55 protein-coding genes and 1 riboswitch (2 of these 56 only partly in view) are annotated in these 57,128 nt (G+C 59.6%); of the genes, 21 read left to right on the plus strand and 34 right to left on the minus strand.

The genetic code is table 11. The annotated features are described in order from the left end of the window. The 3 genes in view from A6U86_RS16815 to A6U86_RS16825 are tightly spaced (at most 16 nt apart) and all read left to right on the plus strand, a layout consistent with a single transcriptional unit that may run on beyond the window. A protein-coding gene (locus A6U86_RS16815) for an SDR family NAD(P)-dependent oxidoreductase (RefSeq protein WP_068393371.1) crosses the window boundary here: on the plus strand, positions 1-57 show its 3' end. Its footprint begins 732 nt before the window's first position; 57 of the gene's 789 nt are visible here — the last part of the coding sequence; its start codon lies beyond the left edge, outside the window; it ends in the stop codon at positions 55-57. Between the two features lie 16 nt (positions 58-73). Further along, positions 74-853 (plus strand): MoaF C-terminal domain-containing protein, encoded by a 780-nt coding sequence (locus A6U86_RS16820; RefSeq protein WP_068393375.1) that lies wholly within the window; start codon positions 74-76, stop codon positions 851-853. Between the two features lie 7 nt (positions 854-860). Further along, a complete protein-coding gene (locus tag A6U86_RS16825; RefSeq protein ID WP_068393379.1) occupies positions 861-1,250 on the plus strand; it encodes a nuclear transport factor 2 family protein in 390 nt (129 codons plus the stop codon). Between the two features lie 41 nt (positions 1,251-1,291). On the opposite strand, the gene A6U86_RS16830 is transcribed toward A6U86_RS16825, so the two are convergent. From A6U86_RS16830 to A6U86_RS16895, 14 genes are all read right to left on the minus strand, one after another. Further along, on the minus strand, positions 1,292-2,236 hold the full coding sequence (locus tag A6U86_RS16830; RefSeq protein WP_068393381.1) for a helix-turn-helix domain-containing protein: 945 nt from the start codon (positions 2,234-2,236) through the stop codon (positions 1,292-1,294). A gap of 11 nt (positions 2,237-2,247) precedes the next feature. After that, positions 2,248-2,964 (minus strand): SDR family NAD(P)-dependent oxidoreductase, encoded by a 717-nt coding sequence (locus tag A6U86_RS16835; protein WP_068393383.1) that lies wholly within the window; start codon positions 2,962-2,964, stop codon positions 2,248-2,250. Positions 2,965-2,979: 15 nt separating this feature from the next. Beyond that, positions 2,980-3,696, minus strand: a complete 717-nt coding sequence (locus A6U86_RS16840; protein WP_068393386.1) for an ABC transporter ATP-binding protein — start codon at positions 3,694-3,696, stop codon at positions 2,980-2,982. Between the two features lies 1 nt (position 3,697). Beyond that, positions 3,698-4,402, minus strand: a complete 705-nt coding sequence (locus tag A6U86_RS16845) for an ABC transporter ATP-binding protein (protein WP_068393388.1) — start codon at positions 4,400-4,402, stop codon at positions 3,698-3,700. Next, positions 4,399-5,436, minus strand: coding sequence for a branched-chain amino acid ABC transporter permease (locus A6U86_RS16850; RefSeq protein WP_068393392.1), 1,038 nt, complete (start codon positions 5,434-5,436; stop codon positions 4,399-4,401). Before A6U86_RS16850 ends, A6U86_RS16845 begins: the two co-directional genes overlap by 4 nt. Next, the gene (locus A6U86_RS16855; RefSeq protein WP_068393395.1) at positions 5,433-6,299 is read right to left on the minus strand and encodes a branched-chain amino acid ABC transporter permease; all 867 of its coding nucleotides are present in this window, start codon (positions 6,297-6,299) and stop codon (positions 5,433-5,435) included. Before A6U86_RS16855 ends, A6U86_RS16850 begins: the two co-directional genes overlap by 4 nt. Positions 6,300-6,469: 170 nt before the next feature. Continuing rightward, entirely contained in the window at positions 6,470-7,723 is a 1,254-nt protein-coding gene (locus A6U86_RS16860) for an ABC transporter substrate-binding protein (RefSeq protein ID WP_068393398.1), read from the minus strand. A gap of 59 nt (positions 7,724-7,782) precedes the next feature. Then, positions 7,783-9,378: a GMC family oxidoreductase gene (locus A6U86_RS16865; protein WP_068393401.1), complete on the minus strand. Its 1,596-nt coding sequence runs from the start codon at positions 9,376-9,378 to the stop codon at positions 7,783-7,785. Between the two features lie 2 nt (positions 9,379-9,380). Next, complete coding sequence (locus A6U86_RS16870) at positions 9,381-10,787, minus strand: aldehyde dehydrogenase family protein (protein WP_068393404.1); 1,407 nt, start codon at positions 10,785-10,787, stop codon at positions 9,381-9,383. Positions 10,788-10,889: 102 nt separating this feature from the next. After that, positions 10,890-11,876: a helix-turn-helix domain-containing protein gene (locus tag A6U86_RS16875; RefSeq protein WP_068393407.1), complete on the minus strand. Its 987-nt coding sequence runs from the start codon at positions 11,874-11,876 to the stop codon at positions 10,890-10,892. 98 nt (positions 11,877-11,974) lie between these two features. Further along, positions 11,975-12,496, minus strand: coding sequence for a homoprotocatechuate degradation operon regulator HpaR (gene hpaR / locus A6U86_RS16880; RefSeq protein WP_068393411.1), 522 nt, complete (start codon positions 12,494-12,496; stop codon positions 11,975-11,977). Positions 12,497-12,628: 132 nt separating this feature from the next. Continuing rightward, complete coding sequence (locus A6U86_RS16885; RefSeq protein ID WP_068393414.1) at positions 12,629-13,336, minus strand: DUF2807 domain-containing protein; 708 nt, start codon at positions 13,334-13,336, stop codon at positions 12,629-12,631. 34 nt (positions 13,337-13,370) lie between these two features. After that, entirely contained in the window at positions 13,371-13,943 is a 573-nt protein-coding gene (locus A6U86_RS16890) for a DUF1700 domain-containing protein (protein WP_068393416.1), read from the minus strand. After that, positions 13,940-14,266, minus strand: a complete 327-nt coding sequence (locus A6U86_RS16895) for a PadR family transcriptional regulator (protein ID WP_068393419.1) — start codon at positions 14,264-14,266, stop codon at positions 13,940-13,942. The genes A6U86_RS16890 and A6U86_RS16895 overlap by 4 nt, the downstream gene beginning before the upstream one ends. A gap of 175 nt (positions 14,267-14,441) precedes the next feature. Here A6U86_RS16895 and A6U86_RS16900 point away from each other — a divergent pair, with 175 nt between their 5' ends. Beyond that, positions 14,442-15,413 carry a dienelactone hydrolase gene (locus A6U86_RS16900; protein WP_068393422.1) on the plus strand — a complete coding sequence of 324 codons (972 nt, stop codon included), beginning with the start codon at positions 14,442-14,444 and terminating at the stop codon, positions 15,411-15,413. A gap of 55 nt (positions 15,414-15,468) precedes the next feature. Continuing rightward, positions 15,469-15,867 carry an NUDIX domain-containing protein gene (locus tag A6U86_RS16905; protein WP_068393425.1) on the plus strand — a complete coding sequence of 133 codons (399 nt, stop codon included), beginning with the start codon at positions 15,469-15,471 and terminating at the stop codon, positions 15,865-15,867. Positions 15,868-15,897: 30 nt separating this feature from the next. Here A6U86_RS16905 and A6U86_RS16910 read toward each other — a convergent pair whose 3' ends face one another. Continuing rightward, entirely contained in the window at positions 15,898-16,293 is a 396-nt protein-coding gene (locus A6U86_RS16910) for a GtrA family protein (protein ID WP_068394049.1), read from the minus strand. 493 nt (positions 16,294-16,786) lie between these two features. Between A6U86_RS16910 and A6U86_RS16915 the strand changes: the two genes are divergently transcribed. Then, a complete protein-coding gene (locus A6U86_RS16915) occupies positions 16,787-17,248 on the plus strand; it encodes a MucR family transcriptional regulator (protein ID WP_068393428.1) in 462 nt (153 codons plus the stop codon). Positions 17,249-17,386: 138 nt separating this feature from the next. Here the strand turns inward: A6U86_RS16915 and A6U86_RS16920 are convergent, their stop codons facing one another. From A6U86_RS16920 to A6U86_RS16935, 4 genes are all read right to left on the minus strand, one after another. Next, positions 17,387-18,658: an MFS transporter gene (locus A6U86_RS16920; protein ID WP_068393431.1), complete on the minus strand. Its 1,272-nt coding sequence runs from the start codon at positions 18,656-18,658 to the stop codon at positions 17,387-17,389. Beyond that, positions 18,655-19,332, minus strand: coding sequence for a FadR/GntR family transcriptional regulator (locus A6U86_RS16925; RefSeq protein WP_068393433.1), 678 nt, complete (start codon positions 19,330-19,332; stop codon positions 18,655-18,657). Before A6U86_RS16925 ends, A6U86_RS16920 begins: the two co-directional genes overlap by 4 nt. A gap of 243 nt (positions 19,333-19,575) precedes the next feature. Continuing rightward, positions 19,576-20,799, minus strand: coding sequence for an MFS transporter (locus A6U86_RS16930; RefSeq protein WP_244509958.1), 1,224 nt, complete (start codon positions 20,797-20,799; stop codon positions 19,576-19,578). Positions 20,800-21,027: 228 nt separating this feature from the next. Then, positions 21,028-21,723, minus strand: coding sequence for a GntR family transcriptional regulator (locus A6U86_RS16935; protein WP_068393435.1), 696 nt, complete (start codon positions 21,721-21,723; stop codon positions 21,028-21,030). A 478-nt stretch (positions 21,724-22,201) separates the two neighbouring features. On the opposite strand from A6U86_RS16935, the gene A6U86_RS16940 reads away from it, so the two are divergent. The 5 genes from A6U86_RS16940 (at position 22,202) to A6U86_RS16960 (ending at position 29,186) form a co-directional block, all read left to right on the plus strand. Continuing rightward, entirely contained in the window at positions 22,202-24,028 is a 1,827-nt protein-coding gene (locus tag A6U86_RS16940) for an ABC transporter ATP-binding protein (RefSeq protein ID WP_068393438.1), read from the plus strand. A gap of 43 nt (positions 24,029-24,071) precedes the next feature. Then, positions 24,072-25,607, plus strand: a complete 1,536-nt coding sequence (locus A6U86_RS16945) for an ABC transporter substrate-binding protein (protein ID WP_068393441.1) — start codon at positions 24,072-24,074, stop codon at positions 25,605-25,607. Between the two features lie 64 nt (positions 25,608-25,671). Next, a complete protein-coding gene (locus A6U86_RS16950) occupies positions 25,672-26,595 on the plus strand; it encodes an ABC transporter permease (RefSeq protein WP_068393444.1) in 924 nt (307 codons plus the stop codon). A 5-nt stretch (positions 26,596-26,600) separates the two neighbouring features. Continuing rightward, positions 26,601-27,449, plus strand: a complete 849-nt coding sequence (locus A6U86_RS16955) for an ABC transporter permease (RefSeq protein ID WP_068393446.1) — start codon at positions 26,601-26,603, stop codon at positions 27,447-27,449. A 6-nt stretch (positions 27,450-27,455) separates the two neighbouring features. Beyond that, the gene (locus A6U86_RS16960; protein ID WP_068393449.1) at positions 27,456-29,186 is read left to right on the plus strand and encodes a M14 family zinc carboxypeptidase; all 1,731 of its coding nucleotides are present in this window, start codon (positions 27,456-27,458) and stop codon (positions 29,184-29,186) included. Here the strand turns inward: A6U86_RS16960 and A6U86_RS16965 are convergent. Next, positions 29,170-30,063, minus strand: coding sequence for a LysR family transcriptional regulator (locus tag A6U86_RS16965; protein WP_068393452.1), 894 nt, complete (start codon positions 30,061-30,063; stop codon positions 29,170-29,172). The genes A6U86_RS16960 and A6U86_RS16965 overlap by 17 nt on opposite strands. A gap of 104 nt (positions 30,064-30,167) precedes the next feature. Between A6U86_RS16965 and A6U86_RS16970 the strand changes: the two genes are divergently transcribed. Next, positions 30,168-31,430 (plus strand): YbfB/YjiJ family MFS transporter, encoded by a 1,263-nt coding sequence (locus tag A6U86_RS16970; RefSeq protein WP_068393455.1) that lies wholly within the window; start codon positions 30,168-30,170, stop codon positions 31,428-31,430. A 102-nt stretch (positions 31,431-31,532) separates the two neighbouring features. Beyond that, a complete protein-coding gene (locus tag A6U86_RS16975) occupies positions 31,533-32,798 on the plus strand; it encodes a glycoside hydrolase family 5 protein (protein ID WP_068393457.1) in 1,266 nt (421 codons plus the stop codon). A 27-nt stretch (positions 32,799-32,825) separates the two neighbouring features. On the opposite strand, the gene A6U86_RS16980 is transcribed toward A6U86_RS16975, so the two are convergent. Both A6U86_RS16980 and A6U86_RS16985 read right to left on the minus strand, forming a co-directional pair. Next, the gene (locus A6U86_RS16980) at positions 32,826-33,890 is read right to left on the minus strand and encodes a glycosyltransferase (protein WP_068393460.1); all 1,065 of its coding nucleotides are present in this window, start codon (positions 33,888-33,890) and stop codon (positions 32,826-32,828) included. Between the two features lie 301 nt (positions 33,891-34,191). Next, the gene (locus A6U86_RS16985; RefSeq protein WP_068393462.1) at positions 34,192-34,989 is read right to left on the minus strand and encodes an SDR family oxidoreductase; all 798 of its coding nucleotides are present in this window, start codon (positions 34,987-34,989) and stop codon (positions 34,192-34,194) included. A gap of 204 nt (positions 34,990-35,193) precedes the next feature. Here A6U86_RS16985 and A6U86_RS16990 point away from each other — a divergent pair, with 204 nt between their 5' ends. Further along, positions 35,194-36,132, plus strand: a complete 939-nt coding sequence (locus A6U86_RS16990; RefSeq protein WP_068393464.1) for a GlxA family transcriptional regulator — start codon at positions 35,194-35,196, stop codon at positions 36,130-36,132. 118 nt (positions 36,133-36,250) lie between these two features. Next, positions 36,251-36,853 carry an inorganic diphosphatase gene (locus A6U86_RS16995; RefSeq protein ID WP_068393467.1) on the plus strand — a complete coding sequence of 201 codons (603 nt, stop codon included), beginning with the start codon at positions 36,251-36,253 and terminating at the stop codon, positions 36,851-36,853. Positions 36,854-37,532: 679 nt separating this feature from the next. Here the strand turns inward: A6U86_RS16995 and A6U86_RS17000 are convergent. From A6U86_RS17000 to A6U86_RS17025, 6 genes are all read right to left on the minus strand, one after another. Beyond that, positions 37,533-38,186 (minus strand): hypothetical protein, encoded by a 654-nt coding sequence (locus A6U86_RS17000; RefSeq protein WP_068393470.1) that lies wholly within the window; start codon positions 38,184-38,186, stop codon positions 37,533-37,535. Positions 38,187-38,701: 515 nt separating this feature from the next. Further along, complete coding sequence (gene fdhA / locus A6U86_RS17005) at positions 38,702-39,892, minus strand: formaldehyde dehydrogenase, glutathione-independent (RefSeq protein WP_068393476.1); 1,191 nt, start codon at positions 39,890-39,892, stop codon at positions 38,702-38,704. 224 nt (positions 39,893-40,116) lie between these two features. Beyond that, a riboswitch (cobalamin riboswitch) is annotated at positions 40,117-40,319 on the minus strand. Between the two features lie 115 nt (positions 40,320-40,434). Beyond that, a complete protein-coding gene (locus A6U86_RS17010) occupies positions 40,435-41,439 on the minus strand; it encodes an ABC transporter ATP-binding protein (RefSeq protein ID WP_068393479.1) in 1,005 nt (334 codons plus the stop codon). 45 nt (positions 41,440-41,484) lie between these two features. Next, on the minus strand, positions 41,485-42,369 hold the full coding sequence (locus A6U86_RS17015; protein WP_068393482.1) for a carbohydrate ABC transporter permease: 885 nt from the start codon (positions 42,367-42,369) through the stop codon (positions 41,485-41,487). 12 nt (positions 42,370-42,381) lie between these two features. Beyond that, a complete protein-coding gene (locus A6U86_RS17020) occupies positions 42,382-43,269 on the minus strand; it encodes a carbohydrate ABC transporter permease (RefSeq protein WP_141683720.1) in 888 nt (295 codons plus the stop codon). A gap of 91 nt (positions 43,270-43,360) precedes the next feature. Then, positions 43,361-44,626: an ABC transporter substrate-binding protein gene (locus tag A6U86_RS17025; RefSeq protein ID WP_068393484.1), complete on the minus strand. Its 1,266-nt coding sequence runs from the start codon at positions 44,624-44,626 to the stop codon at positions 43,361-43,363. A gap of 187 nt (positions 44,627-44,813) precedes the next feature. Between A6U86_RS17025 and A6U86_RS17030 the strand changes: the two genes are divergently transcribed. The 5 genes from A6U86_RS17030 (at position 44,814) to A6U86_RS17050 (ending at position 49,884) form a co-directional block, all read left to right on the plus strand. Then, positions 44,814-45,851, plus strand: a complete 1,038-nt coding sequence (locus A6U86_RS17030; RefSeq protein ID WP_068393488.1) for a Gfo/Idh/MocA family protein — start codon at positions 44,814-44,816, stop codon at positions 45,849-45,851. Then, complete coding sequence (locus tag A6U86_RS17035; RefSeq protein ID WP_068393489.1) at positions 45,851-46,615, plus strand: GntR family transcriptional regulator; 765 nt, start codon at positions 45,851-45,853, stop codon at positions 46,613-46,615. The genes A6U86_RS17030 and A6U86_RS17035 overlap by 1 nt, the downstream gene beginning before the upstream one ends. Positions 46,616-46,743: 128 nt before the next feature. Next, positions 46,744-47,748, plus strand: coding sequence for an SIS domain-containing protein (locus A6U86_RS17040; protein WP_068393490.1), 1,005 nt, complete (start codon positions 46,744-46,746; stop codon positions 47,746-47,748). A gap of 12 nt (positions 47,749-47,760) precedes the next feature. Beyond that, positions 47,761-48,660, plus strand: coding sequence for an N-acetylglucosamine kinase (locus tag A6U86_RS17045; RefSeq protein WP_068393492.1), 900 nt, complete (start codon positions 47,761-47,763; stop codon positions 48,658-48,660). Between the two features lie 141 nt (positions 48,661-48,801). Continuing rightward, on the plus strand, positions 48,802-49,884 hold the full coding sequence (locus tag A6U86_RS17050; RefSeq protein ID WP_068393495.1) for a MerR family transcriptional regulator: 1,083 nt from the start codon (positions 48,802-48,804) through the stop codon (positions 49,882-49,884). A gap of 71 nt (positions 49,885-49,955) precedes the next feature. Here A6U86_RS17050 and A6U86_RS17055 read toward each other — a convergent pair whose 3' ends face one another. Then, positions 49,956-51,290, minus strand: coding sequence for an aspartate aminotransferase family protein (locus tag A6U86_RS17055; RefSeq protein WP_068394055.1), 1,335 nt, complete (start codon positions 51,288-51,290; stop codon positions 49,956-49,958). 143 nt (positions 51,291-51,433) lie between these two features. Here A6U86_RS17055 and A6U86_RS17060 point away from each other — a divergent pair, with 143 nt between their 5' ends. Beyond that, entirely contained in the window at positions 51,434-51,982 is a 549-nt protein-coding gene (locus A6U86_RS17060) for a cupin domain-containing protein (RefSeq protein WP_068394056.1), read from the plus strand. Positions 51,983-52,013: 31 nt separating this feature from the next. Here A6U86_RS17060 and A6U86_RS17065 read toward each other — a convergent pair whose 3' ends face one another. The 5 genes from A6U86_RS17065 to A6U86_RS17085 all read right to left on the minus strand — a co-directional run. Next, entirely contained in the window at positions 52,014-53,870 is a 1,857-nt protein-coding gene (locus A6U86_RS17065; RefSeq protein WP_068393496.1) for a cytochrome c biogenesis protein DipZ, read from the minus strand. A 17-nt stretch (positions 53,871-53,887) separates the two neighbouring features. After that, a complete protein-coding gene (gene msrB, locus A6U86_RS17070) occupies positions 53,888-54,376 on the minus strand; it encodes a peptide-methionine (R)-S-oxide reductase MsrB (RefSeq protein ID WP_068394058.1) in 489 nt (162 codons plus the stop codon). Positions 54,377-54,529: 153 nt separating this feature from the next. After that, positions 54,530-55,768, minus strand: coding sequence for a DUF2325 domain-containing protein (locus tag A6U86_RS17075; protein ID WP_068393497.1), 1,239 nt, complete (start codon positions 55,766-55,768; stop codon positions 54,530-54,532). Between the two features lie 70 nt (positions 55,769-55,838). Further along, positions 55,839-56,483 (minus strand): pyridoxal 5'-phosphate synthase, encoded by a 645-nt coding sequence (locus tag A6U86_RS17080; protein WP_068393498.1) that lies wholly within the window; start codon positions 56,481-56,483, stop codon positions 55,839-55,841. Positions 56,484-56,491: 8 nt separating this feature from the next. After that, on the minus strand, positions 56,492-57,128 hold the 3' portion of the coding sequence (locus A6U86_RS17085) for a class I SAM-dependent methyltransferase (RefSeq protein ID WP_068393499.1). 140 nt of this gene lie beyond the right edge of the window; 637 of the gene's 777 nt are visible here — the last part of the coding sequence; its start codon lies beyond the right edge, outside the window; it ends in the stop codon at positions 56,492-56,494.

A 57,128-nucleotide genomic window follows, 5' to 3' on the forward strand; every position in this document is an offset into this window, starting at 1 on the left:
ACCGTCGACGGCGGTGCCGGCACCGTCGATCTGCCGACTCTGGCTTTTGTAGAATAAGGGAGAGGAAATACCGATGAACCAGAATCCCAAGGACTGGAAAACCTACGACGAATTCGCCTATGGCATCGACACCAACCGTCTGCCCGCCACTGAAGCCCTGACCGGCTCGTCGCACAAGATCGCCTTCGACGACGGTCGCACGCTGGAGCTTGCCTTTACCAAGGGCGAGGCCAAATGGTCCGACGGCAAGGACAGCGGCACCGACTTGTCCGAGGTGATCGAAGTCGCGCCGAAGACCTATTTCGTCGAGATCATCTTTGCCGGCCGCCCCAAGGAAGCGGAGACGCTGATCCTCAACACCGAAACGCGCCGGGTGCTTTCCATCTACTCGGTCGTTCGCGAGGTCAAGGATTCCGTCGGCGAGCCGCAGGTCACGCAGATCTTCCGGCCGGGCGTCATCGAAGGTGGCGCCGCGAGCGGACCGGTGCCGCATGAAAGCCGCGATCTGATCGGACTTCGGGCACACTTCACCTACAGCCCCAACCACGTCTACGAGCACACCTATCTCTCGTCGCAGCGCTATGCCTGGCAATGCCTTGTCGGCGTGCAGCGCGGCCATGGCGATGTCGATCTGACCACGACCTACAAGTTCGACGACAATCTCTACATCTTCACTTTCCGCGAGTTCAAGATCGCGGTCGCATCGACCTTCTTCTACAATTTCAACGACATGCGTTCGACAGGCAAATTCCTAGGCATCACAGGTGACGGGCGCATCCAGAACAGTCCGGCCGGCGCCTTCATCCGCAAAGCTTCGATGACCTATTACCTGCCCGGCCAGGAACCAGTGTGAGGACGCCATGCGCACAGCATTCGATATCGTAAAGGCGCATTACGACGCCAACGACCGCCGCGACATGGACGGCATGCTCGCCGACATCGCTCCCGATTGCCGCTGGACCGAGATGGATGGCTTTCCCTGCGCCGGCACCTATGTCGGCCCGCAGGAAATCGTCAAGAACGTCTTCCAGGCGCTTGGACAGGCCTTCGACGGATACACCTTCAAGCTCGAACGCCTGCTCGACGCCGGCGACGAGGTTGTTGGCGTCGGCGACTACAGCGGCACCAACAAGCAAACCGGCAAAGCGTTCAAGGCTCGCGTCGTTCACGTCTGGGGCGTGGCGGGAGACAAGATCCGGTGTTTCGAGCAGTTCACGGACACGCTGAGAGTGGCTGAATCCATGAAATAAGAAACGGGGCGGCTCGGCTCCGGCAGGGCCGCCTTGTACCACTAGGACATATTCGCTTTGCGCCATTGCGACGGTGAAACGCCATAACGATGGCGGAAGGCGCGGGAAAAATGCGCGCTGGAGGAAAAACCGAGCGCAAAGGCGATCTCGGATATTTCTCCGGCGTAGCCGCCGGCATCCCGCAACCGTGTCGCGGCTTTCTGCACACGCAGATCCCAGATGTAATCGGAAGGCGTCAGGCACTCGGCTTCGAATGCGCGATAGACGTAACGCACCGAGCAGCCCATGCGCCGCGCGATCATGGTAACAGTCAGATCCGGCCGTTCGAGATTGATATCGATGAAATCCGTGATCCGCTGCAGCAGAGTGTAAAGCGGGTTTGCGACCGGTATTGCCTGCTGCAGGTCTGCGCCAATCATGGTGCGCACGAGCTCGATCATGGTCTGGCCAACACTTGCGCGCCTGGCCTCGTCAAGATGATCGATCTCATGAATGGTCGAATCCATCAGCGACAGAAGGATCCGGCACATGCCATCCTTATCGGCATGTGCCGTGAAGGGTTGCGACAATCGCTCCACAGCCGTCGCGGGCAGGCTATGGCGCGGCAATTGCAGCAGCAACTGGCGAACCGGCGTGCTGTTCGTCAGCATGTAGGGACGGCTGGGATCGTAGATGACAAGCGCATTTCGCGAGACGGGCGCATGCAATCCGCCCTGCATGAGCGAAGCACTGCCTTCCGTCTGCACGATCAGTTTGATCGCGTCCGGATCATCCGGTGCTGCCATGACATGATCGCCGAAGACGACGTGTCGGTCCGCCTCCAGTCGCGTCAGCCGGCAAGCGCCCAGCATGGCGGATGTCATGCGGCTCTTTTGTTCGTCCGCAGCGCCGAAATCGAGCCGGACATTACCGAAAAGATTGCGCGCCAACCCCGCGAACTCCCGGCCGCTGGCGCTTTCGACATGCCGATGAAGTGCTACAGCCACGATCGATACCCTCAAGAGGTGAGATAACCGCCATCGACCGGCAGGCAGGCGCCGGTGATATAGCGCGCCGCGTCGGACGACAGGAAGACGATCGCATCGGCGACTTCTTCGGAAGCACCCCAGCGGCCAGCCGGGATGCGTCGGAGGATCGGCGTCGAGGCCCCTTCGTCGGCAAACAGTGCGCGGCTCAAGGGCGTGACGATCCAGCCGGGCGCCACCGCATTCACGCGGATATCGGCTTGTGCATATTCCTGGGCGAGCGATTTTGTGAGCTGCACGATCGCGCCCTTGCTTGCGGCATAGGCCGGACGATCGGCGGCGCCGAAGGTCGAATACATCGAAGCTATGTTGACGATCGCCGATCCCGTCCGCATGTGCGGACGGGCCAGCCGGCAGCAATCCATCACCGATGTCAGATTGATCGCCATCACCTCATCAAATACGCCCTTCTCCCACTCGCCCCGATCGCGGCTAACGCCGGTGCAATTGACGAGAATGTCGACCGCATCGACCGAAGAGAAGAAGGCTTCCAGCGCACCGGGCTTCAACACATCGATCTCGTGATGTTCGATCCGGCTGCTTGCCGGCGCCTTTGAAGCACCGAGCCCGAAACTCAGCACACGGGCGCCGAGATCGGCAAAGCGCTGCGCGGTCGCCGCGCCTATGCCCGATGTACCACCGGCTATGACGATCGTTCGCCCGGCAAAAAGATCAACAAAAAATGTCATGAAGGCTCCCTCGATTCAGCTTGCCAGATAGGCGACGTGAAGAATGTCCGGCTGGGCTTTGAGCGTGGCGGCCGTGCCTGAAAAGACGAGGCGCCCACGCTCCAGAACAAGAGCCTGGTCGGCGAGATCGAGCGCGAGATTGGCGAACTGCTCGATCAGCAAGACACCGATGCCACGGGTGGCCGCAATCTTCAGGGCTTCCGCCAGACGCTTGACGACGGCAGGGGCGAGGCCAAGCGACAGCTCATCGACGATCATGAAATGAGGCTTGGCGACGAAGGCCTGCGCCATCGCCACCATCTGCTTCTGACCGCCGGAAAGATTCGATGCCGATTGGCGTCTTCGTTCGGCGAGTTCTGGAAAGATCTCATAGGCATGTGCGAGACCTTGCCGCCGCACGGCCGCCGATCCCTCGAGAGCCGCAACGAGAATATTATCCTCGACGGAAAGCTGCCCGAGCACGCGATGCCCTTCCGGCACCAGCGCAAGACCGGCCCGGCGGATGCGATCAGGCGGGAACCCTTCGAGCATCGTATCCCCCAGGCGCACCGAGCCGCCACGGGGCAAAACGCCCGCCATCGCCATGACCGTGCTCGACTTGCCGGCGCCGTTGGCACCAAGCAACGTCGTGATCTTGCCGGCCGCTACTGTGAAGGAGATATCATGGATGACGCGCTTGCCGCCGCGCTCGACGGTGAGGCCTTCGACACGGATTTCCGATGTCTCGCTCATGTCAAAACTCCCCCAGATAGGCGCGCCGCACATTGGGATCGGCAAGCACCGAATGCGTCGGGCCGAGCGCCAGCAGCTTGCCGTAATCGAGCACCATGGTTTCGCTGCACATGGAGCGGATCAGATCGACATCATGGTCGATGACCAGAACCTGTGCGCGGAATTCCGCCGGGATACGCAGCACCAGCTCGCGAAATGCCTTGCCTTCTTCTTCCGTGAGGCCCGCTGCCGGTTCATCGAGCAGAATGAGCTTCGGCTCTCCCACGACGCATTTTGCCAGCTCGACAAGACGGCGCTGAAATAGATTGAGGGATTGGCCGAGCCGATCAGCGACATCAGTCAGGCCAACGAAGGCGAGAGCCAGTTCGACGGCTACGGCACGGTGTCCGGCTACGACGACATGGTCCGCGATTGCTGTGATGTTGCCGGCAACCGTCAAGTCTTCGACGACCTGCTCAGTCTGGAATGAACGGCGCAAGCCCGCACGCACGCGCTGCAGCGGCGACATAGAAAGCAACGCTTGCTCACCAAGCGAGACCGTCCCCTGCACCGGCTTGACGAAGCCGGAGAGCACGTTGAGCAGCGTTGTCTTGCCCGCGCCATTCGGGCCGATAAGGCCGGCGACCGGGGCTTTCAGCACGGCGCTGAGCTCATTGATCGGCCTAATACCACCGAACTGCACGACGAGATTGTCGATCTTGATCATCGCCCCTTTCCTCCGGAAAACCTGTTGCCCAGCCAGGCGATGAGAGCCGATATCTGACCGGAAATACCAGTCGGGGCCGTTGCTAGGGCATGGAACAGCGCCATGCCGAAAATGCCGATGGTGACATAGCCGTCGATGCCGAGATCGGTGAGCAGCGCCGGCACGGCGCGTAGCAAAAGGCCGGCGATCAATGCGCCATACCAGTTGAAAACGCCACCGACGATGGCAAGCGCAAAGAGATTGAGGCTGTCGAAGGCACCGAAGGCGCGGCCGTCAAGCTGGCCGACATTGCCGGCCAGCAGCCCCCCGGCAAGACCGGCGAGAAAACCGCTCAGCGCGAAGGCCCAGGCCTTGTACATCAGGACGTTGACGCCGCTTGCGATCGCAACGGTCTCGCCCTTGCGGATCAGCGCCCAGGCCCGGCCGGGACGCGCAAGCTTGTGCCACTGCGCGATCAGCAGACCGATCGCCGCCGCTGCGCAGACATAGAGGAAATAGGCCACTTCGCTATCGGCTATGACAGGCCTTGCCAGCATCTCGCGACCGACACCATCGGCTCGCCCGAGGAAACCCGGGCCGCCATCGGGAAAGCCCCAAGCGCTGATGATGATCTGGAAGGCGCCTGCGAGCATCAACGTCACGAGCGCCAGATAGAGGCCGCGCAGACGCAGTGCGGGTAAGCCGAATGCCAATCCCACGACCGAAGCGACGATACCGCCGGCGAGCAGGCTGACTTCGAAGGGTGGATGAAAGGCATGGCCGACCCGAAGGGTTACCCAGCCGCCGACACCGACGAGCGCAAATTGGCAAAGCGACACCAGACCCAGCTGACCGTAGAGAATGGCAAGCCCGGCGATCGAGAGCGACAGAGCGACGGCTGACGTTGCGGCCGAGAGCCAGAAGGAATTGGCAAGCAAGGCGACGATGATCGAGAAGATCGCCATCGTCACCGGAACATGCAGAAGCTGCTTGGGCAGACGCACCATCGAGAGGCCTTCGGCGTTGGAGGCGATTGTTTGATCCTGAACGGTCATCGGTCTTTCAACGCGGCTCTCGCCGTGCCTCCGAGGATGGTGACGGCAACAAGCGCGATGACGAAAGGTGCGGCGGCGCGATAGGGCGATATCCAGGCAATCGGCGTCAGCACGGCTTCGGCGATACCGATCAATATGCCGGCCACAGCCGTCTCCCAAAGCGAGCGCAACTGGCCAAGGATCGCCGCGGCAATCGCAGGGATGACCAAGAGCGTCAGAAATGTTCCCTGCAGACGCACGAGATCGGCGAGCAGCAGGCCGGCAAGCCCCGAAAAAATACCTGTCATGATCCAGGCGGCGGTTTCCGTGTAGAGGATGCGCACGCCGAGGACTGCGCTGAGATCGCGATCATTGGCAAGCGCCCGCATATCGAGCCCAAGCCGTGTGCGGTTCAGCAGCAGCGTGATGACGACGACCATGAGAATGGCCAGGATAATGGCGATGATGCGCGTGAAGGTGAGGCGCACCGCAAAGATGGAGACGAACATCTGGTCGGTCGGGAACTGCAGCCGGCGCGGCAGCTCGCCCCATATGACACCCATGATCGCGATCAGGATCAGCGCAGGTGCAAGAGTACCGACGGCACGCACGACGACATCACGATGCGACAGCATGGGTGCGAAGACCCGGCCATAGAGAAAGCTGATCGCCGTCGAGACCGCGACGGCTGCAAGGATGGCAACGGCGAGCGGCATCTTCCACTCAAGCAATTGCCAGGCGCAATGTGCACCGATTGCGCCGAAAGCACCGAAGGCGAAATTGAGAACGCCGGTCGCTCGAAACAGAACGACGAGACCGACGCCGGACAGCGCGTAGACTGCGCCGATCCCGAGTCCGGAAATGACGAAGGGTAGAAGGTTCATGGATCGATCCTCTACGGCGCAGCGCGTCCTTCAGACGCGCAAGGGACGCCGTAATATTTTAGATCAACGCATCGAGCCTTCCGAAAATCGATCCCGATTTTCGGGCCGATGCGTGTGGTCGTTCGGTTCCGCGGCCTCTAAGCCGCGAAACCGATGGCAAACGTCTGGGCTCAGTTGATGCCCGCCGATTTTTCGAAGGCGCGGATATCCTTCAGTTCCGGATCCGGCGACGGTGCGCAGTCGGAGACGACCTTCCACTTTCCACCCTCGCTGACGGCCATGCGCGTCGTCGAGTTGGCGTTGTGACGCGTCTGACCATCGCCGAAGTACCAGGGCGTGCAGAAGATATCGCTCTTGAAGTCCTTGATCCCACGCACGGCAGCGGAAGCCGTCTCGCGGTTGATCTTGGCCGGATCGAGCGTCATCAGCGCTTTTTCGGCAATGCGCGCAGCCAGATAGCCGGCCTGGGCGAAGGTGTCGCGCGGGTCGGACTTCTGGCCGTACTGATCCATCACCGCGAGCCAGTTCTGATTGTCCGGGGTCTGCGCATTTAGGTCGTTGAATTCCATGTTGACATAGAATTTGTCATCCCAGCCCGAGCCGATGGTCGAGGGAACCGAGAGATCATAGGCCGAGGCAGCACTCAGGAAGGTGATCGACTGGTTGAGCCCCTGTTCTTCGGCGGCCGTCAGCAGCGGCACGGCGACACCCTTGGACAGACCGAGGACGATGACGTCGGGCTTGCTCGCCGCCGCCTGCAGGATGATGGACGTGGCATCGGCAGAGCCGGGGTCCATCAGGATCGTCTGCGCGGCAAAGCCCTTTTCCTTGGCAAGCAACATCACACCGTCGCAGGACCATGTGCCGACATTCGGAATATTCGGGCTGATGCAGACGACCGACTTGGCGTTGAGCTTGTCGAGCGCATAGCCCATCGCACCCAGCATGGAGACGCGTGGCCCAGCATTCGTCGGGGCGATATTGTCGGCGAAGAAGCATTCGCGCGGCACGCCGACACCGGCCAGCACCAGGATGCCTGTCTTCTTGTAGAGCTCGGCATTGGCGCCGCATTCGACATAGCTGGAATTGCCGACCATCAGCACGGCTTTCTCGTCATTGACGAGCTTGGCGGCCAGCTGCGCGGCGATTTCCGGGTTCCACTGGTCGTCCTCGACCAGATATTTGACTGGCCGACCCTTGATGCCGCCATTGGCATTGAGGCAATCGAAATAGGCCTTTGCCGCCTTGGTCGAATTCGAGAAGTCGTCAGGACCGGTCTTGCCGGTGATGGCGCCGATGATGATCGGCTCGCCGGTTGCCGGCTTGCCGCTATTGTCGCCGCAGGATGCGGCCGCGTTTGCGCTGAACGCCGAAACGAGCGTCAGGAAAAGGCCGATTGCCAGCCCTCTGAGATTGATAGGCATAGTCTCCTCCAGTTTGTTGTCCCGCTCCCCACGGGATCTTTGCTTCGATGATCTCCGGCTCAGCCGGAAATCGCCTTTCCAGTCATGAAGGCAGCGGCTTTTGCCGCAATCATCATCGTTGGCGCGTTGGTATTGCCGGATACCAGCGTCGGCATGACGGAGGCGTCGCAGATGCGCAGCCCCTCGATCCCCCGCACTTTCAAATCCGGTCCGACGACCGCCATGCGATCGTCAGCGCGACCCATGCGGGCCGTTCCTGCCGGATGGAACACGGTCTTGCAGGATTGGCGGATGTAATCGCGCAAAGCTTCGGGATCTTTCTCAACACCCGGCTTCGGCAGCACCCGGCGCTTGACCAGCTTGGCAAGCGCCGGCGCATCGAGAATACGGATCGCCGTCTCGACGCCGCGCACCAAGGTCTCGATATCGGCCGGATCGGACAACAGGTTGGCGTTGAAATCCGTCTGCTCTGCCGGATTGGCGCTCTTGAGCCGTATCCAGCCGCGCGACCTCGGCCGCAGATAGCATGGGCCGATGCTGAGCCCATGGCCAGGTTCCGGTTCGCGATCGACGAAGCCGATCAGGCACGGCAGGACGTGGAACTGTACATCGGGTTGCCCCGTGCCCGAGGTGTCGACAAAGCCGCCGCACTCGACGACGTTGGACGTTAGCAGGCCGCGATGCGAGGTCAGATAGCGCAGCATATGGCCGGCCGCCCGCAGCCCCTTGTCATGTCCGAGGATCGAGATCGGCTCGCGCGTCTCGCCCTGCACCGGCACTTCCAGATGGTCCTGATAATTGCTGCCGACCCCCGGCAGGTCGGCGACGACCTTGATGCCGAGCGAGGCGAGATGCTCGCCATCGCCAATACCGGAAAGCTGCAGGATCTTCGGCGTGGCGATGGCACCGGCGGTCAGCGCAATCTCGCGGGATGCCTTGAATATCGTGCCGTCGAGCAGCTCGACACCAACGGCTTTCTGTCCCTCGAACAGGATACGTGCGACCTTGCGCTCCGTCAGCACGGTCAGGTTCGGCCGCTTCTCCGCCTCGCGCAGGAAGGCCTGCGCCGAACTCCAGCGACGGCCGCCATAGGTCGTGCTCTGATAGAAGCCGACCCCTGCCTGATTCTCGCCGTTGAAATCGTCATTATGGGGAATGCCGATTTCAGTCGCCGCCTTGATGAAGGCCTCGCTCAATGGATGGCGGTGACGAGGGTCGGAGACGCGCAGCCCGCCCTTTTTGCCGTGGAAATGGCCGTTCAGCCGCTCGTTATTCTCAAGCGAGCGGAAGGCCGGCAGCACGTCATCATAGGACCAGCCCTGGCAGCCCATTTGCGACCAGGTGTCGTAATCGTTGCGATGGCCGCGAACGTAGATCATCGCATTGACCGAGCTGCCGCCGCCCAAAACATTGCCCTGCGGCACGATGCTCGGCCGCCCGTTCAAGCCCTTGTCAGGGTTCGAGGCATAGGGATGGATGTCGATCCCCTTGCCCAGCACCTTGAAAAAGGTCGCGGGGATATGAATCCAGGGATCGGCATCCCGGCGACCGGACTCGATCAGCAAGACCTTATGCGCCGGGTTTTCGGAAAGCCGGTTCGCCAACACGCAACCCGAGGAGCCGCCACCGACGATGATATAGTCGTAACTCGTCATGGTCAGCTCAACACCGTCTGGATCGTCGTGAATTCCTTCAGTCCTTCGGCGCCGAACTCGACGCCGATACCGGACTGCTTCACCCCACCGAAAGGCGCATTAGGTTGGATAGTGCCGTGCTTGTTGATCCAGACGGAACCGCATTCGAGCTGCATCGCATAATGCTTGGCCTTCTCGACATCGGCGGACCAGACCGAGCCGCCAAGACCTGCCGGGTTCTGATTGGCGCGCGCAATCACCTCATCGATATCGCTGTAGCGGATGATCGGCAGGGCGGGACCGAACTGTTCCTCATCGACCAGACGCACGCCATGGTCGACATCGGCAACAAGCGTAATCGGGTAGAAATAACCAGGCCGATCCATCGGTGCTCCGCCGGTCAGGATACGGCCGCCATGGGCGCGCGCATCGTCGACAAGTTCCTGCACCTTGTTGAACTGCATCTCGTTCTGCACCGGGCCAAGGATGCTTGCGTCATCCAAACCATCGCCGACGACGATCTTGGCGGCGTAGTCGGCAAGGCCCTGGCAAACCTCTTCATAAATGCTGTCGTGCACATAGAGACGTTTCAGCGCCGCGCAGGTCTGGCCGTTGTTGATGAAGGCACCCCAGAACAGGCCTTCGACGATCGCCTTCGGATCGACATCGGGCAGAACGATGCCCGCATCGTTGCCGCCAAGTTCCAGTGTCAAGCGCTTCAAGGTCGCGACTGCGGAGGCCATGACCTTCTTGCCGGTTTCCGTCGAACCGGTGAAGGTCATCTTGGCGATGCCCGGATGGGCCGACAGGGCAGCGCCGATGCTGTTTTCGCCAGTGATAACGTTGACGACGCCCGCTGGCAGAACCTCGTTCATGATCTCGACAAGGCGGATGGTCGAAAGCGGCGTCAAAGGAGATGGCTTGATGACGACGGTGTTTCCGGCGCGCACTGCTGGTACGATATGCCAGCAGGCGATCATGACAGGCCAATTCCACGGCGTGATCGAGCCGACGACGCCGACAGGCTTGCGGTGCAACTCGACCCGGCCTTCACTATCGTCCTGCAGGATTTCGACGGGCAGATCGAGTTCGGCGGTATGGCGCGTCCAGGCGAGCGCGGCGCCGATCTCGAAACGGGAGCCAAGGCCGTTGAGCGGCTTGCCCTGCTCCCGCGTCAGAATCTGGGCTAGTTCCTCGGCATATTCATTGATCTTTTCGGCCATGGCACGGCAAGCGCTGGCGCGCTCCTCGTTCGAAACCTGCGACCAGGTCTTGAAGGCCTTGGCGGCAGCGGCGACCGCTTGATCGAGGTCTGCTTCCGAGCCGAGCGGCATATAGCCGACAGTGTCACCATTCGACGGATTTGCAACCGGTGCATGATGGGACGTGGCGACAGGCTCGCCGCCGATAAGCAGGGTATACTGCTTCACGATATTCTCCTCCCGTGACTTATGGGAGGACTATGACTTTTGCCGGAAGACCCGTCTTGGGGAGAAACGCGCCTCGTCTTGGACTGGAGCGCAGACTGCGCGTCAGCCTGCTTTATGTGCCGGCTCGGTGGGGCGAAGCAGCTCGCTCGGTGCGCAATCGAACAGCTCCTTGAAGCTGCGATTGAAATAGGAGATGTCGTTGAAACCGGCCGAATAGGCGACTTCGGCGATGGTCGTCGGATTGCGTTGCTCTTTAAGCTGCTCGATCTTCTCGCGTGCCAAGCGCAGGCGCTTGTCGCGAATGACGGTCGTGCAGGTCATGCCCATGCCCTGAAAATCCTGCTGCAGAGTGCGGATCGACACACCCAGCCGCGTCGCCAGCCACTTGGCATTGAGATCGGTATCCGTCAGATGCCTGTCGATCAGGATATCGACCATCTGCATGCGCTTGCTCGCGCTGTCGTGCAGTGAATTCAGACTTGCCGTCTGCATGCCGGTCGACAGAAACGCCTGGCGCGTCGTATCGAACATCAGCTGACGAAGGAATGGCGAGGCCGCTTCGCTGTCCGGCGTCGTCATCATCTTGGCGATCAGCGCCCGCAGCATCATCGCCATCGGATCGCTGGCGACAAGCTTGCGCGCCACATCGAAATCCATCCTGCTATCGGAATACATCAGCTGACGCGGCAGATGCAGCGACAGATGGTTGGAGAAGTGGCCCCGGAAATAGAAGGTGGTCGGGCGCGTGGAGTCCACGAGAATGCATTCGCCGACATCAAGAATGTTCTGCTGGCCGGAATGTTCGACCCCGCAGACGCCCTCGAGCTGAAGGATCAGGAACAGGTGCTCATTGGCATCGCGGCGGATGTCGTCCCAATCGCGGTGAACATAATCGAGATCGTTGGAGACATGGGCAAACTCCATGCCACACACGTCGATGCGACTGGCGGTCCCGATCACGCTATCGCCGCGTTTCACCGTATGAGGATTGAAATTTCCGCAAATACCTTGGAGATCGTCCACCCATTGATCATAGGGTGTCGGCGACCAGGTTCGATCCACGAGGCTGCGGTTCTGCAATAGATCCAACTCTGCCTCCCAACAGTGTCAGCACTGCCGAAGACTGCTACAGATCCCCTCGTCCGTCAATTAAATATTTAACACATTAATTAAATTGAAATGCGACCTTACTCATCACCGACCGAGCCGTTATCCAGCTTCAGCGCCGCCAATTCCTCCAGCATGTCGAGAAGCTGGTCCACGCGTTCCGCACCAAAGCGAACACCGATGTCGGCATAGACCTTCAGGCTCTCCGGCATGACGTCTTCGACGATCGCCTCTCCCGCCGGCGTGATCTGCAAAAGCACCCTTCTGCCATCCGCCTCATCCTTGTGCTTGGTGATGAAGCCGCGCTCCTCAAGCGACCGGATCATCCGCGTCAGGCTTGGAGCCAGAATGGATGCCTTGTCGGCCAGTTCCGTTGCATCGAGCTGACCGGCCTCGGAGAGCACACGAATGACCCGCCATTGCTGTTCGGTGACATCATGCGCGACCAGGATCGGCCGGAAATGGCTCATAACCGCCTCGCGGGCACGCAAGAGCCCTATTGCCAGGGAACGGCGGCGATCGCGCAGCGGCCGTTTGGACTTTGTCTTATCGGCATCGAATCCCGATGGCTGCCTGGCGTCGCTATCTATTTTATCTGGCATGTTTCGCATGTTCGCTGAGATCACTCTTCTCATTGATTAACATGAGAATCATACAGTGCAAGACGATCACAAAATCTCAAACAAGCGCCCACAGCAAAGGCATGGCCCTGTGCCCACTTTCCAGTCATAGTTTTATGGTGTTTGCACGATGCGACCGCTGCCCCGGATCTGCGAACGACGCAGCACCGGATGCCCGAACAACTCGACATTGCCGCTCCCGGAAATCGACACGTCAGCATCCGCCTGCGCGGTCATCTGTGCGTCGCCGCTGCCGCGAATATCGATCTGCACGGACTTGGCTGTGAGTTCCTGGAGACGCGCCGCGCCCGAACCTGAGATGTCGAGGCCGACAGTATCGGCAGCTCCGCTCGCAGCCACACTGCCGCTACCCTTGATGCTCACCCGCAACTGCGGCTGATTGATCTGCGACAGAGTAAGGTCACCACTGCCGAGCAGTTTCCAATTCGATATTACCGGTCCCGAGAGGCTGACATCGACCCGGGCTTCACCCCAGCCCGGATCGCAGTCCAGGCTTAGTCTGCCACCTGCGATCCGCACGTGATCGAGAAGGGCCGGATCGCCGGTCACCACGGCTTCTGCCTTGTCTCCCGGCTGATATCGAACGGAGGCCGGCAGATCGACCACCATAGTGTCGGTCGCGGTAAATGGCAGCGTCACCTGCTCGCGTGTTGGTGCCGTGGGTTCGCAGGAGGATCGCATTGTGCCCCACAAATGCATGGCGTCGACCCGATCGCGCCCGGAAAGCCCGATACCCAGCGATAGGAGAACAACTGCGCCGATCGTTCCGGCTATTGCGACGAGTGCTAACCTTCCAATCATTGTCCTGCTCCTTCAACGCAGCGTGACGAAAGCTTCAAGCCCGCTCATGTTCGGGTTGAGCCAAGCGGAAATGCAGGCGGGCGTAGTGGCCGAGCATGCGGGTGCCCGCGCCCAGAGCCATGAGCAGCAAGGCGCCGCCGCCGATGAGGCAGCTTACGAGCCCGGCGCCGATGAGCAGGCGCGCCAATATCCCGATGATAGGTCCGCCGATGTGAAACAGCAGGGTTGTCAGGATGATCTTCAAACCGACCACACCGATCACGACAAGCCCGATCGCAACGCCTAAGGTGACAAACATCGTGACGATCAGCAGCGGCAGCAAAAAGAGAATGTCGACGATGGCAAGGCCCCCCAGTGCCATCATGGCGGCTAGGAGGTTCGACACGCTCCAATGCGCCTCGAAGCGACGCAGCCCGGCATCGGCGCGCAACTCCCTGGCAATTCTGGCCGGATCGCCCAATGCCGCCGCAACATCGGCTTCGCTGCGTCCCGAAGCCTCGGATTCCGCAAAATGGCCGGCATAGTCGGCGACGATATCCTCGATCTCCTGAGGCGGCAGGCCGGCAAGCCCCAGTCTCAGCGTGCGCAAGAAGGCGTCCCTGGTCATGGCAAATCCTCAAGAAGTTTATCGACAGCGTCAGCAAAGGAACGCCAGTCACGGCGATGAGCTTCAAAAACCGTCTGGCCGAGCGGCGTGAGCCGGTAATATTTACGCGGCGGTCCGTTGGCAGACTCGACGATGCGCGTTGCCACCAGACCGTCATTCTGCATCCGCCGCATCAGCGGGTATATCGTACCTTCCCCCATGCCGACTGCCGCGACCAGGGTGCTGGCGATCTCATAACCATAGCTTTCGCCCCGCGACAGCACGGCCAGGACGCACAGATCGAGGGCGCCTTTACGCAGTTGAACTTGGATCGAGTCGGTCATGAAAGCCTCGGGTTTACAAAATACATATAACAAGCTATCTGTTTATGCAAGGTACTGGCTATTCAGGGGCGGAGCCACATCATCCAGTCGGGACAATGATGGCTCAAGGCTTCCTCGTGATGCATGCGCACCGCCCGCTTTCGGGCCCCCACCTCTCAATAAAGGAGCTGTTGCAATGACCCGCCTTGGCTTCATTCTTGCCGCTTCCCTGTCCCTCGCGACCTCGATGGCACATGCCGCCGGCTTCCAACTGATCGAGGTGGCGGGCGAAGGCTCCCTTCCGGCGATCAAGGGAGGTGTCTGGTATCCGTGCGCCCGGCCGGTCGGCGACATCAAGGTCGGCCCCTTCACCATGGCCGCGACAAAGGATTGCCCGGTCAAAGGAGAGAAGCTGCCGCTTGTCATCATCTCGCATGGCAGAGGCGGCACGTTCATCGGTCACCATGACACGGCGGAGACACCGGCGAATGCAGGCTTTGTCGTCGTCGCCATCAGTCACCCCGGTGACAACGCCCTGGACAAGAGCCGCATCGACTATCCCTCGGTCTTCGTCGAGCGGCCAGCCGACATCAAGCGGACACTCGACTTCATGCTCGGCTCATGGCCGGATGCGGCCAAGATCGATGCCGCGCACGTTGGATTTTTCGGCTTTTCGCGTGGCGGATATACCGGCCTCGTCGCCATCGGTGCCAACCCGCATTTCGGCAAGCGCCTGAGAGCGTGCGAGGGTAACGACAGTGCACTTTGCGATCAGATCCACAAAGGCACGCTTCCGGAACTGACCCATGATCCACGCATCAAGGCCGCTGTGATTGCCGACCCACTCAGTGTCTTTTTCACGCCGGATAGCTTCAACGCGGTGAAGGTGCCCGTGCAGCTCTGGGGGTCGGAACGCGGCGGCGATGGCGTGACGCCGGAAAGTGTCGTGGCGATAGCCAGTCAGCTACCGGAAAAGCCCGAATTTCACGCCGTGCCCAACTCGCAGCATTTCGACTTCCTGCCTCCCTGCCCTGACGAACTGGCAAAGACCGCATCGGTCATCTGCGCAGACCCACCGAATTTCGACCGGGTAGCATTTCATCGGGAATTGAATGCCGCGACACTTGCCTTCTTCCGCAAACATCTGGTGGATGAAAAACAGCCCTGACGGAGAAGGCAGCCACACAGTTGAAACCCCGCCGCGAATCCGATCAGATTGACGCATGGCGAAAACGATACGGATAGCCGCGGCGCTGCTATTGCGCCCCGACGGAGATACGCTGCTTGTGCGCAAGCGCGGCACCACGGCCTTCATGCAGCCGGGTGGCAAGATCGAGCCGCAGGAAGCACTCGAACAGGCTCTCGCCAGAGAGCTTTTCGAGGAGTTGGGGCTCGCCGTGGAAACGGAAGCTCTGACATTCCTCGGCAAGTTCCAGGCACCAGCAGCCAATGAGCCTGACCATATCGTCGTTGCGGATGTCTTCCGGCTTGAGGTCGGCGATATCGAGATCAGGGCGACGGCGGAGATCGAGGAAATCCGCTGGGTCTCTCCCCTCCGTCCCGGCAATTTGCCAATGGCGCCGCTGACCGAGCACCATATCCTGCCGTTCCATCGGCAATGAGGCAACCCGCATCGGAACAGGCTGTGTCGGCTAACGCCGCCGGAAGACGATGAGGGAATTCATCGAAAAATTGGCGATGAAGGCAATTCCGATCCCGATGATTTTTGCAAGGACCGGCCAGAGTCCATAGGCGGAGAGATAAAACGTGATCGACACGTTGATCGACAGGCCGATAAGGGCCGCGGCCAGGAAGGACAGAGCGCGTGTCGCCGAGCGCCAGTTCGCCGCGAAGACGAAGATCGATGACGCGATGTAATTGAAGAGGCAGGCAACGACAAAGCCTATTGTCGCGGCCGCGAGCACTCCGAACTGGAGGCTGTTGAAGTAGGAAAACACCGACACGTCGATTATGGCGGCAAACCCGCCGGTTATGAGATAGCGCGCAAAGGTCGACCGGATTTCAGCCGAAAACAGGGATTGCTTCATCAGGCGGGAAATCATCGGCGGGCCTAGAACTCGATATTTGCGATGCAGACTGTCCTTCGAAATTATGCACGCCACTTGTGCAAGAAATCTTTAAGCGCACTCACAGCGATGCGCTGCAAGCGACGTGTCGATCCTGGAATGGCGGAGATATGCCCCTATCGGGCCTCGCAGACAGTCCGCCAGCCACGGGACAGCTTGCGGCTGGTCCTCCACTACCACTTGGCCAATGGTGAAAGCACCGAAATTCGTCCCGGCAAAACTATTCGCTATCTTTTCCACACCGGAAAGCCGCGTACTGCTTGCATGGTCCACAATACAAAAATTTGAGCCTAATATATTCCATCGTAATATAAATAATTCCGTATTATCGATGCTGCGCATTTATTGAGGAATCGATTTCGCCATCATAAAAACATTTTGTGTACTAAGTTTTTTATTTTATCGCGAGCAGCATTAGTTATAATGACGCGCAGATAGTATAGGGCGTTGGAAAATGGAAAAAGAGCATACCGCAGACAATAAAATCTTTGTTGAACTCACCAGCATGATTGTTTCTGCATATATTGCACACAATGTGACTGCGCCGGAAGATTTGCCCAGGCTCATTCTCGAGACTCACGCGGCATTAACAGGATCGTTTACCCCCGCCATGTCGGAATCGGAAAAGACCCTGAAGCCAGCCGTCCCGATCAAGAAATCCATCACCGAAGAATATCTGATCTGTTTGGAAGATGGCGGGAAATTCAAGTCGCTGAAACGGCATCTGAACACGAAATACGGGCTTTCGCCTGACGAATATCGGAAGAAATGGGGATTGCCTGCGGATTATCCGATGGTTGCGGCATCCTATGCCGCCACAAGGTCGACGCTGGCCAAGAAGGCCTTGCTGGGCCACTCGAAACCTGCCCAGAGCCCGGACGAGGCTCCGGCGCGGCGGCGGCGAAAAGCCGGCTGAAATTCGGCCGGCTTTATCTCAGCAACTCCCGACGCTGGGACCAGTGCCATTAACACCGATTGAGCGGCGCCTTGCCGGCGTCGCTCCGCCTCCCGGCGGCGCGTCTGGGGCAGTTCCTTCGATGATGGCCGACCGAAACTATGGCGTTTCGACCGTCTTGGCATTGACCGAAATCGCGCGCCCGGCAAACCAGCCGCTAATGGCGGCACCCAGGCCGAGCAGGACGAACAGAACCGAGCTCCAGGCAAAGCTGCCCGTCCAGCCATGGATCATCCCGACGACGAGCGGGCCGATTGCGGCCAGCAGATAACCGACAAACTGCGCCATACCGGAAAGATGCGCGGCAACATGCGCGTCAGGCGAGCGTAGCACGATGACTGTTAGCGCTACCGCGATCAATCCTCCCTGTCCTATGCCTTGCAGCACGGCCCAGAACCACACGGTCCAAAGCGGCGCGAAGAGAAGGCCCAGCAAGGCCACGACGGCAATCACGCAAAGACTGACATTGATGGCGCGCTGATCCCGACCCTTGACGGCTATATGAGGTGCCACCAGGCAGGAAGCTGCCTGCACCATGACCGAGACCGATACGATCGCACCCGCCGTCACGCCGTCGAGCCCGCGCTCGCGCAGAATCGGAACGAGCCAGCCGAAGATGCAGTAGGCGAGCGCCGATTGCAGCCCCATGAACAGCGTCACCTGCCAGGCGATCGGATCGGTCCAGAGCCCGGTGACGCGAAAACCGCTGCGGCGGGTCTGGCTGCGCGTCCCGATGACCTGCGGCAGCCATAAAAGCCCGACCACCAGGGCCGGCAGCGCCCAGGCAGCGAGCGCGCCGCCAAGCGATCCACCAAGGGCATGCTCGATCGGCAAGGTCAGTCCGGCCGCACTCGCCGCGCCGGCACATAGCGCCATCGTATAGCAACCCGTCATCAGCGCCGCCTTGTCCGGGAAATCGCGCTTGACGACCCCAGGCAGGAGCACATTGCCAACGGCGATGCAGGCGCCGGCTATCGCGGTTCCCAGGAACAGCATGGAAATCGAGGAAAAGCCGCGCAGCGCCGTTCCGAGCGCAAGCAGAAGGATCAGGCCCAGCAAGACGCGCTCGGTTCCCACACGCTGTGCAAGCCTCGGTGCGAACGGCGAAAACAATCCCATGCAGACAACGGGCAGCGTCGTCAGGATGCTGGCGCCGAAGGAGGACAGATCGAGCCCGGTTCTGATCTCAGGCAAAAGCGCCGACGCGCTCGAAAAGACCGGCCTGAGATTGAAAGCGATCAGCACCAGGCTTGCGCCTAGAACAAACCGGCCAATGGGCGATTTGCCCCTGTGCGGCTGTGGCGGGGGCAGCTCATCGGCTTCGGCATCGATCAAATCGAGCGAGGAGGCATTCTGCGAAGGCATGGTCATGACATCAGCAACCGATCAAGAGCAGCGATAACGGGAGCCATGAAGCGGCGCACGGCAAAACCGGTCGCTTCCTGATCACCGGATTCAATGGCATCGACGATCGCGACATGCGCCTGCATATCCGGCTCCGGAATATCCGCGCCAAGCGTCGCCTCGATGGTGTCGGCAATCGATAGAGAGAAGAACTCGTAGATCTCCACCATCGCTCTGTTCTGCGAAGCGGCGATGACAGCCTTGTGGAAGGCAAGGTCGCGTTCGATGAAGGCGGCCTTGCCTCCCCCCTCGTAATTTCCGCGCGCAACGAGCAACGCTCGTAACTGGGATATCACCTCTGGCGTACGACGCAGTGCGGCGAGCCGTGCCGCCTCGATCTCAAGGGCCAGCCGGGTTTCGAACTGATCTCTCAAGCCGGCGCGGCGGGCCATGTCGAGGGGACGCCCGAAATCCGCTGTCGAGCGCACATAGGTGCCAGACCCCTGGCGTGTCTCCAGATAGCCTTGCGAGGCCAGGACCCGTACGGCTTCGCGGATCGTGCCGCGACTGACCGACAGCATCGAGGAGAGTGAGGCTTCATTGGGGAGCTTCTCACCAACAAGCCAGCGTCGAGCGAGGATTTCGCTGCGAATGGCCTCCACGGCAGTATCCGCAAGGGTGGTTTTGGTCAGGGCGCGCATGGCTCAACCTTGTCAAGTCATCAGATGACTTTATGATTAGTTGAAAGGTGCGCCTCCGTCAACACGTGTTCGCGCCCATGCCGGATCGCCGGACGAGGATCGTATTTCTCTACCTGTGCCGTCTGACGCCAGCGCAGTAGAGCAGAATGGCAAGGCCCGGTGGTCGGACGAAGGGCCTTTAACAGGTTTGGGATGATCCGAAAGCCGCCCAATGCGAAATATTAAACTACCGGCCGGCGGCGCTTATCGGATGACGCCGCGCCTCGCCATGACGGCCAGACCGATAACCGCCACCAGTGAGAACGCCGCGGGAATGTAGAAGACATTGGGAAGGCCGAGATAGGCAACACCGACGCCTCCGATCCCGCCGCCAAGCGCACTCGCCAGCGCCGACGAGCTCATGAAAATTGCCGAAGCGGTTGCCACGGCATTCGGAAGAAGTCGTTGGGCAACGATCAGGCCGAGAACCATGTACAAGCCCCAGACACCGCCCATCAGAACCTGTCCGGCAAACATGCCGATGGCGCTTGGCCACATGGCAAAACACAAATTGGCGACGACGCCGAATGCTGCCGCGATGCACATGAGCCAGAGCGTTCCGATCCGTCGCGCGAGCATGACGCTGAAGGGCATCAGAAGCAGTTCGATCAAGGGCTGCGTTCCGATGACGGCACCCCGGACGCCCGGGTCGATCCCGAGGTGCTCCTCCATGTAAAGCAGAAGGAAGCCATACTTGATCGGCTCACCGGCATAGACGAGAACGTAAAGGCCGGTAAACGCCAACAGAGGCAGCATCTCGGACCAGCGCGTCGAGCTACCCATGCCAGTTGCTTGGCTTGCTCGCGGCCTGGGATTGGCCGAGACGCGCAAGGTTCCGAGCGGGATGATCTGCGCCAGAAAACAGATCGACGTTGCCCAGAACATGGCACGCAGGCTCGTTTCCGCGGCAACCCAGGTGCCGAGAAACGGGCCGACCACCCAGCCTGCCGTCAATGCTATCCGAACGATCGCCACCACGCTCTCGTTTGCTCCCGACGTGTTTCTGCTCAGATCGTCATGGATGGCGGTAAAGAGCTGAGATGTGGCCGACCCGGAAAAGCCGAGCACGACGGCACCGATGACGAAGGGTATCCAGGGCGCGTTGGAAACCGCAAATCCGGCCCACCCAAGAGCCCCGGCCATAGCACACAGCCGGAAGAGACCGAGGCGATGACCGGTCCTGTCGGAGTAATTGCCGACCAGATAACCGGCGACCGGTGCTGCAAGGCCCGTGAGATAGTAGAGCCCCGCAACCGGCAGGGATGTTCCGAGTTCCTTTACGAGGAACACGACGATTTGCGGCAATGAAGCCGAGACCCCCACCCCCGAAAGAAACAGAGCAAGCGTCGCGCCGCGATATAGCGGCGAGGCCCATACCTGTTGAAGCGCCGTGGCCTTGCTGGAGGCCGCCAGGAATTGTGTGTCCATAAGCTCATCGCCCGTCATAATCGGTTGCCGAAATGTCAGCTCCGGCTAAACGCCACACGATTATCCCGATCGATTGCAGCCAAACCGCTGTTTGCTGCCGATGGAAATCACGCCTTCATCCGGGGTGCCGCATACCCTTCCGCCAAAGCAGATCGGGACGCAAACGGTTGCATCGCGCTTTGCCCCATCCAGCACGGATTGTCCACATCATTCATCACACCAATGGCATCAACCGGGCATGGCCCGTGAATAAGCGGCCAGGATGAAGCGCTCCGCCTGATACAAATACTTCTCCAGCGCCTCGGCCGCCGTCGACGTCGCACCCTCCTCGAGATGAGCGAGGATGGTGGCGTTTTGCCCTACATAGGGAGCATGCAGATATTCCGGATCTCGTATCAAGCCGAAGACAAGACGCAGTTCCAGCGATATCTGCGCATAGAATGCGGAGAGCCGGGGGCTATCAGCAAGCTCGACAATGGCAGCATGAAAGGCAATATCCGCGCTGCCGACGCTGAGCCATTCGCCCGCATCACGATGCCGGATCGCGGCATCGATGGCCGCCCGCATCTTGCCGACGCTCGGATGGCGATGATGCGCGCCGGCAAGTGCGGAGCACTCGATCAGCCGGCGAATATGGAAGATGTCTATGATCGTCGATATGCTCGGCGTGGTGACGAAAACGCCGCGATTGGCCTCGTGGCGCAGCACACCCTCCGTCGTCAGCAGCCGAAAGACCTCCCGCAGCGTATTGCGCGAAATCTGCAATTCCTCACACAGAGCCGCCTCGGAGAGATGGCTGCCCGGCGACAGGGTTCCGCTGATCACGCGCTCCCTAATCCGCGCCGCCGTCAGTTCCGTTACCGTCTGACCCGTTTCCGCAGCAGCCGCAGTCGGCTCGATACTCGCAAGATTTGTCTGCTTCATTTGCTCCCCTGGCGCTTGCGATAAATCGGACTGCGGGTACCTGCTCAACATCTCTATCCTCCGCCAAGCTACGCATCGCCACAAAGGCTCACAAGCAATCGGATTTCTGATCACAGATATTGGATTGGCTCCTCAACGGCGCCGGTCCGTTGGACGATTTCTCGCAAGTTCCTCCCATTATTTGACACGCACCGCTAAAATTGTTCAACAATGTAGACCAGATTGTTGTTTGATGCTATCTCGTGTTTCAAGAAATATAATGGGAACGCGGATACAGATGACCATCAGCCGTCTGATTTGGAGGAGAATATCGCTTGATTTTCCAGGATCGAATGATTGCAGGCATCAACGCACTAGTATCCAATCCTAGCGGTGATCTCGGCGAGGCAACAGCGAAAATGCAAACACAGGTCACGCGCATCGATCCGCAGAACTCCGGAAGCTCCAGGGCCTGCATTCCCAATACCGAGGTGAGCGCATGACGATGGCGACGGACGCAAGCCGGCAGCTTTTGTCGGTCAAGGACTTGACGGTCCGGTTCGGCGAAAACCGCGTGGTGGAAGGCCTTTCGCTTTCCGTGGCACCCGGTCGGACGCTCGCAGTCGTCGGCGAATCCGGCTCCGGCAAATCGGTGACATCGCTTTCGATCATGCGGCTTGCCGATATGATGGGCGCACGCTTCGAGAGCGGCAGTATCTCCTTCAACGGCAAGGATCTGCTCAAGCTCTCGCAGAAGGAAGTCCGCTCCATTCGCGGCAAGGAGATCGCCATGATCTTCCAGGAGCCGATGACCTCGCTGAACCCTGTCTTCACCATCGGCGATCAGATCTGCGAAGTCCTTCTGCTGCACGAAAATGTCAGCAAATCCGCTGCCATGGCCGAAGCGCAGCGCCTTCTCGAAATGGTGCGCCTGCCGGATGCCGAAGCGCTGTTGAAGCGTTATCCGCATCAGCTTTCCGGCGGCATGCGCCAGCGCGTGATGATTGCCATGGCGCTCGCCTGCCGCCCCAAGCTTTTAATCGCCGATGAGCCGACAACGGCGCTCGACGTCACCATCCAGGCGCAGATCCTCAATATCATGCGGGACCTGCAGAAAGATCTCGGCATGGGCATGATTTTCATCACCCATGACATGGGCGTCGTCGCCGAAATGGCCGACGACGTGGTGGTCATGTGGAAAGGCAAGAAGGTCGAGGAAGGCCCGGTTCGCGAGATATTCGCCAATCCGCAGCATCCCTACACCCGCACATTGCTTGCAGCCGTGCCAAAGCTCGGCAGCATGACAGGAGAGGACTTTCCCAAGCGCCTGCCGCTGACTGTCCTTGAGGATGGCGAACCGAAAATCGTCGGCGAGGAACGGGTTCAAAACACCGCCCGCTATGATCAACCGCCGCTTCTGTCCGTGCGCGATCTCTTCGTGCGCTTCGATATAAGAAAAAATATCCTTGGTCAGGTTACGCATCGCTGCAGTGCCGTCCAGAAGGTCGGTTTCGACATTCATCCGGGCGAAACTCTCGCCCTGGTCGGCGAGTCCGGCTCCGGCAAATCGACCATCGGCCGCACGATCCAGCAATTACAGAAGGCTCGCTCCGGCGAAATCTCCTTCAACGGCAAAAGCTTCGCCGCGATGTCGGCGCTGGAACGTTTCCGCTTGCGCAGGGACGTGCAATATATTTTCCAGGATCCCTTTGCCTCGCTCGACCCGCGCAAGACCGTCGGCTTCTCGATCGCGGAACCGATCAACACGCATGGCATCATCTCCGGATCGAAAGAGATACGCCGCCGGGTGGACGAGTTGCTGGAGCGTGTCGGCCTCTCCTCCGCCTATGCGGATCGCTATCCGCACGAATTCTCCGGTGGCCAGCGCCAGCGCGTCTGCATCGCTCGCGCGCTCGCCTCCGACCCCAAGCTCATCATCGCCGACGAGGCGCTTTCGGCGCTGGACGTCTCGATCCAGGCGCAGATCATCAATCTGTTCATGGATTTGCAGGCCGAGCGCGGCCTCGCCTACCTGTTCATCAGCCATGACATGGCTGTGGTGGAAAAGATCAGCCACCGCGTCGCCGTGCTCTATCTCGGGCAAATCATGGAAATGGGCAGCCGCAGGCAGGTCTTCGAAACGCCGATGCATGATTACACCCGCCGCCTGCTATCCGCCGTGCCGGTCGCCGATCCGACGGTCGAGCGCAAGACCGCGCTGATCGAGGGGGAGATTCCAAATCCCGTGCGTCGCGTCGGCGACGAGCCGCCAATCCTCGCGCGCGAGGAAATCAATTCGGGCCACTTTATCGCAAGAAGCGCCTGAACAGTTTGAGCCACAGCAACGATCTGAAGAGGAAACAGATTCAATGAAAAAAATGAAATGGGGACTGAAAGCCGCCCTGACGGCGCTTGCCTTGTCGAGCGTTGCCATCAACGCCGCGCCGGCACTCGCAGCCGGCAAACTGACGGTTTCGTCATCGCAAGATCCCGGCAGCTGGGACCCGATTGACACGTTTCTTGTCGCATGGGCTGCCGTATCGACCAATATCTTCGACGGCCTGACCTATCGCGGTCCCGACCTCAAGCTGGTGCCGGGCCTTGCCGAATCCTGGGAAGAGCTGGATCAGGGCAAGCGCATCCGCTTCAAGCTGCGCCACAATGTCAAATTCCATGACGGCGAGCCTTTCAATGCCGACGCGGTGAAATTCACCTTCGATCGCCTGCTCGGCGAGCAGGGCGCCAAGGGGCCACAGCGCTCCAACTACACCGCGATCGACAGCGTCGAGGTCATCGACGATTACACGGTCGACATGAAGCTGAAGACGCCTGATCCGGTGCTGCTGACCAAGCTTGCCGGCTATGGCGCCATGATCGTTCCGCCGAAATACATCAAGGAAAAGGGCGAGGACTTTTTCAATCTCAACCCGGTCGGCACCGGCGCCTTTAAGTTCGTCTCCTATTCGCCGAAGGTGAACATCAAACTCGAAGCCAATCCTGATTACTGGGGCGGCGCGCCGAAGATTTCCGAGCTCGAATATCGCTTCATCAGCGAGCCGGCGACAGCTGTTGCCGAGCTTCAGGCCGGCCGCGTCGATCTCGTCATCCCGCCGACCATTCCGATCGGCATGCTTCCAGTCATCCAGGGCGACTCCAAGCTGGAAATTGCCAGCGTTCCCGGCCCAACCGTGGACTCGCTGCGCTTCAACACCCGCGATGGCATAACGGCCGATCCGCGTGTGCGCAAAGCCATCATCATGGCCGTCGATCGCGACACAATCGTCAAATCGATCCTCGCAGGCCAGGGAACCGAGATCGTCAGCTTCCAGAACTCCCTGTCCTTCGGCTACGACCCGGACTTGAAGCCAATCCCCTTTGATCCCGCAGGTGCCAAGAAGCTGCTGACCGAGGCAGGCGTTAAGCCTGGCGCCCCCATCCAGATCGACATTCGCGGCAATGACGCGACCATGAACGAAGTGGCGCAGGTCGTAGCAAGCTATCTGCAGATGGTCGGCCTCACCGCTACCATCAAGCCCTATGAGACCAATGTTTTGCTCAACGACATCATCCCGCAGGGCAAGACCGGCGCGATGTTCCAGCAGAAATGGGGTGGCTGGACCTTCGATTACGACAACACGGCCTATTCGATGTACCACTCCGGCGAAAAGTGGAATCCTTATGAAAAGGACACGACGCTGGACAAACTGCTGGAATCCCAGCGTCCGCTCACCGATCGCGCCGCGCGCGAAAAGATCCTCAAGGACATCGGCAAGTATGTCGCCGACAAGGCGCTCGAACTGCCGCTCTACAACTCCAATGCGATCTACGGCGTCAGCAAGCGGGTGAAGGGCTTCGTGCCTGCACCGGATACCCGCATCAAGCTGAACGAAGTCACCGTCGAGTAGTCGTCAAACGTGACGCCGCCGGCAGAACCGGCGGCGTCCCTCCAGAAACTTTCGGGAAAAGAACGTGGCCGGTTTTCTCATCAAGCGATTGCTGCAGGCGATTTTCGTCGTGATCGTCATCACACTGCTCGTCTCCTTCGCCATCCGCCTCACCGGCGATCCCGCCGTGACGATGTTTCAGGGCGGTGGCAGCATGACGGAAGACGATCTGGCACGCATCCGCACGGCGCTCGGTACCGACCGGCCGTTCATCGTGCAATATCTGACCTTCATGAAGGGGCTGCTGACGCTGGACCTTGGCCGCAGCTTCACTGGCGGAACGCCGGTTTCGCGGCTTATCGCCGATGCCCTGCCCGCCACCTTGTTGCTTGCCTTCATCTCGATGGTCGTCTCGATCGCGGTATCCATTCCGCTTGGCATCAAAGCCGCGACCGCACGCGGCAAGACCGCAGACCAGATCATCCGCATTCTCTCCCTGCTCGGTCTATCGTTTCCGAACTTCTGGCTGGCGCTGATGATGGTGCTGCTGTTTTCCATCACGCTTGGCTGGCTGCCGCCGAGCGGCATGGTCGGCATTTCGAGCTATGTCATGCCGGCTTTGACGATGGGGGTGATCCTGACGGCCACCAACGTCCGGCTGGTGCGCACGGCCATGCTGGAGACGCTGCAATCGCAATACATCATGGTCGCGCGTGCCAAGGGCCTGAGCGAGACCAAGGTGCTCTACAAGCATGCGCTGCGCAATTGCGCTATTCCGCTGATCACCTATTTCGGCATCCAGTTCGGTGGGCTGCTCGGCGGCATCGTCGTCATCGAGCGCGTCTTCAATTGGCCCGGCCTCGGAACCCTGGCGTTCGACGCCGTCGGCGCGCGCGACTATCCAGTATTGCAGGGTGTCATCACCGTGCTCGCTCTCTTCATCATCGGCGTCAATCTGCTGGTCGACATCGCCTACGGGCTCGTCGATCCCCGTATCCGCACGGAGTAACCGCCATGGCCACCAGCACCTCCAGCCGTTCGCGCCTCTCCAGCTTCGAATTCCTGTTCGGCGCAACGCTTACCATCGTCATATGCCTTGCCGCGGTTTTCTCGGATATGCTCTTTCCGGGCGGCGCGGAGAAGATCGATCTGATGGCCCGTCTGGCAAGACCCTTTGCCAGCCTTGCCCATCCCTTCGGCACCGATCCGCTCGGGCGCGACGTGCTTGCTCGCGTCGTGGCCGGCGGCCGGATATCGCTGCTGGTCGGTTTCACCTCGGTGATCGGCGGTGTCGTTCTTGGCGTGCTGGTTGGCCTTGCAGCCGGCTATTATCGCGGCATCTGGGATATGATCCTCATGCGCTTTGCCGATATTCAGCTCGCCATGCCTTTCATCCTGCTGGCGATCACCTTCATCGCCATCGTCGGAGGCAGCCTTACCAACACCATCATCCTGCTGATCGTGTCGCAATGGGTGCAATATGCCCGCCTCGTGCGCGGCTCGGTGCTGAGCCTGCGGGAGCGCGAATTCATCCTGTCGGCGCGGGCCATCGGCGTGAAAGACTGGCGCATCATCTTCCAGCATCTGCTACCGAACCTCATTGGCCCGGTGATCGTGCTGATGACGCTGAACATCGCCACCAACATCCTGCTGGAAAGCAGCCTGACATTCCTCGGGCTCGGCGTCGATCCGACCATCCCGAGCTGGGGCGGCATGCTGGCGGACGGGCGCACCTATCTGCAGACGGCATGGTGGGTCAGCCTTTTCCCGGGCCTTGCCATCCTGCTCACCGTGCTTGGCCTCAATCTACTTGGCGACTGGCTGCGCGACAGCCTCGACCCGACAGGCAGAACCACAAGGTAAGATATCATGACGCTGATTTTCGAAAAAGGCTTTGAGCGCACACTCTTGCAGCTCGTCGGGCAAGCAAAACCGGGTCAGAATATCGAGGCATGGACCTTCGACGACCGCCAGAGCCGTCGTGAGGCGGAACTCAAGCTTGGCGAGAAGGGCATACGAGCGCGCATCCGCAGCGCTTACAAGCCGCTGGTCAATGCCTTCCTCGAAGAGATCGACCTTGAGGGCGTGGAAGCGATCGAGATCCGCTATCCCGTACACCCGAATGCACCGGATAATCGCTTCCGGCTGGAGGCCTATCCTCTTGCTGCGATGGTCGGCGATCGCAAGATCGATTTTTTCGCCCGCCGCGACAGCGAATTTCACTATGATGTCTTGCTGAAATCCGCCGCAGCAGGCGAGCGCCTTGTGAAGGTTTTAGCACCAAACCGCATCCACATCGATGCGGCAGGTGAGACGAGCGTCTCCCCGACCGGCTGTCTGGTTACCGAGAGTGGCACGGCCGGCATACGCCTCCCCTCGGATTACGAAACGCTGTTCGAAGATGCCATTGCTGCGGTGACCGGCCACGACTGGGGCACCACCGAACCCTATTTCGGTGAACTCAACATCCGCGTCACCCTACCGGCGGCCGATGAAGCCCTGCCCGTCGGCGACGAGGTCATGAGCCTCAGGGAAGCGCTGCATGAGGATTTCTATTTTTCGCTGCTCGAATTCTTCCAGAAGAAATCCGGGCGACCGCTCGGCGATCGCGGATTGAAGCCCGGCCAGATCGTTCCGGAAATCGTTCAATCCGAGGGGGACATCTCGGTACGGATCGAAACCAGACCCCTTTCAACCGGTTTCTCCGATGGCCCACAGCAACAGATTGACGTTGCCGAAGAGCCTTTGGCCGCAGAACAGATCGAAGCCGAACTCGATGCCATCGGCGGCGTGCCGTTTGAGGCCACCACGCGCTCCGGCCGTACGGTGAGAGCACGTTATATCAAGGGCAGAGACGCAGCCGTCATGATCAGCGGCGGCCAGCATGCCAATGAGACGACCGGCGGAGCCGGCGCATTGCGCGCGGCGCGGCGGCTGGCTGCGCTCGACGGCGCCCATTTCACCATCTCGCCACTCGAAAACCCCGATGGTTACGCCCTTCACCAGCGCCTGCGCAAAGGCAGCCCGCGCCACATGTATCATGCCGCCCGCTATACGGCGTTGGGCGATGATCTCGAATACCGCACCGAGGAAAACTCCGGTGCCTATCTCTGCGAAAAGAAGATCCGCATTCAGGCGGAGACGCTGAGCGGCGCGCAACTGCACGTCAACCTGCATGGTTATCCCGCCCATGAATGGACGCGTCCTCTCTCCGGCTATGTCCCGCGCAATTTCGCCATGTGGACGCTGCCGAAGGGCTTTTTCCTGATTGCCCGCTATCATTCCGGTTGGGCAACCCAAGCCGAGCAACTGCTGGACAAGGTGACCAGGCATCTTGGCGCCATTCCCGGGCTGCTGGACTATAACAACAGGCAGATCGCACTCTACGAAACACATGCCGGTGAAACGGGTTTCCGCATCATCAACGGCTTCCCCTGCCTTGCCGACATTGACGATCGTCACAGCGTGCCGATGACACTGATCACCGAATATCCGGACGAGACCATTTACGGCCCAGAATTTGTCGCCGGCCACACCGCGCAGATGGAAACCGTACTCTCCGCGTATGCCGCCTGGCAAAAGATCATGGCTTTGAGCTAAGCGATCCTGTCACAGATTTTGGTCGCACCATGTCGAGAAGTGCGGTCATGGCGCTTGATGTGTAGGCATCCGAGCGGCGCACGAACAGCGTGTCCACCAGCGATCGCTCCGGCGGGAGTTCGTGGACCGCAACCCGGCCGTCCTGCCAGGCTGCGGCAACAACGCCTTTCGGAAGAAGGGCGATACCGACGCCTGCCGAGACGCAGCTGATGATGGCATCGAGCGAGCCGAACTCCAGCGGTTTTGCAGTGACGATGCCCATTTCGGCCAGAAGGGTTTCCAGCCGCTGGCGATAGGAGCATCCGATCTGGAAAACGATGGTCCTGAGGTCGTTGATTTTTGCGAGCTCATCCATCGAATGGATCGAGCGGGAGGTGATCAGAACGAGCTCCTCCTGGAATACCACCTCCTGATCAAGATCGGGATGGCTGACCGGCCCGGCGACGAAGGCCCCTTCGAGCCGGCATTCGATCACCTCGTCAAGAAGCTTGCGCGTCGTTCCGGTGGTGACGACGAGGCGGACATCCGGATAGGCCTTGGCAAAATCGCTGAGCAGCGGAGACAGTCTCAATGCCGTTGTTGTCTCCAGGCTGCCGAGAAGAAGCGCGCCGCTCGGTGAACCATCGTCCTGCGCGGCTGCGCGCGCATCGGCCAGAAGTTTGGTGATGCGCCCAACGAACGGCAGGATGCGCTTTCCGGCCGGCGTGGTCGAAACGCCGCGAGCGTGTCGTTGAAAGAGGCTGACACCCAATTCCTCTTCGAGCACCCGGATGCGCGCCGTCACATTCGACTGCACCGTATGCAGCTCCTGCGCAGCGCGGTTCATGCTGCCGTGCCGGGAAACCGCTTCGAAGAATCTGAGATCGGATATATTCATGCCTCACCTATCTCCAATAGAGATAACTATTCTCATAATAAATCAATTTTAATGATATAGCGAGCGGCCTACTATCTCAAGCACTGATAGCTGAGAGAGTTCCTATGACGGGCACCGCCATACATGAAGCCGAGAGAAGCCATTCCAACGCAAGACTTGCCCGGCGCGCCGTTCTATCGGCGTTCTGCGCCAGCTTGATCGGCATCGGGCTGGCGCGTTTCGCCTATACGCCGCTTCTGCCGGCCATCGTCGACGCACATTGGTTCGAAGCATCGGCCGCAGCCTATCTCGGAGCCGCAAACCTCACGGGCTATCTGGCCGGCGCACTGCTCGGACGTCCCGTCGCGGCGCGCATCTCCATTGTCCCTACGCTCCGGATCATGATGCTCGCAGCCACCGCAGCTTTCTTTGCCTGCGCCTTCCCCATCGGCTTTGCCTGGTTCTTTATCTGGCGCTTCGCAGCCGGCTTTGCTGGCGGGGCTTTGATGGTATTGGCGGCGACGACCGTCTTGCCGCTGGTTGCGCCTTCCCGCCGCGGTCTTGCGGGCGGCGTGATCTTCATGGGCATTGGCGCGGGCATCGCCTTGTCTGGCACGCTGGTGCCGCTGCTGCTTCAGCAGGGCCTGCGCGACACATGGCTCGGCCTCGGCGCACTTTCCCTGCTGCTGACCGTTATTGCCTGGGCCGGATGGCCGCAGGAGAGTGGAGCAAGCCCTTCTCCGCAGCATACCACTCATGCGCCGGCGCGCGGAATGCTGCGCGCCCTCTACGTCGAATATGCTTTGAATGCCGCCGGCTGGGTTCCCCACATGATTTTCCTCGTCGATTTCGTCGCGCGAGGGATGGGAAAAGGTCTGCAGGTGGGTGCGGAATATTGGGTGCTGTTCGGGATCGGCGCGACACTCGGGCCCATCCTTGCCGGCCATCTCGCGGATCGTACCGGCTTCGGTGCCGCCATGCGTTTCGCTTTCCTGCTCGAAGCGGTTGCGGTCGCCATTCCCGCCTTTAGCCTCGGGCAGGCATGGCTCATCGCCTCGAGCCTTTTAGTCGGCGCATTCGTGACCGGAACCGTGCCCCTGATGCTCGGGCGGATCGCCGAGTTGCTGCCGCATCACCCGGCACAGCAGAAAGCGGCCTGGAGCGTGGCAACGGTATTCTTTGCCCTGTTCCAGGCGGCGGCGGCCTACGGGCTTTCCTTCGCCTTCGCCCGCAGCGGGGGAAACTACCAGCTGCTCTTTTTCATCGGGACGGCGGCGATGGTCCTTGCGCTGACAATCGATCTTGCCGCCGCAGTGTTCTTCCGCACTCCACGGCAGGAACGCAAGAAACTGAATCCGGCGCAGCATGGCTCGACTGCTACGGAGTGATGCCGCGACACCAATCCCGGATATTCGCAGCCGTCGCAAGTTTTTACTCCCCGCGTTCCATCATGCCCACATGGCGCCAAAGTTTAAAGCGACTGGAGGTTCATGAGGCATTTTCTGCTGTTGCTAGTCAGCCTGTCCGCCATCTCCATGATGTGGCTCGTGTCTCCGTTGCATGCGCAAGGATTTGTGCGTGCCGACCACAAGCAGATCATCGATGCCAAGGGCAATCCGCTTATCTTGCGTGGCCTAGGCCTCGGAGGCTGGATGGTTCAGGAAGGCTATATGATGGGCCTGCCCAACCTGAAGGCGCAGCGCGTCATTCGCCACCGTATTTCCGAAATCATCGGCGAGACGAAGACAGAGCAATTCTATCGGGCTTGGCGGGACAATGCCGTAACAAAGGTCGATATCGATGCAATGGGCAAATGGGGCTTCAACAGCGTTCGCCTGCCGATGCATTGGAACCTGTTCATCAAGGATATGCCCGGCAAGGATGCCGGCAACCGGATCGTCTGGAACGAAGAAGGGTTCCGCCGCGTCGATGCGCTGATCGAGTGGCTTAAAGCCAACCATATGTATCTGATCCTCGACATGCATGCCGCGCCGGGCGGCCAGGGGCACGACATTGCTATTTCGGACCGTGACCCGAACAGCCCCTCGCTCTGGGACAGTGGCGAGCACCAAGCGACGATGATCGCGCTCTGGAGCGAGATCGCCCGGCGTTACAAGGACGAGCCGACGATTGCCGGCTACGATCTGCTTAACGAACCAAACTGGGGCTTTCAGGACGCAGAAGACAAAGGCGGTTGCCGCGAAACAGCGAACCAGCCGTTGCACGATCTCTATGAGCGTACCATCAGCGCGATCCGCGCGATCGACACCAATCACATGCTGATCATCGAGGGCAATTGCTGGGGCAACAACTACGCCGGCGTGCTGCCCGTTGCCGATCGCAACACGGTGCTGAGCTTTCACAAATACTGGACCCCGACCACGCAAGAGTCGATCGAGCCTTTCCTCAAGCTGCGCGAGCAATATGACATGCCGCTATGGAACGGCGAATCCGGCGAGAATACCAACGACTGGTACACCCGCGCCGTCGCACTACAGGAGAAGAACGGCATCGGCTGGTCATGGTGGCCGCTGAAGAAGATCGGTCGAGGCAATCCGCTTGAAATCCAGGCGAACGCGAACTATCGCCGCCTGACGGCCTATCTCCGCGGAGAAGGCAAGAAGCCCTCGGCTAAAGACGCCTTCGCGGGATTGATGCAACTGGCGAAAGACAGCGGTTTCGACAGGAATATCCACCATCAAGCTACCATCGACGCATTGCTTGGGCCTGCGCGCAATTCAGGAAATCCGGAGTAGGAGAGCCTCGCCAATTCAGAGGCGACCCTACCCGACGGCATGCCGAATGGCCTTCGAAAGGCGCAGGAGGAATTGCGGTCTTGACGATGCGACGAGCTTCCATGACAAAACAGCTTTCGCCATGCGACGTGGAAGGACGCCGACCGACAGGAACCAGGCCGCCAGCATTGCACGGCGTCTTCGGGATGCATTCATTTCCAGACTGGCAACAGCGCCGGCGGCGGCAAGCGAAAGCCTGGAATCGCTGGCGACCGGATGCCGCGCCCTGTCGATGCAAAGCGATGCCAGACGCTCCTCGATATGCACGGGGTCATGGAGCCCGGCATCATCAGGAACTTCCAGACCGACCTCCGTTGCCTGACCCGACAGCGCTTCCAGCCGGCGAAAATCGTGCTCGATACGCCAGCGCGCCCGTTGACCGAGTTTGTCCGCAAACATGGAGTGGTTGGCGCCATGAATGCGGTAGGCGCCGAGGCATTCCTCGATGGAGGTGACCTCGCCATGCAGCGGAGCAATCGTCGCCAGATATCCATCGGCGCCCTGACGAAAGTCCTGTTCGGGGACAGGCATGACCGAATTAAGAACCGAGCGCTTGAATGCCAGACCGCTTGTTACCGTTGTCTGATAGCGCCCCTTTCGCAGCAGTTTCGATGTAACGTCGCCGGAATCGAATGGCAATTCTGCAGGCGGAAATACATCCTTTACATGCATATGCTCGTCAACGATATGCAGCCTGAACTGCACTTGTGCCGTATTCTCCTCCCATGCATCGACAACATCGGATACTGCATTCGGATAAAGATAATCATCCGCATCGAGAAACAGAACGATCTCCCCGCTGCTCGATGCGAAGCCTGTGTTGAATGCGGCAGCATGTCCACCATTCACCTCTCGCAGACACGGCTTTATCCGTGAGCCATAGGAAGCAATGATATCAGCTGTCCCATCGGTTGACGCATCGTCGACAACAATAACCTCTGCATCGTCGTAGGTCTGCTCAAGCGCACTGTCGATGCTGCGCCGAAGAAAGTGTGCGTAGTTGTAGTTCGCGATAACAATGGAAACGGGAACATGGTCTTGGATGGAATACATCGCATTGAACCTCGCAATTCTGCTGTGGTCGCGGCGAACCTTCTCACTCAGGTCCTGATGGCCAAATCGCCTGTCGCCCAGGCTTGGCCTTAGAGGCACATGTGGCACCTCGGAAATATATCAAGCACAATTGTGTGGATCATATTGATCCGCTTTGTCTTCTTGAGGTTCTTCTATTTCAGGGCTGCCGATGATCGGCACTCGTTATCGGAGTGCCGATCAACTCTTCTACCAGGATGGAATGATTTGCATCTCAACCAACCGTAGTGGCTGGGACGCATTGCTCATCCGAGCAACTACTTCACTTCACCTTATAGCGCGAGGCCGGCACGGTGCGGGACAGATTAGGCATCAATGCCTGTCGTGCATCTTCATAGGCCTTCTGCAACCCGGCATCCTCGAGCGCCGGGATCGTCACCAACTCACCCTCATCAAATCCAACCAGCGAAGCATCGACCATATCCTCGGCGGACATCACGATCTCAGAAGGAAGGTGCTCGATAGGCACACCCGCGACGGCCCAGAATTCCGTAGCCGTTGCACCGGGCAGAACAGCCTGCACACGAATGTTCTTGTCGGCGAGCTCATGCTTCAGCGATTGGCTGAAGGCCAGCACGAAGGCCTTCGTGCCGCCATAGACGCCGTTCAGCAATTCCGGCGCAATCGCCACAATCGAGGCGACGTTGATGATGGAGCCACCGCCGCGCTTTACGAAGCCTGGTACGGCAGCATAGGTCAGCCTCATTAGCGCCGTGACGTTCAACTCGATCATCTGCTGCATCTTGTCGACGTCAGCTTCGAGCGATGTCGCACCGCCGCCAAAACCGGCATTGTTGACGAGCAACGTGATGGCCTCATCCGTCTTCAACACCTGCTCGATGCGATGCTGGTCACTTGCCACACCAAGATCGGCGGCGATGACTTCGACGTTTCGGCCAGTTTCCGCGCGCAACCGATCGGCAATCGCCAAAAGACGCTCCTTGTTGCGCGCAACCAGAATGAGATCGAAACCCCGCTTTGCGAGCCGATGTGCGTAAACAGCACCAATGCCCGATGAGGCGCCTGTTACCAATGCTTTTCCTAGAGATGAATTTGTCATCGTATGTCCTTTTCTCGCGGGGGAGGTCCTATCCGCATGACAAGACATTACGCCTGAAAGCTAACGTCCCAAATGTCATATTCACCACGTTTTCAGCCATTCCACGCGATCCACCAATGCGATTGAGTGGGGAACCACGGTTATTTGACAGGATCGGCTGTCCGGTAAATACTATAAGCACCTTTTTCAGCCGCGAGTGCCGTCATGCATACCATTGGATTTCTCGTCTTCCCCGACTTCCAGATCATGGGCTTCACCGCCATTACCGCCTTCGAGGTTGCAAACCTGGCGAGCGAAAGGGAACTCTATCGCGTGACGCTCTTGTCGGAGGCAGGTGGGCTCGTGCGCTCCTCGGCGGGGTTCAGTGTCGAAACGGAGCCCTTTGGCAACAGTTCGTTTGATTCCCTCTTCATAGGCGCAGCCACACAAGTCTCCTCCATGTCACCGGCGACCCTCGACTATATCCGTCAGTCGGCGAAAGTCTGCCGGCGTGTCGCGGCCCCCTGCACGGGCGCGTTCACCTTGGCGGAAGCCGGCCTGCTCGATGGGCGCCGCGCCACGACACATTGGGTCTACGCGCGTGAATTGCGCGATCGTTTCCCCGCTTTGAAAGTCGACGAGGACAAGATCTTCATCATCGACGGATCTATCTGGACATCCGCAGGCATGACCGCCACCATCGATCTCGCCCTTGCGATGATCGAGAAAGACCACGGCGAGGAACTGGCCCGCGCCGTTGCAAAGAAGCTGGTCGTCTATCATCGCCGCGCCGGCGGCCAGTCGCAATTCTCAACCCTTCTGGAACTGGAGCCGAAATCGGACCGGGTTCAACGCGCCCTCGATTTTGCAGGACGAAACCTGCGCAAGATCGTCTCGGTTGAGGAACTGGCGGAAGCGGCCAGCCTCAGCCCTCGCCAGTTCAACCGCGTCTTTCGCAGCGAGACCGGGCAGTCGCCGGCAAAGGCGATCGAGAACATGCGGGTCGAGGCAGCCCGGCTGATGATCGAGGACGGCCGCCATTCGATGGACGAGATCGCCATCGAAGTCGGCTTTGCCGATCGTGAACGCATGCGGCGAGCCTTCCTGCGCGTGCTCGGCCAGCCGCCTCAGACAATCCGCCGCAATGTTCGCGCTGTCGCTTGAGTTTCGAGATCAGGCTTGGGCTGAAGCGCGATGACCTGTGCATTCGCTAATTTATGTCACAAGCTCGTAACAACCTCTGATTAGGTCGATAGCGTTCAACCTTAACGCGGGGGCGTTTATGAAAAAGCTTATCTCTGCCATTGCATTTGCCATGCTGTCCGGCACGGCTGCGTCGGCTTCCGATTATGTATCCTATATCGATTACCCTCAGCCGAAAGACGAAAGCCGCGAATTCTATACGGCGATCGAGATCCCTGCCGGCAGCTTCACCAAATACGAGATCGACGCCAAGACCGGTCACATCGTTGTCGACCGCTTCCAGTCCATGCCGGTCGCCTATCCGGCAAACTACGGCTCGATCACCAGCTCGCTCGGTGGTGACGGCGATCCGCTCGACGCCATCGTCTACTCGCGCGAGCCCATCGTTCCCGGCGCCATCATCCGCGTTCGGGCGATCGGCGTTCTGAAGATGATCGACGGCGGCGAGGTCGACAACAAGATCGTCGCCGTTCCGACGACGAAGATCGACCCGACCTATGACAACGTCAAGGAGATCTCCGATCTTCCAAAGCTGGAACAGGACCGCTTGCAGGCGTTCTTCCGCGTCTACAAGCAGCTTCCGGACGCCCGTAAGGTTGTCGAAGTCGGCGGCTTCGAGACGGCAGAAAACGCTCGCAACGAAGTCGCCGCTGCGATCAAGGCCTATAGCGAGAAAAAGTAAAGCCAGCAGAAGGGAGCGGCATCAGCCACACCCTTTGAAACGCAGCCTTCTCAAAGCCGACCGATCGCGCCCCCACGATCGGTCGGCAAATTCAACGAGAAGCGCTGGCCAATTCATTGACTTGCTCTAACCCGTAAGCGGCGGCATCCCCCTCAGCACGGCAGACTGGATCTTGCTACGCGCGCTCCTACCGATATCAGGCGCCGATGTCTTCACGTCATCGGTGACAGAAGAGGTCTATAGGCTGCACATCAACTCATGGAAGTCTTCTCAATTGATGATGTGGGCTTGCTACATCCGCAGCCGTCAAACTACGATCTGCCTCTGCCCCGAAGACATTCTAGTCAATTGCGCTTCCAATACCGGTTATCAATAAAATGACTTGGCGAAAGCCGCGGCAATTGTGCCTATTATTGATGGATCTTGAATGTATAAATTGCTCCATTAATCAATTCGCACCACGACGCTGAGCTGCCACGGATTGATGGTATCTGTATTATTTTGTACCGCGTTGATGCAAAATATCGTTTCAAGAAAGTTTTGCTTCGGCAATTGAGAAAACCTCCACCCACCCGCCTTCATATTGAAGGCAGTGTGGTGGATATGTGCGGGTGGGACGATGGTGAACTGGTTGATATCTGATGGATAAAATAAAGCCCGCTCGAAGCGGGCTTTATCCTTATTCTGCAGGTGCGTCGGCTTTTGATTTTCGGCCTCGTTTCGGTGCTGCAACCTCTGTCGCAGCAACAGCAGCCGGTTTGACCTTGGCGGCCTTTGGCGCCGGTTTGCTTGGGGCAGACTTCGCAGCAGCCGGCTTGGCTGCAACAGCTTTTGCTACGGCGGGCTTTGCTGCGGCGGGTTTTGTTACAGCGGCTTTGGTTGCAGCAGGTTTGGCGGCGGCAGGTCTAGCAGCAGCCGGCTTTGCCTTTGCCTTCGCAGCCGCCGCGCTTCCCTTTGCCTTGCCCGCATTCAACGACGCGACACGGCGCAAACGGTTTTTCTCAAGCGCCTGCTGGAAGCCAGTATCTTTCTCCGCGTGATGCGCGAGATCGTCAAGAAACTCCGACACCTGCTTGATGGATTCGACAACGATATAGTTCAGCCCCGCGCCTGCATTGATAGAGTCGCGACCGACCGTGACGCCGAAGCCGCCGGGAACACGCTGAAACCATGTGGAACGCCACTTCTTGAAGCCGGCGATGTCTCGCTCATACTCCTCAAGATATCCCTTCTGTTCTTCTACTCTAGCCCGAAAGGTATCAACTACATTCCGCGCTCCAGCCTTCGGCTTTTCAGCCTTCTTTGAAGACCATTTCTCCAGAAAGTTTGCCATTGTGTGTTTCCCTTCAAGTTGGCGTTCCGTCCAAGCGGCCGTCTGCTTTGGAAAAGCGAAACGGTACTCCTCCACGTGGATAACGTGCTATATGTATAAGATACGTATATAATGGCAATATTGGTCGCCATAATTGTCGGGTAACGGCTTTCCCGCGCAGGCAAGCTTTGGCCTTCCAATCGCGCTAACAAGGACGTCGATGTACATTCGACCGCTGATGATAGTATCTGGTTGATCTTTTGCTGGATGCTTTGCGGTGCTCTGTGACAATCACGAAGGCTGCCAAGCTCGCGCCTGGGTGCGAAATCCTCTTCTTCTACTGCATCCATACTTCATGAGATCCGCTTAATGCAGCGACGTGACCTCGCATTGAAGTGGCGCGCATCTGTCAGTTCGTTGTTCGGCAAACTCATGACCGGCTGCTTGAAACGACAGCGGGAACCGAGAGGTTCTCTCGGTTCCCGGCATCATGCTTGTCGATTGTCACTACATGACGATGCAGCGCTTCAGGCCGCTCAAGCAGCCTTCAGCAGATCGCCATGCGGATCGAGGACGAACTTCGTCGCGGCACCCTGATCGAAGCTCTCATAGCCTTGGGCGGCATCATCAAGCGAAATGATCTTGGCGTTGACGATATCGGCAATCGGCAACCGATCATGCAGGATCGCCTGCATGAGCTGCCGATTGTACTTGATAACAGGCGTCTGGCCCGTGTGGAACGACTGCGCCTTCGCCCAGCCCAGACCAAAGCGCAGCGACAGGCTGCCCTGCTTGGCCGCAGCCTCGGCGGCACCCGGATCTTCGGTGACGTAAAGGCCGGGAATGCCGATCGAACCGGCCGCGCGCGTAATCTCCATCATCTGATTGAGCACGATCGCCGGTTGTTCGCCGCCCGCATGACCGCGCGCCTCGAAACCAACGGCGTCGATGGCACTGTCCACCTCGTTGACGCCGACGACTTGCGCGATCATGTCGCCAAGGCGATCGCTCTTGGAGAGATCAATCGGCTCGAAGCCGACATTGGCCGCATGTGCAAGCCGATCCTTGTTGAAGTCGCCGATCATGACGACAGCAGCACCCAGGATGCGGGCGGAAGCAGCGGCAGCGAGACCAACCGGACCGGCACCCGCGACATAGACCGTCGACCCTACGCCGACGCCGGCGCGAACAGCACCGTGAAAGCCGGTCGGCAGGATATCGGACAGCATCGTGAGATCGCGGATCTTCGCCAGGGCCTGATCGCGGTCGGGGAATTTCAACAGGTTGAAATCCGCGTAAGGCACCGTGACGTAGCGCGCCTGACCGCCGATCCAGCCGCCCATATCGACGTAGCCATAGGCGCCGCCGGCGCGCGCCGGATTCACCGTCAGGCAAACCCCGGTATCCTGCGATTTGCAGCAACGGCAACGGCCGCATGCCACGTTGAACGGCACGGAGACGATATCGCCGATCTCGAGCATCTCGACATCGATGCCCTTTTCGATGACCTGGCCGGTGATTTCATGCCCGAGTATCAGGCCGGGCATGGCCGTGGTGCGTCCGCGCACCATGTGCTGGTCCGATCCGCAGATATTCGTGGAGATCACCTTCAGGATCACGCCATGCTCGATGCGGCGGCCATCCGGCGCCTCCAGTTTCGGGTCGTCGATATCGCGAACCTCGACTTTGCCGGGCCGCATATAGACCACGCCTCTGTTCCCAGTCATGCCATCTCCTCCTTGGTTTAACGCTTGATCATCATTGCCCACAATTCCTCATGGGCATGTTCGGATCGGCCCGCTCCTCAACGGGCTGAACAACAGCAAATCGGTCACGGCGACCGCATCGGCGGCGCCCTGTCCGGCACGTCCATGACTGATGCGATATGGCGAGACGTGAACGGAGTGATCTTGCGGCCCCTCCCTTCGCCTCCCGATCGCCCTCCGCGATCAATCGAGTCTGTCGTCAAGGCTGGTTTCCGGGCTTCGGACCTATCCCTCTGGATGGCCTCGACACCTTCCCGGTCAAGAGACCAGTGGCATTGGTCGAGACTTTCGGTCCGCTACCGTTGCGGGGGCAGCACAGGCCTATGACCGGTTTCCCAATTATCCATCCGGACTCTATCCGGATGGCACCTTGAACATGTCCAGAAGATCACGCCCGGTGATGTGGCGCGCACAGGAAAACGACATCAGCGCCCTGTAGGACGACATGAAGCGTTTTCGTCTCGCATTGCCGTCCCAGCCGGATTTTGGCCCTGAACGGACTCTCAGGAGAGCGGGTGTCCGCCTGCATCGAAGAGATGGTACCGATCACCCTTCGGCGAGAAGGAAAGGCGTTGTCCCGCGCGATAGTCGGATTTGCCCTCCTGGCGGATGATGACCGGCTTCACGCCACCCATATCGATATAGATGTAGGAGTCGGAGCCGAGGTTTTCCGAGTGCATGACCATGCCCGACCATACCCCGCCTGACTGCTCTATGGTCAAATGCTCCGGGCGGACGCCAACGGTCTCGGCCTTGTAAGCCTTGGCATCCTCGCCCGTCATGAAATTCATTTCGGGCGAGCCGATGAACTTGGCGACGAAGAGGTTCTGCGGGTTTTCGTAAAGCTCCAGCGGCGAACCGACCTGCTGCACGGTACCGTCCCGCAGCACGACGATCTTGTCCGCCATGGTCATGGCCTCGACCTGATCGTGGGTCACATAGATCATGGCCGTGTCGGAAAGGTTCTTGTTGAGCTGGGCGATCTCGATGCGCATCTGCACGCGCAGCGAAGCATCGAGATTGGACAACGGCTCGTCAAACAGGAAGACCTTGGGGTTGCGAACGATCGCCCGGCCGATGGCAACACGTTGGCGCTGCCCGCCCGACAAGGCTTTGGGCAGCCGTTTCAGGTAAGGCACAAGCTGCAGCTTTTCCGCGGCCGCCATCACCATCTTCTCGATCTGGTCCTTCGGCAGCTTCTGCAACTGCAGCGAATAGGCCATGTTGTCGTAGACCGTCTTGTGCGGATAGAGCGCATAGGACTGGAAGACCATGGCGATGCCGCGCTGCGAGGGACCGATATCATTGACAATCCTGCCGCCAATCTCGAGCGTTCCCTCGGAAATCTGCTCCAGGCCGGAGATGCAGCGCAACAGGGTCGACTTGCCGCAGCCGGAAGGCCCGACGAAAGCGACGAACTCACCCGATTTGATATCGAGGTTGATGTTCTTCAGGACTTCGACCGCGCCATAGCGCTTGTAGAGATTGCTGATTTTGACGTCGGCCATGGGGTACTCCACTTCGGAATTTTATGAGGATGATGATGCGGGATGCTATTTGCCGACACCCTGGCTCAGGCCCTTGATGAACTGCCGCGAGAAGATCACGTAGAGCAGGATCAAAGGCACCGCGCCGAGCGTCAGCGCCGCAAGCAGCGCCGGATAGTCGCTCAGAAATTGCCCAACGAACTGCTGGACGCCGAGGGTAACGGTCTGATTGCTTTTGCTGGGCGCCAGCACGAGCGGGAACCACAGATCGTTCCAGACAGGCAGCATCGTCAGCGTCGCCACCGCGGCAAGGCCTGGCTTGACGACGGGGAGTGCGATCAGAAAAGTGCGGAATTCGCCAGCGCCATCGATACGCGCCGCTTCCTTCAGTTCGGTGGGAACCGTGCGAAAATAGGCAACCATCAAGGTGACCGCGATCGGGATGCTCATCGCGGTATAAACGAGGATCAGCGCGGTCAACGTGTCGATCAGGTTCCACGAGATCATGATCTCAAGGATCGGCACGGTGCCAAGGCGTATCGGCAACATGATGCCGACGATGAAAAGGCCGGCAAGTATAGGCGCGAGCCGCACCTTGTATTCCACAAGGCCGTAGGCTGCGAGTGTCGCGGTGACGATCGTGAGTACGATCGTAACGACAGTGACAATCAGGCTGTTCTGATAGTTCAGAAGAAAATTGCCGCGCGTGAAGACGCGCAGATAGCCATCGATGCCGAATGTCTTGGTCGTCGGCAGGTCAAACGGACCGCCGAAGATCGCCGGCGTCGTCTTGAACGAATTCATGATGACGAGAAGGATCGGGCCGATGGCGAGCAGGACAAAGAAGATCAGCAGCGCATGCACGACGATGCGGTCGGCGGTCCATGCCCGCCCATCTTTGCTTTTGCGTGCGGTGTGCACGGCCTTATCGTCGGATAATGTCATGGTCATGCCTGATCCTCCTCAGATCTGGTGGGGCTTCAGGCGGCGCTGGACGAGCCAGAAATAGATCGCAGTCACGACGAGGATGATCAGGAAGATCACCGTCGCAACCGTTGCACCGAGGTCGATATCGGCGACCTGCCCACTCGACCCGAAGAAGGTGCGATAGAACAGCGTGCCGAGAATATCGGTGCTGTAGTTCGGGCCGGGTGCTGCGCCATTCAATGCGAAGACGAGGTCGAAGCCGTTGAACGTCCAGATATAGGTCAGGATGACGATCAACCCGAATTGTGGTGCGATCAGCGGAAACTTGATACCCCAGAAAATGCGCCAGTTGCTGGCACCATCGATGCGGGCGGCCTCGACGATATCCTCGGGCACCGCAAGCAAGGCGCTGTAGAGAAAGATCATCGGAATGCCGACATATTGCCAGACCGACATCAGCGAGATCGTCGGCAGCGCCGTCAGTTCATTGCCGAGCAATGGAAAATGCACGAGACCCCAGAGCGGATTGATGATCAACCGCCAGATAAAGCCGACAATGACGACGGAGAGGGTGGCCGGAATGAAGAGCAGCGTGCGATAGACGCCTTCGGAACGGCGCAGCAGACCCGAGGTCAATAGTGCGGCCATCAACAGGCCGATCGGCACCTCAACGATCAGGTGGATCGCGAAATATTCGATATTGTTCAGCAGCGCATTCCAGAAGCGAGCACTCGTGACGGGATGCGTGAACAGATAATAGTAATTCTGCAGTCCGACAAAGATACGCCCCGCAGAGCTTTTGGTATCGAAGAAGCTCATCAGGATGGAAAGAGCCAGCGGCAACACGGCAAAGGCGACATAGATCGTCAGAGCCGGCAAAACGAACAGCACCAAGCTGATGCGCGCGGTTGTTGGGCGTATCACTCGGAAGGCCTCCCATTCCTGTATGAACGTCGTAGATGCGAAGAGGGCCCGCATGTCTTCCCGCGAAGGACAACACGCAGGCCCAAGAGATTTACTTCTGTGGCTTGTACCAGGAGTCGAGGCCCTTCTGCAGCTCGGCGGTGGCGGTATCGGGCGTCAGCTTGTCGCTGGTCATCATCACCTGCAGCACACGCCAGATCTCGTCGTCGAGCGGAGGGTTGCCGGCACTCAGGCGATCGAGAGCGAGACGCGGCGTAAGCTCGGCACCCTTCTTCAGATCGGCGAATTTCTGCGCCAATTCGTTCTTGTAGGTGACCGGCTTTGAGCCCATGGCGAAGAAACCAGGCGCCTCATTGACATAGAGCTCCTGAAACGCGGGGCTGGCGAGCCAGGTCAGGAATACCTTGGCGGCATCCTTATGCTTGCCGGCGGCATTGAGGCCGATTGCCATGTCAGGCATTTCCTGCAGATAGCGCTTGCCACCGGCAGTCGCCGTCGGCGGACCGAAGACGCCGACATTGAGGCCGGTTGCCGTCACCTGATTGATGTTCCAGGAACCATCAGGCAGGATCGCCGCGCGACCGATCGTGAACAGCTGCGTCATGTCGGCATATTGCAGGCTGGCCTGGCCATCGGGCATGAACGGACGCCAAGAAGCGAAGGCCTTGAAGGCAGCAACAAAATCCGGATCCGTCAGCTTTTTCGTGCCGTTGATCAGACCCTGGCGGCCCTCCTCGCCCTTCCAATAGGAAGGACCGATATTGTAGAGGCCGTTATAGGCAAGCTGCCAGCTTTCGGCCGAGCCATAGGCGAGCGGCGTGTATTTGCCGTTGTCCTTGATCTTCTGAAGGACTGCGGTGAATTCATCCGCCGTCTTTGGCGGCTCAATGCCCAACTCCTTGAAGATATCGACATTGTAGTAGAAGCCGGCGAGGACCGCGGCAATCGGCAGGCAAAAGGGCTCGCCCTTGGCATCAGCCCAGGCCGCCTTCGATGTATCGCTGAAATCCTTGATCGGAGCAAAATCCTTCAGCGGCTCGAAATAGCCGCGACGGATCCATTCGCGGTTCACGTCGAATGGCCGGCAGGTCATCAGATCCGGACCAGCGCCGGCGTCGATCTGCGACTGGATGGCGGCATTGTATTCATTGGTATTGATCGGAGCGAACTCGACCTTGATCTCCGGATGCTCCTTTTCGAAGGCCGGGAGCAGCTTGTCCTGCCAGACGGCAATGTCTTCCGTGCGCCAGCTTCCCAATTTGATCGTCACGGGATCCGCGGCAAGCGCGCTGCCGGCCATAAGTGCCAGGCCCAGCGACGCGACGGCGCCCTTGATGCATGCATGCTTCGAACGCATCTGAAATGCTCCCCTCTTTTTGTGCTTGGATTGCGTAGCGCCGATTGGCACTCGCAATGAACGACAAAAAGATACATCTCAATACAATATGTGACAAGAAGTTTTTTCTCTTCCCATTTTTGTCTTATGTGGTATTCATTTGTCGCATGTGACGGTTGGCGATATTGGTGTCCAGGGGGTAGTTTTTATGATTGGCGTTGGGATCTTGGGGTCGGGCTTCATCAGCGATTGCTATGCGGATGCGCTTCTCGACGTGCGCAATGGCCAGCTGGTGGCCTGCTATTCGCGCAATGGCGAGCGCGCCGCCGAGCTTGCCAGGAAATGGGGACCTGGCGTTACGGCCTATCAGGATATGGATGCGCTCTGCGCCGATCCGGCCGTACAGCTTGTGGTGATCGCGCTGCCGAACGAAGTGCATCTCGAAGCCGTCAAGATCGTCGCCCGTCACGGCAAGGCCGTGGTCTGCACCAAGCCGCTGGCGCGCACCGAAAAGGAAGCCGCCGAAATGCTGAAGGTGGTGATCGACGCCGGCATCTGGCATGGCTACGCCGAAAGCTCGGTTTTCTCGCCCAATATCGCCAAGGCCTATCAGATGGTGCAGGCCGGCGGCATTGGCGATCTGCTGACCATGCGGGCGCGCGAGGCCCATTCGGGACCGCATGCCCCGCATTTCTGGGACGCCGAGACGGCCGGCGGCGGCGCTCTGCTCGACATGGGATGCCATACGGTCGAATCGGCGCGGCATTTCTTCGGCAAGGACAATCCGGTCGTCGAGGTTATGGCCTGGGGCGCAACGCTTGCCCATTCCGACAAGACGACCGGGGAAGACACCGCGATTGCGCTTTTGAAATTCGCAGGCGGCCAGCTTGCGACAATCGAATCCTCCTGGATCGAAAAAGGCGGCATGCAATTGCGCCACGAACTTGTGGGATCGGCCGGCCGCATCGTCACCGACAGCTCCGTCGGCCCGGTCTGGGGTTTCATTGAGAAGCCGGTCGGATATCTTGTGGAAAAGGCGAATGCCGATACCGGCTGGGTCTATCCCGTTCCCGAGGAAACGCGTGCTTATGGATTCTCGCAGCAGATGCGCCACTTTGTTGATTGCTTTGCCGCTGGAACTCAGCCAGTGGAAACCTTCGAGGACGGCGTCGTGGTCAACCGCATCCTGGACGCCTGCTACCGTTCGATGCGGACGAAAATGTGGGAAAAGGTGACGATAAGCTGATGGTCAGGATGGACGGCGCAGTCGCCCCACTTCAATCGGACTCCCCCGAACCGCTCTGGCAGCAGGCTGCCAAGGCGATTACCCGAGAGATCACAGCCGGGAAACTTTCGCCGGGCAGCCGCCTGCCGCCGGAACGCGATCTGATCGACCGGCTGGCGATCAGCCGCGTAACACTGCGGCGCGCCTTGCAGAGCCTGGTCAGCAGCGGTGTGCTGGTGTCCTCTCATGGCCGCGGCTGGTATGTGGCGACCGAGGCTCATCAGGAATTCCCGCAGACGCTGGAGTCCTTCAGCGAGACCGCAGCCCGGCTCGGCCTCAAGTCATCGTCGGAAGTCCTGAGGGCCGAGGAAGCCTCGGCCACGCTCGATCAGGCGGAGGAGCTTTCGATCGCCCCGGGCTCAAGGCTGTTTCACCTCGTGCGTATCCGTAAGCTCGACGGCGTACCCGTTGCTGTCGACAGCTCCTATTTCCCAGCCCTGAGCGAATTGAACCTTTCGTCAGCGGATTTCGGCTCGGCCTCACTCTTTCGCCTGATGAGTGACGCCGGCATCGAACTCAGCCGGGCAGAATCGACGATCGAAGCGCAGGAGGCGGATCTGGTGACCGCCAAGCATCTGGGGATCGAGGCCGGAATGCCGATCCTCACCATGTATCAGCTCATCGAAGATAGCGCCGGAAAGCCGCTGATATCCTCGACCATACGCTATGCCGGCGATCGATATCGCCTTCGGACCTCCTTCAGCCGCGTCAAGACAGGCGGATAGGCTGGGGGAAGGAAGGATCAAAACCATGGCAGGGTGAAGCCTGCCTTCGCAACAATCGACGACGGATTGCCGCTGGCGCCTTGCGCCTGCGGAAGGCCTCGTTTTGTCTATAAGCAAGGAGAGACCAGTTGCCCAAAGGATATATCCCGCTCGCAGAAGCCCGCGCCGCACAGGCCGACGCTCTGGCCAAAGCCATCGCTGCGATTTCAGCAGATATTGAGCTTTTGCAAGGTCGCGGCGTCCTTGAAGGCGCAGGCCCCATATTTCTCGGCATCGGCGCAAGCTTTGCCGCGAGTGCGGCTGCCGTGTGGACGCTGAGGAGCCGTGGTATTCACAGCTGGCGTCTCAATGCCGGCGAACATCCGCTTCCCTTCCCTGCCACTTCCCATCCGCTGATCGGCGTTTCGCAGAGCGGCAAGAGTTCGGAAACGCTGGCGACACTGAATACGGTCGAACAGCGGCTGCGCTTCTCCGTCGTCAATGCCAAGAACTCTCCGATCGAGGAAACCTCTGCTGTCAGCATATCGCTGGGCAATATCCCGGACAGCTATGCCTCCACCATCGGTTATACCGCGACGATCGCTGCTCTCGGCATGATCGCCGAAGCCTGGGACGGCGGCTCGATCGATGCCAGCTGGCCGGCGGTTTCCGATGCCCTTCGCGCTGCGGAGAAAAACCTCGCGAGCCGGGTAGCCAGCCTGATCGCCCCGCTGCAAACAGCCCAATATGTCGATTGCGTCGGAGCCGCGCCTTCGGTGGGCTCGGCTGAGGTCGGCTCTCTGTTGCTGCGCGAGATCGCGCGCATCCCGTCGACAGGCATGTCCACACGCCAATATCTGCATGGCGCGATGGAATCGGCCGGCCAGGGCGTTCACATCATCTTCGGCGAGGAGCGCGAACTACAGCTTGCCCAGAAGCTCGCCCGCGCCGGTCACGACGTTATTCTCGTAAGCCCGCTCGATATCGATGAGGAAAACCACCTGGCGCATATCGCCATCCCCTCCCTCACGCCGGCGCAACGCCCTATTATCGAGGCATTGGTCATGCAGACCATTGCGGTCGAGACCGCGATCGCACGAGGGCTCGATCCCGACGCTTTCGTGTTCGAAAACAACGATACCAAAGTCGCCTGAAGGGGCTCGGATATGACGGATTGCCTGCTTGCGCTCGATATCGGCGGCACCAAGACCCATCTGGTCATCGAGGATATCCACGGTGCGCGTCTCCTCGACACCGTCCTGCACAGCCGTGAATGGGATGCCGAGCCGGCGGACCTTGCCGCTGAATGGATTGCGGAGCGTATCACGCCGCATATCCCGGCAGGCGCACGCGTCGCCGCCATGGCCTTCGGCGCCCAGGGCATCAACCGGGCCGAGACGGCAGAGGACCTGCAAAAGGCCCTTGCCGCTCATGGCCTGCGCGCAAGTATCGTCAACGACGCCTCCCTGATCGCGCTGGCCGCCGGCTTTCCCGACGGCATCGGCATCATCGCCGGAACCGGCGCGATTGGCGTCGGAAAAGACGCCTCCGGGGCGCATCTGGCAACCGGCGGCTGGGGGCCGGTGATCGGCGATGAAGGTGGTGCCGCAGCCTTGGTGCGCGAGGCCACCCGCGCGGCACTCCGCGCCCTTGATGAGGGCAAGCCCGACGACGGTTTGCTCGGCGCGCTGATCGGCGACTTCGGAGTTGCCGATGCCGAACGGCTGACACGCAAGGTCAATGACGAGCCGACATCGGAGAATTGGGCGCCGCATTGCCCGGCCATCTTCGCCGCCGCCGCCGCCGGTTCGGCGCTGGCCGCTAGCGTCATCGATGAAGGCGCGCAATATCTGGCAGCGTTGGTTGATCAGCTACTGGCGCGAGGTGCTGTTGGAACAGATGTCGTTGTCGCCGGCAGCGTCATCGTCAATCAACCGCCGCTCTTCGAAGCTTTCAAGCATCACGTATCCGCGCGGCATAACCATCTGCGTATCCACAAGCTGACGATCCCACCTGTCGAGGGTGCAGTGTTCCTCGCACGTCGGGCGTTTGAGGAGGTTAAATAAAGGCGAGGCTCAGCGCAGCTTCGCCTGCCGATTTGGCGAACAGAAATGGTCTTCTGCCATGATTTTTTGGGCGGACGTGAATTTCCCACTTGAGCCGAACCTAACGTCATACCGTATGGAAAAGTCCCGAAGGAGTTTTCGATGCCAGGTTGCACCCAGGATGAGGTTCTGATCACCGCTCTCGAATGCGCTGAACGCATTGGAATCACAATCCGGGCGCTGCGACTTTATGAGCAGCACGGATTGATTTCGCCGCGCCGTACCTCCAAGCAATGGCGGCTCTACGGTCGCAACGAAATGGCCCGCTTGAACGAAATTCTAGCGCTCAAGACCCTCGGGCTCAGTTTGCGCGATATCGCAAAGCTTCTTCGAAAACAGCCCACCGATCTGGTCCAGATGCTCGCTCTGCAGCGTGATGGGCTTGAAGACACGCGCAGACGCGCCGAACGAGGATTGCAGGTCATCGAGGCCTTGCAGTCCAAAGTTCGATCCGGAGCTGTAGCGTCGATCGATGACCTCACAACCCTAGCAAGGGAAACGAAGATGACCGAACCATCAAAAGATATACGCGCATGGCGTCAATATGAGCAGATGCGCCCGAGAACCGAAATAGCCGTCGATGCCGCCTTGCTTGCCGACTATGCAGGCGCCTATGCCACCGAGGACGGCACGATTTCCGTTGTTTCCGACCGCGATGGCAAGCTCTTCTATAGGATTGTCGGGCAGGCGGACATCGAGATATTTCCCGAAAGCAGCAGGCGGTTCTTCATGAAAGCGTTGCCTGTGCAGATCTCCTTCGAGCGCGATGCGAATGGCCAGGTGACGAGCCTGGTCCATCACCAGAACGGCTGCGAGGATCGCGCCGAAAAGATGGATTTGTCGCAGGCCTTGCGCGTAGAGCAAGAAGTGACAAAGCGCATGCAGGACCAGAAGCCGATGCCTGACGGCGATCGCATCCTGCGGCGCGTCATTGGGGAGCATCTGCGCGGCGAGCCCGACACCGGCTCCATGTCTCCGTCATTGGCAGCGCTTGTGGAGGAGCAAAAGGATATCATTCAGGACGAATTGGAAAAGGCCGGCGCGCTCACGCGCGTAGCGTTCAAGGGCGTATCACAAGGTCTCGACATCTATGAGGTCGAGTTTGAAAAGACCAAAATGGAATGGGGAATCGCACTGACGTTTAGGGGGAAGATCAGCCACCTTTATCTGCGGCCGACCTTTTAGACACAGGCATGAGCCAAGCTTTGCCAGACACAACCTGGCCGGCACCTTTCGCGCCGGCCAGATCGCAAGTATCAAGCGGCGCGTTTCAGGGCGTCGCCGAGCTTGGATACAATCGTCTCGATCTCGGCGCGTTCGATAATGAGCGGCGGCGACAGCGCGATGATATCGCCGGTTACGCGCACCAAGAGCCCCTTGTTGAAGCAATCGACGAAGATGTCATAGGCGCGCGTGCCAGGCGCGCCATCACGCGGAGTAAGCTCGATCGCGCCGACGAGGCCGAGATTGCGGATATCCACAACATGCGGCAGGCCCTTCAAGGAATGCAGCGCGTTCTGCCAGTCGCCCGCCAGTTCGCTGGCGCGGGTCAGCAGGCCTTCCTCCTCATAGATTTCCATCGTCGCAAGACCCGCGGCGCAAGCGACCGGATGGCCCGAATAGGTATAGCCATGGAAGAGCTCGATCTGGTTTTCCGGGCCGTTCATCAGGCCATCATAGACCTTACGGCTGGAGAAGACCGCACCCATCGGGATGGTGCCGTTGGTGATGCCCTTGGCGGTCGTGACGAGATCAGGGATGACGCCGAAATACTCGGTCGCGAACGGCGTGCCGAGACGGCCGAAGCCGGTGATCACCTCATCGAAGATCAGCAGGATGCCGTGTTTATCGGCGATCGCCCGCAGCCGATCAAGATAGCCCTTCGGCGGCAGAATGACGCCGGCGGAACCGGACATCGGCTCGACGATGACGGCAGCGATCGTCTCGGCACCATGCAGCGCAACCAGCCGCTCCAGATCTTCGGCAAGCTCGATGCCATGCGCCGGCAGTCCCTTGCTGAAAGCATTGCGTTCGACGTCGAGCGTGTGGCGCATGTGATCGGCCGGGATTTGTGGGAAGACGCGGCGATTGTTGACGAGGCCACCAACGGAAATGCCGCCGAAGCCGACGCCATGATAGCCCTTTTCACGGCCGATAATGCGGGTGCGGGTGCCCTGCCCGATGGCGCGTTGATAGGCGATGGCGATCTTGAGCGCGGTGTCGACGGATTCGGAACCAGACCCGGTGAAGAATACACGATCGAGCCCTGCCTCGGGGCCGCCCGGTGCGTGCGCTGCAAGCTTTGCGGCAAAATCGAAGGCGATCGGGTGCCCCATCTGGAAGGTCGGGGCGAAATCCATCGTCGCCAGCTGGCGCTCGACCGCCTGGGCGATCTTCTTGCGACCGTGGCCAGCATTCACGCACCAGAGGCCGGCCGTGCCATCCAGCACCTTGTTGCCGTCGACATCGGTGTAATACATGCCATCGGCCGCAGCCAGCAGTCGCGGCGCCGCCTTGAACTGGCGATTGGCCGTAAACGGCATCCAGAAATTGTCGAGAACCGGGGTATTGGGATGAGTGATCTTGTCCATGGTTGCCTCCATTACGCTGCCATTGACATCAGTGATTTTCGTCTGTCGAACAAGTCCTTTTCTATGTGAATTTAACGCATTGATATTATTGGATTGCGGTGTAAAGTTTTCGATATTTCGAACACCTGAAACCCGAGGCCATGATGTCCGTCGATATCGGCAATCGCCTGCGTCACCTTCGCCTGGCGCACAACCTTTCCCAGCGCGAGCTTGCCAAGCGCGCGGGGGTGACCAATTCGACGATTTCGTTGATCGAGTCCAACTCATCCAACCCCTCGGTCGGGGCGCTGAAGCGCATTCTCGACGGCATTCCTATCGGCCTTGCCGAGTTCTTTGCGTTTGAGCCGGACACGCCGAAGAAAGCCTTCTACGCCGCCGAGGAACTGGTGGAGATCGGCAAGGGTCCGATTTCCTATCGCCAGATCGGCGAGAACCTCTTCGGCCGCAGCCTGCAGATCCTGAAGGAGTGCTACCAGCCGGGGGCCGATACCGGCAAAGTGCCGCTAGTACATGAGGGCGAAGAAGGCGGCATCGTTCTGTCAGGCCGCCTCGAAGTGACCGTCGATGATGAACGGCGCATCCTCGGGCCGGGCGACGCCTATTATTTCGAAAGTCGCCGGCCTCACCGCTTTCGCTGCGTTGGGCCGGTGCCATGTGAGGTCATCAGCGCCTGCACGCCGCCCAGCTTCTGATGAGCGGCGTGCGAGACGCTGACGATCGCCGTCAGCCGAAGGTAAAGGCGTAGGCCTGAGCGCCGGGATCGAGGAACTTGATCTCGAACGTATGATCCGCGACAGCACCGCTGGTCCGGACTAGCTGGTAAAGCCTCTGTCCCGTCACCACCCCATTGCCATTCGCATCCGTGTCGACGCCGTGATTATCCCCGGGCGGCTTGCCGTCGATGGTAATCTGGAAGCGGATGGGCTTTCCATCGGCCGCCGGTCCAAGCACCAGATGCAGGTCGCGGGCGTGGAAATGATAATACAGGCTGGTATCCGCGCCGTTTGAAGTTGCCTGCTGTCCGCCAACTGTCCAGTTGCCGGCAAGACCCCACTCGTTGAGTTTCGGCGTTGCCGTAACATAATCATGAGCGGCATCATTCACAGTGCCGGCATCATCAACGAAGTTCTGCGACCGCAGATAGCCGACATAGGTTTCCGGCGATTGGACATCGGCCTCGTTCGAAGCGGCGGCCTCGGCACCCGTTGCCTTTACGGCGACGATATCGCTGGAAACATTTGTCTTTCCGGCCTCGGCGAGCAGTTGCTGGATGACGCGTTCGGACTGATCGTAATCACCTTCGCCAAAGTGGTGGTGACGCACCTGACCCTTGGCATCGATGAAGTAATGGGCCGGCCAGTACTCATTGTCGAAGGCACGCCAGATCGCATAGTTGTTGTCGATGGCAACCGGATAGGTGATGCCGATATCCGCAATGGCCTTCTTGACGTTGTCGACATTCTTCTCGAAGGCGAATTCCGGTGCGTGTACGCCGATGACGACGAGGCCCTGGTCCTTATATTTCTGCGCCCAGGCTTCGACGTAAGGGATAGCACGCAGGCAGTTAATGCAGGAATAGGTCCAGAAGTCGACCAGAACGACCTTACCCTTCAACCCGGCTGCGGTCAGCGGCTCGGAGTTGAGCCATTGCACGGCGCCATCGAGCGACGGAGCGGCACGTTCGACAGGCAATTGCTCCACGGCAGGCTTCGCCGTCATCGCCATTGCCATGGAGCCTCCTGCCCCGGCTCCGGCATCGGGCTTGGCGCTCATCATCATGGCATTGGTGGCGCTCATCATCGCGCCGCCATCGCTCTTCATGACTACGGATGAAGGCTTGTCTTGATTCAGCGGATGGAAGCGATCAACCAGGCCCTGCTCCAGCGAAGCGGTGCTGGCGAGTGAGGCCTGCGTCAAAAGACCCGTATCGAGACCCATAGCAATCGCAACGACGGCGAACAGCACGGCGACACCAACGCCACGGCGCAGCCACTCGCCAACGCCGAGCGAGCGCTTCATGGCCTGATAGACGCGGCCGCCGATGATGAGCGCAAGCGCAAGCGAGGTAGCAGCACCCAGCGCATAAGCCAGCAGCAGCAAGGTCGTGCCGACGCTTGCTCCCTGCAAGGCGGCACCCGTCAGGATAAGGCCGAGCACCGGACCCGCACACGGCGCCCATAGCAGCCCTGTGGCAACACCGAGCAGCAGCGAGGCTGCGATCGCCGAGCCACCGCTGCGGCTCGAACGATCCGCCGACTGCGACAGGCGTGCGCCGAGAGATACCAGCGGCCGTGTCAGATAATCCGAAAGCGATGGAAACAGAAGGATGACGCCAAAGATCGCCAGCAATACCAGCGCCGCATAACGCCCATATTCATTGGCTTCGACCGCCCAGCCACCGCCGAGCGCAGCCAGTGTTGCGACGGCGGCGAAGGTCGCCGCCATGCCGATCAGCATCGGCAGCGTGCTACGCAGAAAGGGCTGGCCGGCCCGCGCAAACACGAACGGTAGGACCGGCAGGATGCAGGGGCTGACAATGGTCAGAACGCCGCCGAGATAGGCTAGGATAAACAGGATCATTGGTCAGTCTCTGATCTTCAGGCCGAAGCCGGATGGAATTTCATGGCAACACCATTCATGCAGTAGCGCAGGCCGGTCGGTTTCGGCCCGTCGTCAAAGACATGGCCGAGATGGCTACCGCAACGACTGCAATGCACCTCGGTGCGCACCATGCCGAAGGACGTGTCGCGCGACGATTCCAGAGCACCATCGATCGGCGCCCAGAAGCTCGGCCAACCCGTGCCGCTTTCGAATTTCGTGTTTGACGAGAACGCGTCCTGCTCGCAGCCAAGACAGGCAAAATTGCCCTTCCTATGCTCGTTCAGCAGTTCGCTGGTGTACGGAAGTTCGGTCCCTTCCTCCCTAAGCACGGCATATTGGTCTGATGTCAGCATCTTGTGCCACTCCGCATCGCTATGGGTAACAGCGAAACTCGTGGCAGCCTTAGCTGCCGTGCCGCCAATACCCAATCGCCAACCAACGGCACCAAGAGCAACGGTTAGAAGTAACAATCGTCTGTTCAGCATCGCACTCTTCTCCCTGGGCGGATAGGCCGCCAACGCGCAGAACGTCCAGCCGCTGTTCTTCGGCACCGCATACGTCCTGTCGTTATGAACTACGAGATACAACGCTATCTTGTTACACACATGCCAGTGAAAACACCGAAACGTGATCAGCCGCTATTCCGCCACAGCCAGCGGCTGTGCAATCGCGGCTGCAAAACTGGCCAGACTTGCGGATCGCAGCGGCAGATAAGGTTTCTCATTTTCGCGGCAAAGACGCTTGACCATGTCGGCGGCCGAATGGCTGATGCAGTCGACCGGGAAAATCGCCCATGAGACCCGACCGACCATCGCCGGCAGCAGCGAGAGATTGTCCTCAACGCCACCATCGTGGAGCACAAGATCGATATTCCGGCTCTCGGCCAGTTTTCGCAGCCGGTAGAATAGGTTGGGACGACCGCCGACATAAAGAAGCGTTTGAGGCCCGCTCGAATGGATAGCGCCGGGCGTATCGGGCGCGGTCACGACAGATTCGAGTATATCCAGCTCACGCTGCAAAGCTTTGTTCTCCCCGGCAAGCGCACCCGCGCGCCGCTCAGCCTCGGCAAGCTGTGCTTCCAGCGCGATAAGGCGTCCGTCATATTCATCGGCGCGCTGATCGGCTGCCTGCAACCTTTGCAGCAATCTTGTTTCCTGCTGCTGATCCGCACCCATCGGTGCGGGCTCGCCGGCGACCGCCTGTTTCTTCAACAGACTTACTTCCAGCTCCTCGACGCGCTTCTGCAAAAGCGCATGATCCTTGGCCGCCGCCTGAAGCCGCGTCTCCTGGCGAGCGATCTTTTCATCCCTGGCTTCGATATCCAGCTGCAATTTGCGAAGGCGCGCCAGATCGAGCCGGCTGGAGCTGCCGACCAGATGCGAGAGCATATGCACCTCGCCGAAGACCTCATTGACAAGCGCGCGTTCGCTCGCCGGATGGCTCAGAACCGCCCAATAGGCCCCCGATATGTCCCCTTCATCAACTGCCTTGTTCCATTGCGCCTTGATTTCGGACGGAGTCGAAAGTTTCGAAAACTGCTTGAGAATGCGCTCATGGCGGCGATCAAGCGCCTTGTTCAGCAGCTTGCCGCTGATATCGCGCTGGCCGGCGGCCCTGACACCGCGGCTGTGCAGGGCATGATCTGTCGCGACCTTGGCATCGATATCTCCGACCTTGGCAAGGACTTGCCGCAGCTCTGAGGTCGTCAGACAGGTCCCAACGATCGAGCAATGGAACATCGGGGCCAGATCCCAGGTCTTCAGTCGCTGGCTCTTTGCCGCCACAGCCTGATCCGATGCCGGTTGCTGGTCCAGTCGCTTGGCAGCATGCGGAAGTGCGAGTGGAAGCGGCTGTTTATGGTTGAGCAGAACTGACATATCCGCACTAGCGTTATATTTCACTGAATATCACGCTAGTGCGTCTTCCCCTATCAGGCAAGCCCGCTTGTCAGGGCCAGAGCTGCTCCTTGATCCAGCCGGCCTTTTCGCGCTTATAGCGCAAACGATGATGGCGACGTTCGCTGTCGCCTTGCCAAAACTCGACGTCATGCGGCATGACGATGAAGAGCGCCCAGCTCGGTGAAACAAGGTCGGGCTCTTGCTGCAATCGGCGAGACTGGAGGGCGAGCGCATCGTGCAATTCTTGTCGGGATCCCATGACCTCGCTCTGCCTGCCGACCATGGCGACGGCTTTGGCGCCTGGCGCACGCGCGCGAAAGTCGGCGTCGCACTCGTGGACCTCGGCTTGCAGAGCCATCCCGCGCAGACGAACCTGCCGCCCGAGCGCCGGCCAATAAAAGGTCAAGGCGACTGTGGGGTTCTGGGCGATCTGCCGCCCTTTCGGCCCGTTGCCCGTCGTTGCGAAATGCCAACCTCGGTGGTCAAGATTCTTCAGAATGAGCACACGCGCATCAGGTACGCCACTTTCATCGACGGTGGAAAGCACCATCGCATGCGGTTCCTTGATGCCGGCCGCGATCGCATCACGAAGCCAATCGGAGAACAGCTCGCGCGGCTCGTCAGGGGTAAGATCGACATCGAAGGCGGGAAACGGTCCCGCCAATGATGTCAGCAAGCGCAATTCATTCTTCATCGCGCACCTCATGGTCTTGCGATAATGAGCCGCAGCGACCCTTCGAAGAAGGGCTGCGTGCGAAGCTCACCATAGCGGCGATCCCAGCTTCCATCCGCCAGATCGCGGCCTAACTCCGCAACGAAACGCTCGCCGACCGAAGGATCGACAAAACTCCAAGCCGAATTGGCCAGCCGCGCGCCGGGATCGAGCATCCGTTCGGGCCGACCGTAATAGGCCTCGCCAAAACCATCGACGCAATTCAACGGGATCGGCACAGCCTTGACCTCGGCATTGCCGCCCAGCCCCTTGACGATGGCCGCCATCGACGGATAGCGGCGTGCTTCGACGGTGATCATCTCAGGTGCATAGGCATGCAGCCAGGAGCGCTCAAGGAGATCCGGGTCGCAGCTCAGAATGAGGACGGGACCGCGTGTCACACGGCGCATTTCGCTGAGCCCGCGCTCGAGATTCGACCATTGATGAACCGTGAAGGTCGCCATGGCGGCGTCGAATGCCTGGTCAGGGAATGGCAGGCTTTCCGCTGTGCCATCGATCGCGACGGGCAGATGCGCCGGCCGCTGCGCCCGCATCGACGCCGACGGTTCGACGGCTGTGACCTCGCGATCAACCGGTTCATAGGAGCCAGCACCCGCACCGACGTTC

The organism is Rhizobium sp. AC27/96 (genome assembly GCF_001692325.1).
Classification (GTDB): Bacteria; Pseudomonadota; Alphaproteobacteria; order Rhizobiales; family Rhizobiaceae; genus Rhizobium.

Bases quoted from the DNA above. Each gene is read 5' to 3' on its own strand.
- A6U86_RS16820 (WP_068393375.1), top strand. From the start codon at position 74: ATGAACCAGAATCCCAAGGACTGGAAAACCTACGACGAATTCGCCTAT.
- A6U86_RS16825 (WP_068393379.1), top strand. From the start codon at position 861: ATGCGCACAGCATTCGATATCGTAAAGGCGCATTACGACGCCAACGAC.
- A6U86_RS16835 (WP_068393383.1), bottom strand. From the start codon at position 2,964: ATGACATTTTTTGTTGATCTTTTTGCCGGGCGAACGATCGTCATAGCC.
- A6U86_RS16840 (WP_068393386.1), bottom strand. From the start codon at position 3,696: ATGAGCGAGACATCGGAAATCCGTGTCGAAGGCCTCACCGTCGAGCGC.
- A6U86_RS16845 (WP_068393388.1), bottom strand. From the start codon at position 4,402: ATGATCAAGATCGACAATCTCGTCGTGCAGTTCGGTGGTATTAGGCCG.
- A6U86_RS16850 (WP_068393392.1), bottom strand. From the start codon at position 5,436: ATGACCGTTCAGGATCAAACAATCGCCTCCAACGCCGAAGGCCTCTCG.
- A6U86_RS16855 (WP_068393395.1), bottom strand. From the start codon at position 6,299: ATGAACCTTCTACCCTTCGTCATTTCCGGACTCGGGATCGGCGCAGTC.
- A6U86_RS16860 (WP_068393398.1), bottom strand. From the start codon at position 7,723: ATGCCTATCAATCTCAGAGGGCTGGCAATCGGCCTTTTCCTGACGCTC.
- A6U86_RS16865 (WP_068393401.1), bottom strand. From the start codon at position 9,378: ATGACGAGTTACGACTATATCATCGTCGGTGGCGGCTCCTCGGGTTGC.
- hpaR (WP_068393411.1), bottom strand. From the start codon at position 12,496: ATGCCAGATAAAATAGATAGCGACGCCAGGCAGCCATCGGGATTCGAT.
- A6U86_RS16885 (WP_068393414.1), bottom strand. From the start codon at position 13,336: ATGATTGGAAGGTTAGCACTCGTCGCAATAGCCGGAACGATCGGCGCA.
- A6U86_RS16890 (WP_068393416.1), bottom strand. From the start codon at position 13,943: ATGACCAGGGACGCCTTCTTGCGCACGCTGAGACTGGGGCTTGCCGGC.
- A6U86_RS16895 (WP_068393419.1), bottom strand. From the start codon at position 14,266: ATGACCGACTCGATCCAAGTTCAACTGCGTAAAGGCGCCCTCGATCTG.
- A6U86_RS16900 (WP_068393422.1), top strand. From the start codon at position 14,442: ATGACCCGCCTTGGCTTCATTCTTGCCGCTTCCCTGTCCCTCGCGACC.
- A6U86_RS16905 (WP_068393425.1), top strand. From the start codon at position 15,469: ATGGCGAAAACGATACGGATAGCCGCGGCGCTGCTATTGCGCCCCGAC.
- A6U86_RS16910 (WP_068394049.1), bottom strand. From the start codon at position 16,293: ATGAAGCAATCCCTGTTTTCGGCTGAAATCCGGTCGACCTTTGCGCGC.
- A6U86_RS16915 (WP_068393428.1), top strand. From the start codon at position 16,787: ATGGAAAAAGAGCATACCGCAGACAATAAAATCTTTGTTGAACTCACC.
- A6U86_RS16920 (WP_068393431.1), bottom strand. From the start codon at position 18,658: ATGACCATGCCTTCGCAGAATGCCTCCTCGCTCGATTTGATCGATGCC.
- A6U86_RS16925 (WP_068393433.1), bottom strand. From the start codon at position 19,332: ATGCGCGCCCTGACCAAAACCACCCTTGCGGATACTGCCGTGGAGGCC.
- A6U86_RS16930 (WP_244509958.1), bottom strand. From the start codon at position 20,799: ATGGACACACAATTCCTGGCGGCCTCCAGCAAGGCCACGGCGCTTCAA.
- A6U86_RS16935 (WP_068393435.1), bottom strand. From the start codon at position 21,723: ATGAAGCAGACAAATCTTGCGAGTATCGAGCCGACTGCGGCTGCTGCG.
- A6U86_RS16940 (WP_068393438.1), top strand. From the start codon at position 22,202: ATGACGATGGCGACGGACGCAAGCCGGCAGCTTTTGTCGGTCAAGGAC.
- A6U86_RS16945 (WP_068393441.1), top strand. From the start codon at position 24,072: ATGAAAAAAATGAAATGGGGACTGAAAGCCGCCCTGACGGCGCTTGCC.
- A6U86_RS16955 (WP_068393446.1), top strand. From the start codon at position 26,601: ATGGCCACCAGCACCTCCAGCCGTTCGCGCCTCTCCAGCTTCGAATTC.
- A6U86_RS16960 (WP_068393449.1), top strand. From the start codon at position 27,456: ATGACGCTGATTTTCGAAAAAGGCTTTGAGCGCACACTCTTGCAGCTC.
- A6U86_RS16965 (WP_068393452.1), bottom strand. From the start codon at position 30,063: ATGAATATATCCGATCTCAGATTCTTCGAAGCGGTTTCCCGGCACGGC.
- A6U86_RS16970 (WP_068393455.1), top strand. From the start codon at position 30,168: ATGACGGGCACCGCCATACATGAAGCCGAGAGAAGCCATTCCAACGCA.
- A6U86_RS16975 (WP_068393457.1), top strand. From the start codon at position 31,533: ATGAGGCATTTTCTGCTGTTGCTAGTCAGCCTGTCCGCCATCTCCATG.
- A6U86_RS16980 (WP_068393460.1), bottom strand. From the start codon at position 33,890: ATGTATTCCATCCAAGACCATGTTCCCGTTTCCATTGTTATCGCGAAC.
- A6U86_RS16985 (WP_068393462.1), bottom strand. From the start codon at position 34,989: ATGACAAATTCATCTCTAGGAAAAGCATTGGTAACAGGCGCCTCATCG.
- A6U86_RS16990 (WP_068393464.1), top strand. From the start codon at position 35,194: ATGCATACCATTGGATTTCTCGTCTTCCCCGACTTCCAGATCATGGGC.
- A6U86_RS16995 (WP_068393467.1), top strand. From the start codon at position 36,251: ATGAAAAAGCTTATCTCTGCCATTGCATTTGCCATGCTGTCCGGCACG.
- A6U86_RS17000 (WP_068393470.1), bottom strand. From the start codon at position 38,186: ATGGCAAACTTTCTGGAGAAATGGTCTTCAAAGAAGGCTGAAAAGCCG.
- fdhA (WP_068393476.1), bottom strand. From the start codon at position 39,892: ATGACTGGGAACAGAGGCGTGGTCTATATGCGGCCCGGCAAAGTCGAG.
- A6U86_RS17010 (WP_068393479.1), bottom strand. From the start codon at position 41,439: ATGGCCGACGTCAAAATCAGCAATCTCTACAAGCGCTATGGCGCGGTC.
- A6U86_RS17015 (WP_068393482.1), bottom strand. From the start codon at position 42,369: ATGACCATGACATTATCCGACGATAAGGCCGTGCACACCGCACGCAAA.
- A6U86_RS17025 (WP_068393484.1), bottom strand. From the start codon at position 44,626: ATGCGTTCGAAGCATGCATGCATCAAGGGCGCCGTCGCGTCGCTGGGC.
- A6U86_RS17030 (WP_068393488.1), top strand. From the start codon at position 44,814: ATGATTGGCGTTGGGATCTTGGGGTCGGGCTTCATCAGCGATTGCTAT.
- A6U86_RS17035 (WP_068393489.1), top strand. From the start codon at position 45,851: ATGGTCAGGATGGACGGCGCAGTCGCCCCACTTCAATCGGACTCCCCC.
- A6U86_RS17045 (WP_068393492.1), top strand. From the start codon at position 47,761: ATGACGGATTGCCTGCTTGCGCTCGATATCGGCGGCACCAAGACCCAT.
- A6U86_RS17050 (WP_068393495.1), top strand. From the start codon at position 48,802: ATGCCAGGTTGCACCCAGGATGAGGTTCTGATCACCGCTCTCGAATGC.
- A6U86_RS17055 (WP_068394055.1), bottom strand. From the start codon at position 51,290: ATGGACAAGATCACTCATCCCAATACCCCGGTTCTCGACAATTTCTGG.
- A6U86_RS17060 (WP_068394056.1), top strand. From the start codon at position 51,434: ATGTCCGTCGATATCGGCAATCGCCTGCGTCACCTTCGCCTGGCGCAC.
- A6U86_RS17065 (WP_068393496.1), bottom strand. From the start codon at position 53,870: ATGATCCTGTTTATCCTAGCCTATCTCGGCGGCGTTCTGACCATTGTC.
- msrB (WP_068394058.1), bottom strand. From the start codon at position 54,376: ATGCTGAACAGACGATTGTTACTTCTAACCGTTGCTCTTGGTGCCGTT.
- A6U86_RS17075 (WP_068393497.1), bottom strand. From the start codon at position 55,768: ATGTCAGTTCTGCTCAACCATAAACAGCCGCTTCCACTCGCACTTCCG.
- A6U86_RS17080 (WP_068393498.1), bottom strand. From the start codon at position 56,483: ATGAAGAATGAATTGCGCTTGCTGACATCATTGGCGGGACCGTTTCCC.